The following is a 57,671-nucleotide window of genomic DNA, read 5'->3' on the forward strand; positions in this document are numbered from 1 at the left end:
GAATTCCAGCACCTAGAAAAAAAGCTAAAAACATCGCAATGGATAGTCCAGCAAACAAACTGATCCAGATTTTTTTTCTTTTTATAGGCTGACTCAATAAAAGCTCTATAAACTCTGAGCTGTTGTAAATATAAATAGTCGAAAAAAGAACAGACACTAACGGAACTGTAAATAGAATGACATTTAAAATAGTCAGCAAACCTTTGGCTGTATTGTCTTCTAGCATAAATGATCCCCATGAAAGCAATGCCAAAACTAAGGCATAACTCACAACAATCTTATTTTTAAGAATATCTAATAAAACAATTTTAATTACTCTGTTCATGCTGTTTTTCTTTTAAAATTGTGGCAATAGATTTTGAAATTTTAGCTTCACCCGTTGATTCCAATAAATCTTTAATCGTTTTATGAAAATGCACTTTTCCATCCTGCATAAAAATAATCTGAGTAATCATATCATCCAGTTCGCTTAATAGATGCGAAGTAATCAAGATTAATTTTCCTTTGTTTCTCTCCTTGATTATTTTCTCCTTAAGAATTTCTGCCGCTAGCGGATCCAGTCCTGCTGTAGGTTCATCTAGAATTAAAACATCAGGATTAAAAAGGAAAGCCAAAGTTGCACTTACCTTTTGTGTTGTTCCTCCAGAAAGCGTTCTCATTTGTTTATCGCTCATTTTATCCAATTTGAAAGCTTTTATCAAATCTTCGTCCAATTCATTTTTCGAATTTCGAATCTGCTTGATCATATCAATAATCTGAGCAATTGTCATATTATCAGGATAACGGCCAATTTGAGGCATGTAACCAATCTTATTTCTATAGTCAAACTTCTTTAAGACAGACTCATTATTAAGCAGAATATCTCCATTATCTGGCAATACCATTCCTAATATCGATTTTATCAGCGTCGTTTTTCCGCAGCCATTTGGACCAATAAGCGCAATGCATTCTCCCGCTTTAAACTCGAGGTTTACATCTTGCAATACCTTTAGTTTTCCAAATTTTTTATTTATATTTTTTAACGTAATCATAATAAAAGACATTTTATTTCGGGAGATTCATCAACAAAATTATCAGGGGTAATACTTGGCAGGATTTTCTCTGATTTGTCTAAAAGCGTAATCATAAAACTTCGAAACAAAAGCATCGCCGACGGATTATTCTCTGTAATTACAGCAAAAAGGCTTAGCGGATGAAAAGGCACATCGCCAATACCATCCCGGTTCAAATCATAGCCTTCATATTTATCCCAGTAATTATTATTGAAATGATTTAAAACTAAACTACCGTTTGTGCTGATATCGAAAGTATTCGAAAGAAAATTATTAAACGAGATCACATTTTCCATACAACTTGCTTGAACTTTCATTCCCCAGCCATTATCCTTAAAAATATTCCGTTCCAATTTTACACGGCTCGTCCCTTCCATATAAATTCCTGAAGTGTTGCGGATAAATTTATTTCCATTTATATAACTATCCGAAATTTCTTTAAGCAGCAAGCCGTAAGCCGCATCTCCCCAATTCTCCTCGAAATAATTGTTGAACATTTTTACATTTTTGGTAAACATTACTGCTACTCCTGCTCCATTATTTTTAAAGACATTTGAAATATAGGCATCATCATTAGAAAACATAAAATGAAGACCGTAACGTATATTGGCTTTAGAAACATTTCGCCAGATTACAGAATTAGAAACAAATTCAAAATAAATTCCGTCGCGATGACCAGAAATTCTATTTCCTATAATCTGCATACTCTCGCTTTTCCAGCAATGAATTCCGTTTCCAATACGCTGTTCTTCCTTTTGATAGGCTTTTATAGTATTGTTTTTCACAATGCAGTTAATACCTTTTTGAACATAAATTCCAAAAAAATTATTCTCTAGAAAATTGTCTTCTACGACAACTCGTGTTTTGTTGTATATTTTAATTCCACAGGGATCATTTAGGGAGGCATACCCTGAATTGATAACTTTAAATCCAGAAAAAATTACGCTATCGGCTTTAATAGAAACTACTTCATATTTTCTTTGTCCGTCTAGAATTGGCCAGTCTTTTCCCTGCAGAATTACTTTTTTATCTACAATTATATTGCCTTCGCGGTAAACTCCTTTATTTACTATAATGGTATCACCAGATTTTGCGAGTTCGATCGCCTTTTTAATGGTTTTAATCGACTTGTCTCGCCCTACTTCAATCTTCTGAGACCAAAGACAGTTTAAAAAAAATAAGAGTGAAAGACAAAAATGTAGCTTCATGATTTTATATTTTAATTTAAGACCGTATTTTACTTATTCAAAATTGCTGTCCATTCTTTTTCCTCCCCTTTTGATTGTGCTTCAAATGCTTTGGCTTCACTTTTATTGGTAAAAGCGGCTGTATTACCATTCATTGGACTTTTTATCGTTCCACCCCAAACAAAAAAAGCGCTTTCAGCAGGAATCAATTCGTTGTTTTTTGTATAATCATGCACGTAGTATGCCTTAATCTTAGTGTTTGCATTGTCTCTGCAGTAATGTGACATACACGCAATATCATCAAACTTGTAAACTCTCCCTTTTTCTGTAATAATTTCTGCGCCATGTCTTCCATCACTAATTCCCATCATACAAAAATCGCAGTTGTCAACATTTAGTTTAATAGGAACAGGTTTGTCGCTAGAGCATGAAAAAAGAAAAACGGGAACCAGCAAAATGCCCAAGAGCCGACCAGATGGTTTAGCATACTTTTCTTTTACAATAGCAGCAAAAAGCAGTATTCCAACTGCAATAAGCATGCACCCTCCTAGATCGGGAATTGAATAGGCGCCAAAGTTTAACAATTGCTTATACCCCAACATTGGAGGCTGATAGGCCATTCCAGGGACTCTAATCGCAGCATTCGGATCAAGATTATGTCCATATTCATAATTCCATCTATAGAAATCGCAGGCAGACAATATTCCAAACAGCACAAAAGAAAAGAAGAATACAAAAAGTCCTTTTCTATTTGCTTTCCATGCACATAGTATCGAAATAGCGCCTAATCCAGCTAAAATAAATGGTAGAACTTTAAACTCAATAAAATCTTCTGTATGCAACGTTTTCATTCCGATGTAATGGTTTAAACCGTTGATAATGTCAACATCACCGGCAATTTTAGAGGCGTGAAGTTTTAAGACCAAACCTTCAGGATATTGTGGTGCCGTAAGCTCTATTCTCCAGATCGGAAAAAATATAGCCCCAATCAATAGAAGTCCAGACAAGAAGAGCGCAATTTTGGAAAAAGCGGTTATTTTTTTATATCTCATAATAATTCAAAATAAAAGGGAACAAAGAATACTTTGTTCCCTTATGGTTACTGGCTATTCTTTTGGTAGATTGGTACCTACACTATAAGTAATTGGAACATTACTTCCTGCTGGTGAAACTCGTACATAACCTTGCATTTCTTGGTGCAGCGCACTACAGAAATCGGTACAATAAAATGGGAAAATTCCTTTTTTCTGAGGAACCCATTTTAATGTTAAGGTTTCTCCTGGCATAATAAGCAACTCGGCAGTATTAGCTCCTTTAATTGCAAATCCATGAGGCACGTCCCAGTCTTGTTCTAAATTCGTAACATGGAAATAAACTTCGTCGCCCACTCGAATTCCTTCGATATTATCTGGTGCAAAGTGAGAACGAATACAAGTCATATAAATGTGAACTTTATTACCTTCTCTCACTACCTTAGTTTCTTTTTCTCCTTTAGTAGCATAAGCATGGTTATTCTCTGCAATTTTGTAATACTTCAACTGTCCGTTATTAATCACTTTTTCTGCGGGAATACCTTGCGCATAGTGTGGCTCGCCAATTGTTGGATAATCTAGAAGCAATTTCATTTTATCTCCACTAATGTCAAATAACTGAGCACTTTGTGCCAATTCTGGACCAGTTGGCAAGAAACGGTCTTTCGTAATTTTATTGTAAACCACCATATATTTTCCAAATGGCTTTTCTGTATTTCCACCAGGAATCATTAAGTGTCCAGGAGAATAATAAGTTGCTTTTCTGTCTAAAACTTTTAAATCTTTGATATTCCATTTAACCACTTCAGACGAAACAAACATTGTAGTGTAAGCATTTCCTTTTCCGTCAAACTCTGTATGTAAAGGCCCTAAACCTGGTTTTTGAACTTCTCCATGAAGAGCAGCTTCGTATTTCACAACTGGAATTCCAGCATAATTGCCATCAAATTGTTTTTTAGCAATAGCATCTTTCAATTTTGTAAAACTGAATACAGGAATTAAAGCGGCTAATTTTCCACTACCTACAATATATTCACCTGTAGGATCAATATCGCAACCATGAGGCGATTTCGGACAAGGAATCATATAACAGATATCTTTAAGCTCAGAAGCATCAAGAGTAAGAACTTCATTTTTAATCTCAGATTTAGCAGTTTGAGTTTTTTCATCCCAAGTATTGTGAGCATATTTTGCAGGAATTCGTTTTCCTTTTCCCGCTTTAATATATTCCTCTGCTTTTTTCCAGTTTACCGCCATGATAAAATCTTTATCATTTTTAGAAGCATTAACCTCCAATAAAGTATTAGCTTGTTCTGTATTATAGCAAGAAAAGAAAAACCATCCATGAGATTCTTTTTTACCAGGGTGGCTAAGGTCAAAATTTACACCTGGAGCTACAATTTGAAAAGCAAGATCCAATTCTCCTTCTTTTCCAACTTTTACAAAACTCAGATATCCTTTAAAATTTTTCTTGTAAGTATTAATTGGAACATCTCCATTATCATTATCAGCAGGAACGCTGAAACGGCTTGCTCCTACCACATATTCTGTGTTTTGGGTAATAAAAGGAGAAGAGTGATTTCCTCCACAGTTTGGAAGTTCAATAATTTCTGCTGTCTTGAACGTTTTCAAGTCAATACGTGCAATACGTGGCGTATTATTGGCATTGGCAAAAATCCATCTTCCATCAACTTCTCCATTGGTTTGTGACAAATCCAAGTGATGCTGATCATCCCAAGGCACATAACCATGCGAAGTATTCAACATAGGTTTTGTTTCTTCGCTGTACCCGTAACCACTTTGCGGATCTTCAGAAAACACCGGCATCACTCGTAACAATCTTCCGCTTGGAAGTCCGTATACACTCACCTGACCGCTAAATCCGCCCGATACAAAGTTGTAGAATTCATCATATTTTCCAGGTGCCACATATACTTTTGAGGCCGCATCGCCTTCAACAGCATCCGTAGAGTCTTTTGGTTTACACGAAACAAAAAGAGCACACCCTAACGTAACAACGAAAATCGATTTTAAAAATTTATTTTTCATAAGGCTATTTATTTTTGATTTTGATTTCTTTATTTATTTTACCCCATCATTCTGGCGCATATATTCCAAGATAGATCTTGCTTCATCTTCCGTTAATCCTTGATTAGGCATACGAATCATGCAAAGCTCTAATTGCGCCTGTAATTCAGGATCTTTATCAATCATTGGGTCTGGATTGGTAATAAAATTCATGATCCATTGAGGTGTTCTTCTTTCTGTAACTCCTTTCCATCCAGGTCCAACTAATTTTTCGTCAGTAGGTTTATGACATGAGGTACATTTTACTTCAGCCGTTTTAAGTCCTTTTTCAGCCAGTGCTTTATCTAAAGAAGCTCCTAACTCAACTGTTTCATATTTCCCGATACCTCTTTTAGGATCGTAAGATTCTGCATCAGCTGTTTTTTCTGTAGGCGCAGGAGCTGAAAAATCCTGATCGGTATTTGACTTTTCTTTTCCGCACGATACCATAAGGAAAAAACCAAACATTGTTAATAGGAATAATTTGTTCATTACTTTGTTTTTTTAATTGTTAAACTTTTGATCAAAATTCTAAAACTTGTTTTTCACAAAGTATGATTACAATCATATCCTCAAAAAAAAGTTCATAATACCTTCGTATTCTCAAAAAACAACCAATGAAGTTTTGCGTTTACATATTTTTATTTGCAGTTGTGTTTAGACCCGCTTTTCCGTTTTTGGATTACGTCGTCAACTACCATTACATCGCAACTGAATTATGCGAAAACAAAAATGCTCCCGAACTTCACTGTAACGGAAAATGCCATTTGAAAAAAGAGCTGGCAAAAAGCTATAAAAATGATACACCAGCTTCTAACGAAAAGAAAAGTGAAACAGAAACTCTAGTGCTATTTATGGTCAAAATTCCAGTATTTTACTTTAATGAAAACAGGGTTTCCCATTTCATAATACATACATTTTACAACAACTTATATTCTCATTTAGAGGTCGTCAATATCTTTCGCCCTCCTATTTTCATCTGATTTTATTTGATTTTTTTTCCTTCCGAATAGTTTCGGCAGACCCTTTATTATCATTATTTAAATCACAATCACATGAAAATTTTAAAACACACAGCACTTTTATTTTTATCAATTGTTTTATTCTCTTGCTCTTCTGATGATGCTTCAGAAATTCCAGCAGATGAAACCACGGGACTTCATAAAATACAGGAAATCGCAAATGACACTCATACAATAGAGTTATTCTCATCAACAGGTTCTTTGGTTCAGGGATATAATCATGTTTCTCTTCGAATAAAAGACAAGAAAACCAACACTTATATTCCAGATGCCGAAATCAGCTGGACACCGTTAATGCATATGTCCATGATGCAGCATTCTTGCCCAAGATCGGAAGTAGAAAAAGTAGACAAAAAAACGATTTTTGAAGGAGATATTATCTTTCAAATGGCGCAAAACGAAACGGAATATTGGGAACTAAGCATTTCATACAAAATTGATGGTGCCAGTTATACCGCAACCGACAAAATAAATGTTCCAGCATCGGCAAAACGTACCGTAAGCTCATTTAAAGGAAGCGATGGAAACAATTATGTAATTGCTTACATCGCACCATCTTCTCCAAAAGTGGCACTAAACGATATGACAGTCGGTATTTATAAAATGAAGGATATGATGACTTTTCCTTTCGTTGATAATTTAAAAGTCAAAATTGATCCAAGAATGCCAAGTATGGGAAATCACGGTTCTCCAAACAATACAGATTTGCTTCAATCTGAAGCCAATGGCTTTTATAAAGGAAAACTTTCTCTAACTATGACAGGATATTGGAAAATAAATCTTCAGGTTTTAAATGCTGATAATGAAATTCTAAAAGGAGAAGCGGTTACAACAGACAATCCGTCAAGCAGTCTTTATTTTGAAATTGAGTTTTAGATCTAAAAAACAACAAGAAAGAGGCAAAACACAATTTGTCTCTTTCTATTAAAGTATGAAATGATGAAAAATCTAACAGCACTCTTTTTGGCTGTGTTTTCAACAATATGCTGGGCGCAGGAAAAAGCAAATGATAGTCTTGAAACCGTAAAACTAAACGAAATAATTGTCATTGGAAATAAACCTTCTTTACAATTAAAACAATCCAAATCGCTTACATCTGTAGAAGAATATCTCTCAAAATCATCAAAAGTAAATATGATTAAAAGAGGTGCTTATGCATGGGAACCTATTATTAATAATATGGCCACAGAGCGTACCGTGATTACAATTGATGGAATGCGCATTTTTGGCGCGTGCACCGATAAAATGGATCCGATTACGTCTTATGTTGAGGTTTCAAATTTAGCCGAAGCCGCCGTTGCATCTGGACAGCAGGCAAGCTGTCACGGCGCAGGAATTGGCGGATCGGTCGATTTAAAACGTAATCTCTTTAATGATAAAAATACAGGTTGGAACGGCAGTTTAAATTCTGGTTTTGAGAGTAATAATCTTCAAAAAATTATTGGAGCATCTTTAGGATACAATAATTCTCGTTTTTACACCCATATCGATTTTATGCATCGTGATGCCGATAATTATAAAGCAGGCGGTAATAAAGAAGTCAACTTTTCTCAATTTACCAAATACAATATTTCTGCTAGCGCAGGTTATTTTATAAACCAACAAAACCTTTTAGAAGCCTCTGCAATTTATGACAAAGCCAATAATGTTGGCTATCCAGCACTTCCTATGGATGTTTCTTTGGCTGAAGCTAAAATTGTATCTCTAAGTTATAAATACTTGCCAAAATCTAATTTCGTAACCAATTGGGAAACAAAAGGATATTTTAATTCTATAACGCACAAAATGGATGACACCAAAAGACCTAGCGTACCCATACATATGGATATGCCAGGCTGGTCTGATACGTACGGCTATTACTCAAGAATTAAAGGAAAATTTGAAAAGCATAGTTTTCTAGCTGACTTAAACGGATTTTACAATAAATCGATTGCCGAGATGACAATGTATCCTTCAGATCCCAAAGAAAATCTGATGTTTATGTATACATGGCCCGATGTCAGAACTTTTTACAACGGATTGTCTTTAGAAGATAATATTAAAATTTCTGAAAATGATCAGCTAAGAATTGGTGCTAATCTCGGATTTCAAAACAATACCGTAGCGAATGATTTCGGATTAGCGAGTCTCCGCATTTTTTATCCGGAAATGGATGCTTCAAAAAACCGTTTCTTAAAAAGTTTTGCAGCAAATTATACCAAAAAAAACAACATGTTTGAGTTCGGATTTGGTTTGGCTTACGCCGAAAGAGCACCTTCTGTATCTGAAGGCTACGGATTTTATCTCTACAACAGCAGTGATTTTTATGATTATATCGGAAATCCAAATCTAAAAAATGAAAATGCTCTTGAAGGAAACTTTTCTATTGGTTATAAAACATCGCAATTAACCGCAAAAATTACAGGTTCTTATTTCTATTTTTCTAATTATATAATAGGTAAAATCGACCCGAATACGCTTCCTATGACTATTGGCGCTTCTGGAGTAAAAAGATATGAAGCTATAGATAATGCCAAAATATTGAATACCGACTTTAATCTGACTTACGACTTTTTAGAAAATTGGCAATTCAAATCACAACTTACTTATAGCACAGGAAAAGATAATGATGGAAACAATTTGCCCTTTATAAGTCCGATCAAATACAGCGTTGGAATCGACTTCAAGAAAGAAAATTTTAATGCTGGAATTAGTGCTTTAGGAAATCTGGCTCAAAATGAATTTGCCCAAACTTACGGACAAACCAAAACGCCAGACTATCTCATTTTTGGACTTAACGCTGGATATGCTTTTCATTGGAATCAAAACATATTGAAACTGCAAAGTGGTATTGAAAATATATTGGATCGATATTACACCACTTATGCCGACTGGAATAAAATTCCGCGAATGGGCCGCAACATTTTCATCAATCTTACTTTCAATTTTCATTAAAAATGAAATTATAAAGGTTAACATATAAAAACAAAAATTAAACAGTATGATTAGAATCATGTTTTGAAAAAAATGATGATAATATATTTACCCTATTAAAATTATGTATTAAAATATATTTTAATACAAGCTTAAAAAATAAATCCCAACAGCTTTATAGGTTAGAGAAGCCGAAAACACAAAGAATAAAAAATGAACAAGAATTTTTTAGTACAGGAGATCATCCGATTGAAAAAAGAAAAAAATGCCGTTATCCTGGCTCATTATTATCAAGATGATAATATTCAGGAAATAGCAGATTTTATTGGAGACAGTCTTGAATTGGCTAAAAAAGCTCAAAACACAAATGCTGATATTATCGTTTTTGCAGGAGTTCATTTTATGGCAGAGACGGCAAAAATTTTAAATCCAAATAAAAAAGTAATCCTACCCGATTGGAATGCTGGCTGCTCTCTTGCAGATGGCTGTCCTCCGGAAGATTTTAAATTGTTTAAAGAACAGCATCCCGATCACATTGTGGTCACTTACATTAACTGTTCTGCCGAAATTAAAGCTATGAGCGATTTAGTTTGCACATCGGCAAATGCCAAAAAGATAATCGAATCTATTCCGGCAGAACAAAAAATAATATTTGCTCCAGATGAAAATTTAGGCAAATATCTTCAAAAAGAAACCAAGCGCGAACTTGTCTTATGGAAAGGCTCATGCGTTGTGCACGAAGCCTTTTCATTAGACAAATTAATAGAGATATATAACAAAAATCCGACTGCAAAAATTGCAGCTCACCCGGAATCTGAAAGTCATATTTTAAAAGCAGCACATTTTATTGGCTCAACTTCGGGAATTATTAATTTCATTAAAACGGATCCTGCTGCCGTTTTCATTGTGGCCACAGAAGCCGGTATCTTGCATGAGCTTACAAAAGCGGTACCTGATAAAACGTTGATTCCGGCTCCTACCACAGAAGACAACAGCTGTGCTTGTAGCGAATGTGCTTTTATGAAAATGAATACACTCGAAAAATTGTATTTGTGCCTTAAAAATGAAAGACCAGAAATGCTGATTAAAGATGAGCTGAGAATAGAAGCATTAAAGCCTATTAAAAGAATGCTTGAATTATCATAAAAAAACGCAATAACCTTAAATCAAAATAACATGCTTAAAACAGATATACTTATCATCGGTTCTGGTATTTCGGGATTATTTTTTGCCATGAAAATAGCAAAAAAACGTCCAGACTTATCTATTGTTATAATGACGAAAGAAACAGCCAAAAATACCAATACACAGCTCGCTCAAGGCGGCATTGCAGTAGTTACAGATCATTTAAAAGACAGTTTCAACAAACACATACATGATACGCTTCGTTCTGGAGGAGGTTTGTGCGATAAAGAAATTGTTAATATGGTGATTACGCAAGCTCCAGAAAGACTTCAGGAATTAATTGAAATTGGAACTTCTTTTGACAAAGATGAAAAAGGCCAATGGAATCTAGGTTTAGAAGGAGGACATTCACAACACAGAATATTACATCATAAAGACAGCTCCGGACAGGAAATTGAGAGTAAACTGCTCAAGATTATTAAAAAGATGCCCAATATTGAACTCTTAGAGAATCATTTGGTCATTGATATCAATACCGAAACAAAAAAAGCTAAAACTACTTGTACCGGAGTCTTCTTTTATGAAAAAAAACACAATCGCATCAAATACATGAGAACTCGTACTATTGTTATGAGTACAGGAGGATGCGGACAGCTTTTTGAAAATACAACAAATCCGAAAATTGCAACGGGAGACGGACTTGCAATGGCAGCACGCGCGGGAGCAGAAATTGCAGATATGGAATACATGCAGTTTCATCCAACCGCCTTATTTACAGGAAAAGAAAATCCGTTGTTTTTGATTTCAGAAGCTGTAAGGGGTTTTGGCGCTCATATTGTAAATGATGAAGGAAAAAGATTTTTATTCAAATATGATATTCGAGGCGAGTTGTCTACGCGAGATATGGTTTCAACTGCCATTAGTAAAGAACTTCAAGCGAGCGGAAAAAAACATGTTTACTTAGACTGTAGGCATTTAGATCACAAAGCTTTTTCAAATCAATTTCCTGTCATCACAGCACATTGCAATGAGTTAGGAATTTATCCTCAAAAAGATTTAATTCCTGTTGTTCCTGCGGCACATTATCAATGTGGCGGTATTCGAGTAGATAAAAATGGAGTGACGACAATTAAAAATCTTTACGCTATTGGAGAATGCGCTAGAACAGGTCTTCATGGTAAAAACCGTCTGGCATCCAACTCTCTTCTTGAAGGTCTAGTCTTTGCACATCAGGCTTCAGAAAATGTAGACAGAACTATTGCTGAATTTATTTTTTCATCCCAAATATTAATTCCGAAGTTTCCAAAGGCACATCAAGTCGACGATTACCTTGCTTTTGAAATACTTAAAAAAGAATTGCAAAAACTGGTTACCGCATTTTACACAAGCGAAGAACGCGATGCCGAATTGGCTTTTGAAAAAATAAAAGAGCTTCATAATTATGCCGTTTCGCTTACAGAAGCACACGAAATTACGATTCCGTTTATCGAATTTTCGAATATGATTGCGGTTTCTTTATTGATAATTAAGCAATGTAAAACTGCAACGGACCAAAAAATATGCTGAAACCAAAATTAATCTATACCCCCAACCATTATGAAACTAACAAGCAAAACAACTATTGGCGAAATCGTAGCAGATGATTTCAAAACAGCAGCCATTTTTACAAAATTCCATATCGACTTTTGTTGCAAAGGATATCGAACAATCGAAGAAGTTTGTAAAAAAAGAGATATTGAAGAAAGTGCTCTTATAGAACACATTGAAAAAGCAAGAAACAGTTCTGCCAATCAGTCTTTTGATTACAAAAGTTGGTCACCCGACATGATTGCAGATTATATAACCAAAACCCATCATAGATATGTAGAAGAAAAATCTCCTGTTATTTTGGAGTATTTAAATAAATTGTGCGGTGTTCACGGTGCGATTCATCCTGAGCTTCATGAGATTCATACTACTTTTTCTAAAACGTATTTGGATCTAACAGCTCATATGAAAAGAGAAGAGTTGGTTGTTTTTCCTTTTATCAAAAAAATGAAAATCGCACACAGTAAAGGTCAAGAACTGGAAACACCGCCTTTTTTATCTATCGAAACTCCAATTATAACATTAAAAGAGGATCATGTAACCGAAGGACAGCGTTTTAAAAGAATTGCGGCATTAACCAATAATTATACACCACCTCTTGACTCATGCAATACTTATAAAGTTGCTTTTCTGATGCTGGAAGAATTTGATAAAGATTTAAAAAAGCATATTCATTTGGAGAATAATATCTTGTTTCCAAAAGCAATTGAACTTGAAAAAACATTTGAAAAAGTGTCTTAAATTAAAAAAATACCATGGAAAAATATGTAATCAAACGCAACGGAGATTATAAGCCTTTTGAAGCTTATAAAATTCAAGATGCCATTCAGAAAGCCTTTCAAAGCGTCAATCAGCCTATAGACAAGAGAATTTTTAAAAACGTTCTTTCTGGTCTTGAGGTAAAGTTTTCGTGGCCTGTAGAAGAAATTCAGGACATGATAGAAAGAGCGCTTTTTGAAAATGGATATTTCCAGGCCATGCGTTCGTTTATAATTTATCGTCATACCAGAAAATTACAACGAGAACATATTAATGGTTTAAATGATGACACTACCTATATAGACAGTACACAAACTGTTGAAGAATACATTAATCAATCTGATTGGAGAATTAATGCCAATGCCAATATTTCGTATTCAAACGCTGGATTGGTCAGCAATACCGCAGGAAAAGTTATTGCCAATTATTGGCTCGATAAAATATATAATAAAGAAGAAGGTTCTGCTCATAGGAATGGCGACATACACATCCATGATTTGGATTGTCTTACCGGATACTGCGCTGGTTGGAGCCTACGTGTGCTATTAAATGAAGGTTTTAATGGCGTGCGTGGCCGTGTCGAGAGCAGACCTCCTTCTCATTTTAGAGAAGCATTGGGACAAATGGCCAATTTCTTAGGAATTCTGCAAAGCGAATGGGCAGGCGCTCAGGCTTTCAGTTCTTTTGATACGTATTTGGCTCCTTATGTCTTTAAAGATCAGCTTTCCTATGAAGAGGTTTTAAAAGGAATTAGAAGTTTTGTTTACAATCTAAATGTACCTGCACGTTGGGGACAATCTCCTTTTACAAACATTACTTTGGATTGGAATGTTCCCGAAGATTTAAAAGAACAGATTCCTACAAGAAACGATCAGCATTTGTTTTTGAATATAAAGGATACAAATCTAATTACTGAAGCCAAAAACAGAGGTGCTCAAAAATTGATAGACTTAAAATATGGAGATTTTCAAAAGGAAATGAATCTTATTAATAAAGCCTATTATACCATTATGACCGAAGGAGATGCAAACGGACAGCCTTTTACATTTCCGATTCCAACCGTAAATATTACAGAAGATTTTGACTGGCAAGGAGAAAATGTCGATTTATTGTTTGAAAATACAGCTAAAATAGGTTCTTCTTATTTCCAGAATTTTATTGGAAGCCAATATATTTTGGATGAAAATGGAAATCGAATTGAAAACCCAGAAGCTTACAAACCAAATGCCGTAAGAAGTATGTGTTGCAGATTACAGCTCGATTTAAGAGAATTATTGAAACGCGGAAATGGTCTTTTTGGTAGTGCAGAAATGACGGGAAGCATTGGTGTTGTAACTATAAATATGGCACGTTTAGGATATCTGCATAAAGGAAATATCATTACTTTATTTGAACATTTAGATGAACTGCTTCAAATAGCCAAATCGACTTTAGAGAAAAAAAGAATCTTTATTCAGCAAATGTACGACCGCGGACTTTATCCGTACACGCAACGCTATCTGAAACATTTTAGAAATCATTTTTCTACCATTGGCGTTAACGGAATGAATGAAATGGTGCTCAACTTTTCTGAAGGAAAACAAAATATAACGGATACCTCAGGAATACATTTCGCTACAGAAATTCTAGATCATATTCGATTGCGAATGAAGGAGTTTCAAGAAGAAACTGGAAATCTTTACAACCTAGAAGCAACACCGGCCGAAGGAACAACGTATCGTTTTGCGAAAGAAGATAAAAAGCGTTTTCCAGAGATTTTACAAGCAGGACAAAACGAGAATATTTACTATACGAATAGTTCACAAATTCCAGTCGATCATACAGACGATCCTTTTGAAGCTTTATTACTCCAAGACGAATTGCAATGCAAATATACTGGAGGTACAGTTTTGCATCTTTATATGAGAGAAAAAATAAGCAGTCCAGAAGCCTGCAAAAACTTCGTAAAGAAAGTTTTAACCGGCTTTAAACTACCATACATAACCGTAACACCAATTTTTAGCATCTGCCCTATTCATGGCTATCTAAACGGAGAACATGAATACTGCCCAAAATGCGACGAAATTTTACTCAATAAAAACAATCAAAAACACTTGGCTTATGAAAACGAAAACGCTTAAAATTCTAGAAGAAAAAAAATCCCAAAGAAGCAAATGTTTGGTTTATACACGTGTAATGGGATATCACAGACCTGTAGAAAGTTTTAATATTGGAAAAAAAGGTGAACACCAACAGCGTACCCATTTCGAAGAAAGCATTATCTATTAAAGGAATATTTAGCCTCACGCCTTTTACTTTATTAGATTATCCGCACAAAACAGCCTGCATAGTGTGGTTTGCGGGCTGTAACATGCGGTGTTTGTACTGCTACAATCCAGATATTGTTTTAGGAAAAGGAAAGATTGATTTTAATGAAGTTCTTTCTTTCTTAAAAACTAGAAAAGGATTATTAGACGGTGTTGTATTAAGCGGTGGCGAATGCACTTTACATAAAAAAATAATTGATTTTATAAAAGAAATCAAAGCAATGGGATTTGAGGTTAAAATAGATACCAACGGTTCCAATCCAAAAATATTAAACAGCCTGATTCGTGATCAAATACTTGATTATGTCGCGTTAGATTATAAAAGTCTTCCTCATACCTTTAAAAAACTAACGCAATCAGGCTTATTTTCAGAATTTGATGAAAGTTTAGAACTTTTGATTCAATCGAATATACCGTTTGAAGTTCGTACCACTTTTCATTCTTCTTTAATTAAAGAAAATGATTTTGTGAAGATGATCGAATATTTAGAAAAAAAGAATTTTGAAGGTAATTATTATATACAGCATTTTATGAATAATGTGCAGACGCTTTCAAAACTAGACAATTCAAGTAAAGAAATACAACTTAAAGACTTCTCCACTCCAAAAATAAAAGTTATTTTTAGAGATTGATAACTCAAAATGAATATGTTATGACTTTACATCATTTTGTACTAATAATTCATTTATTGGCGGCGACAATTTGGGTTGGCGGACATTTACTTTTGGCTATTTGCTATCTTCCAACAGCATTGAAGAAAAAAGATCCGGAGATTATTTTAAATTTTGAAAAGAAATTTGAAGCACTCGGAATGTCTTCTCTTGCTTTACTAATTATTACAGGAATCTGGATGGCCTATGATTTTGGCGTAACAGCCGAAACTTGGTTTCATTTCTCGAGCGGATTTGAAAAAGTAGTTTCCATAAAACTGATTTTACTTTTCTGCACTTTTATCTGTGCCGTTTGCGCTCAATTTTTTGTTATTCCGAATCTTAATAAAAACAATATTTATAGAATTGCCATAATTATTCTTACGGTTACTTCAATAGGAGTTGCAATGCTGGTTTTAGGATCGACACTGCGTTATGGCGGAATTTAATTAACTCAACTAACTGATTTTTAATGCAAACGCAATCTCGATTTTTTAGGGATTGCGTTTTTTACTTTATAACATATAATTACGACATCATACCTACAAGTATGGGCCCGAATGCAGTCAATAGTATATTTGCTAATGCGTAGGGAATAGTGTAGCCTAAAACGGGAAATTTACTCCCTGATGCATCTTGAACTGCTTTTAATCCAATTGTTGAGGTTCCAGCACCTGTTTGAGCGCCAAGTAATATTAACGGGTTTATTTTTAATACATATCTTCCAAAATACAATCCGATAATATGAGGAATTAAGGCAACTGCCACACCAGCTAGTAAAATGCCAAAGCCAGTTTCTTTAAGACCTGAGATAAAACTTGGACCAGCAGCAAGACCAACAAGTCCAATAAATGCCGCAAGACCAACATTGTCAAATATCCACAAGGCGGGTTCTGGAATTCTGCCAAAAACTGGAGTTCTCGAATGTAGCCAGCCAAAAATAAGTCCCATTACCAATGCGCCACCGCTTGTTGTTAAAGTTACTGAAACGCCAAATAAGGTTACCGACAGCAAACCTAAAAGTCCACCAAGGACAATACCCAAACCAACAAAAATAATATCGGTCTCAGGGCTTAAACGATCCAAATAACCTATTTCTTTCGCTGCTTCTTCTAGTTTTGCAGGCCTGCCTGAAAGATTCAAAATATCACCTCTATTTAAAACCGTCTTCGATTCAAGCGGTATCTCATGATTTTCTCTGGTTATTTTGTTTAGCATTAATCCATGATAAAAACTGCTTTTTCGAAGAAGCTTTACTGTCATTCCTTCGACAGCATTATTCGTAATCGTAACATCTAAATGTGCTAGTGGGAAATTTAGCAATTCTTCGTCCAAAACTTCTGGTCCAATAGAAAAGAGGCTGTCCAAAATGATTCCATGTTGCGCCATAATAACCATTACATCATCTTTTTGAATTATAGTATCGGGATTTGGATCTAGCAATTGATCTTTATGGCGTATCCTCTGGATCACAATATTCTTATTAGAAATTAATCTTTCAAACTCACTTATACTTATTCCGGTCCATTTCTCATTGGTTATTCTGTAAGCACGAATAATCCATCTCTGATAGGCACTTTTCATTCCTGGACCATATTCAGTTTCTCCTGAAATGGTTTCAGCCAATTTATCGCTTTCTTTCACTAAATCAATACCAAGCAATTTTGGAGCAATTCCAGTCAGAAAAAAAACAAAAGAGGCTGCTCCTACGAGATAAGTTACAGAATAAGCTACGGGAATATTATTGATTAATCGACTTTTTTCTGCATCAGCAAGATTTAAGTGGCTAATGGCATCTGATGCAGTACCAATTACAGTCGATTCAGAAAACGCTCCTGCTAATAATCCGGCTGCTGTTCCAACATCATAACCTAAAAAAGTAGAGACCGAATACGCCACTAATAAACACGATAAACAAATTACCAAGGTAAGCAGTAATTGAGGAAATGCATTTTTTTTAAAACCTTGAAAAAATTGAGGACCAACTTTATATCCTGTAGAAAACAAGAAAAAGTCAAAGAAAATAGTTTTTACAATATCTGGAATTTCAATATCCAACTGACCAATTAGCACTCCAGCGAATAAAGTTCCTAATACGACACCAATTTTAAATGTACCTATCTTAATACGTCCTATTAAGAATCCAAGAGCCAAGCATAAGAAAAGTGCCAGTTCAGGATGTGCTCTAAGTATAGCTGTAACCATATTGCCTTTTTTTTTCATATAAATTTAATCAAAAAAAGATAGCAACACATTATATTTCAATTATTTACAAGTAATTATAATAAACAAAAAAATAAAAGTGGCAGATATAAAAACTAACTCTTAAATAATTTTTCATCCAAATAAACAAACCTGTCTGACCGGCTTCATCTTCGCTGGAAAAAACAGAAAACTAAAAAATCTAAAACCAACTGGCAAGCAGCTCGAATTAGAAACAATATAAAAAACAGCCCGAAGGCTGTTTTAATTTTTATGAGATATCGCCATAAGCATCTGATTTTCCACAAATATTAGAGGGAGTATTTGCTTTTGGATTTCCTTCCCAAGAACTCTAATTATCTTCATTTAAAGATCATCCTCAATCAATTCATTTATGAAATATTCCAAATTTTGCCTATCATACACCTTAGGATAATGATATCCATTAATAAAAAGTGTAGGTGTTAATTGGAAATGGTTATTTTGACACCAGATGAACTGTTTGGCAAATAATTCATCGATTTTCAAAATATCAAAATCTATTTTATATTTCTGCAGCCATTCGCCAATATTTTTCTCTTCAAACCAATTGGTTAATGCTTCGCTATAAGCTTCTTGTCCCTTTTCCAGATAAATTGCCATCAGGCTCCTTAACAGCAGTTTTTTCTCATCCCTTTCTTTTTCAATATCAATCCCCATCAGCACATTGATTTTTACTTTTTCTGCATGAAGCTTCAAAATTTTAGCCAATAATGCATCGGCATCCTTACAGTAGCCGCAAAAAGGATTTGTTATTATGGTTATTTGGACTTTACTGTTTGCATTTCCAAGCTGGATTGGACTTTGAAGCATATCTAATTTTGATCTGGATAACAAGACAATCTTAAAAATTTTATAGTTGCGTATAAATCTCGTCGCTTTAAAATTCATGTCTTTCAGCTCATTATGCTTTGCCAACATCTGTTTGAGCAGTGACCAAATAAATGATATAGCCAGAAATAGGAATGCAAATATTAAAATAGATCTGGGCGAAATGCCTACACTGTTTTCAAGAAATATTTCGACATACAAGAGCTCTGCCAATAAAGTAAATATTATTGCCAAGCATATCGGGCACCATTTTTTTTCAACTATTTTTTGATAATAAAGCGATAGGAGAATGATCGGTATAGTACAATAGAGCAATGCTTTTTGAATTATAAAAAAATCATTTGAATTTCCGGCAAGTATCAATACAAAGAGGCCTATAAACTGAGACGCAAAAAACACGATGCTTAAACTGCTGAAATTTAAAAATTTGAATAATTTCCATTTATCTGAGTTAAGTATAGCCTCACAGCTAGTGTCGTTTGAAATATTGCAGAATTTTGCAATTAATGCGCTCTTTGTACCAAACAGATCTTTTAGTGCCGCAATTGAAAACAAAAGGCCAATTATCGGGAAAATGGCAAAAATCTTTGTCGTAAGACTTTCATCAGCATTGAAATATAGGATGCCAAGCAGAATTAAAGATAAAGAGGGCAAAATGAATGAATAATTATTTTTAGATCCTGTTTCAATTTCATTAGTCTTTTCCGCCAATAAAACAGTCCCGCCCCATCTTTGCTGCAAAAGCTCTCTATCATATTCAACTATTTTTTTTCCTTTATATGTGAAATAGGAAGTTTCTTTCCTTTCAATAAAATAGGGCGTCTTTTTACCATTGTCATTTTTTAGAACGGCAATAAATCTATCGGGCAAAATTTCAATATCATCGAAATCAATATTTATAGCAAAATTTTCTATAGAGAAAAAATTTAAAGTATCCGATATAGCCAGTAAAGTGGGGTAATCAGGATGCGACTGCACCTGGAATGAAAATTCAGATTTATCAATTGGTAGTTCTTCTTTTTCTAAATACTGAAAAAGATAAGTGAAATTTTCGGTCATATATTAAGCTCTTAATCTAAATGTTTTAGAAATTTTATTCTTTGTCAAAAGTTTTTTCAAGTATTTTTTTTAATTCCATTTTATTTTCATCTCCACTGCCTTTCCATCGTCCAATTATTTCGCCCCGCTTGTTAATTAGAATCTTGACAGGAATTGCTGTCACAAGGTAATTATCTTCAATTTTTGTCTGATTTTCAGCAACGGATATATGCTTCCACAAACCAATTTTTTCATCGGCGATTGCTTTCCTCCATGAATTTAAATTCTTATCTCTGGATATGCTGATAATTTCAAATCCTTTATCTTTATATTTCTCATAGGCATCTTTAAGAAAAGGCAGATCATCCCTGCAAGGCTCGCACCAGCTGGCCCAGAAATCTATCAGAACATATTTTTTTTCCCGAAAGGTTGCCAGAGGAATCACCTCTCCATTGTAATCTTTTAATATAAAATCAGGAGCAATGCTTCCCACCTTACTGTTTCTAAAATCGGAAATCCTTTTAAAAAGCCTCACTCCCGATGGAGATTCTTTTACTTCTTTTGACAGTCCATCAGCAAGAGAAATAATAGTTTCATAATTTAAAAGCCCTTCTTTCTTAGCCAATCTGTAATAAAGTAAAGAGGGAGCTATAAACGAAGACGGATTCTGCCTGATAAAATTAAAATCCATCTCCATCTCTGTGATTTTATTTTGATCTGACAGTTTTTCCAAAATTTCCAATTGATGTTCTAGTTCCACTTTAATCTGCGGGTCTGAGGCGACAGTAATCCTGTCAAAATACGATCTTATAAGCAATGAGATAGAATCTCTTTTACTATATACGCCATTTTTTACTTTTTGAAGTTGGGAATATTCGTCTTGTGTTTTACTGCCCTTCACCTCTGCTGTTGAAAAATCATAAAAATCCAACTTTATTTCCATTACGGCTGGTTCAAGGAACAATTCTGTAGAATTGCTTCTGCTCATACTAAACTCTCGATTATTGCATAAAGTGGCTCTTGTGGGATAATCGATATTTCCTTTCAAAATAAATTTGCTATTATCTATTTTTGCCGAGTCATAAATTCTTTTGTCGCCAACTTCGTAAACCAGATAGATCTTATCAATACTTAATCCTTTACCTGCACCCCTTAGTTCGAATGCAGTTCTATTGTCTAATTTCTGGGCAGATAGAGAAATGGAAACTAAAAAAAGAAGAAGAGCCGTTTTGAACATTTTTTTTGTGTTTTTTAAACAGTTAATTTCAGGACAGTTTAACAAGGAGATTTTTTTTAAATAATGCATTGGCTTATCTATTTAAAGAAGTAGGAATGGCAATTCCTGCATTTCTATTTTTTAATATCAGTAAAGGAATTGCAAGCAATTCCTTTACTTTGTTAACTAGGATTGGATAATCTTAGCAGTCGCACTTTCCGTTTCTGCAGTAATCGCAGTATCCGTCACAGCCTCCTGCATCGCCTCCGCATTCCTCACCGCATTCTTTCGTTGCAGCTCCGCACTCGTCACAGCCTCCAGAAATCATTCTCATTTGATCTCTTTTAAGAGCATTTTCTTTCATGTCTTTAAAACTCATTTTTTTCATGATTTTCATGTTTGTTATAGTTAATAATTAATTGAAAATCTTTCGCAGATCATTACTCTAAAATCTACCACGTGCACTTGGTTTGTTTTTTATAGTTATCTGCTATAGATTTACTCTTTTGTTCTTTGTTTCACATGATCGATATCTCCAATTAAGCCGTACTGTTACCATAATCACGATTAATTTCTAACAGGCAGTCCAAAAAAATCCCACCTCTATTAATTAATCTCACTTCTTTTCGTGATTTTTTGTTCTTTTTTAAAATTATATAATAATTTTTTTACATATTAACTAAATAAAACACAAATACACTTGTTAATATATTTTATAATACATTCTTCTATAATTTTTTTTGCAAATTGATTTAGATGTATTCTAAATCATAATCACATTATCATTAATAAAAAATTTGTCAGATTTTATTTCGGTGTAAATATATTAATTCTATCAAATTAATCAAATTTAAAACACAATTAATTCAATATTCTATCCAGCTGGAAAAACTAACAATATCTTAAAGAAATAAATCAATTTTGAACTTGAGTCCAACGACATTTTAGGATTTAAATTTCCTTAACAAATTAGGGCGTAAAATAGTAGCGAAACCACAAACCTTAGCAATAATTCTACTAATCTTATTTAATCCTTAGAAATAAATTGTCCCTAAATAATCTTCTCATTCCCCCCGTCACCAGTTAAAATCAAAAATAAAATAAGTCTGATAAAAAGATAAAAATTATAACTAACTAAAAGTACAAGAGGGAATTCAATAATTCCCTCTTGTGATAAAAGCCAAGTTTATGCCATGACTAATTATTTACTTTTATTTTCTCTATCATTTTTTCTGCGTTTCCGTTTGTTCCGCCAAGTTTTATTGCTTTTGCATAGCTGTTTAATGCCAAATCGTACTGCTTATTAACATAATAGGCTTCACCTAAACTGTCAAACAGATTGGCATTTGCAGAAAACTCTTTTGTTGCCAATTTAAATATCTCTATTGCCCCATTAGTTTTTCCGGCTCTTAGTAGTTCATATCCTAATGCATTGAGTTCGCTCGGATTTCCAAAGCTGTATTCCTTCTCAGAATTTTTTTTGAGCAGATAGTATGCCTCGATGCCTTTCTCCGTATCATTAAGCGCTTGCTTTCTGATAGCCAAATGAATAGATTTTTTAGGGATTTCATATTCCTTTCCTGACATTAGGCTATGGATGCTGTAGCCTAGATCCCAAACCCTATTCAGATTATTGGACAATAGGATTATCGTTATCTTATTTTTAAAATCGTTTAAGAAAATAGATTCAAATTTATACGATACCCCATTGTGCCTCTGCAGCTCGTCTTTTTCAAAGTATCTGCCTAGCGATCCGCCTTCGTCGACTGCATATGGGTTTTCTAGCAGTGTATGAAAGGATTTCTCGGATATCAGACGGTTGCTATTCATTCCTTCAATCCATTTATAAAGATCATTTGTATCCGTCCAGAGCCATCCGCTAATAAATTCCAATTCTGGACATCTCGCATTATCCAAATCGTAACAAGACGTTCTATTTTTATAGCCAGATTTCGGGTCAAATACCGAGTTTGTCATTTTCAGTGGTTCAAGTATATTTTTAATGACAAATTCCTGGTATGACATTCCGGATATCTTTTCAATAATTCGTCTCTGTAAAAACACATTGCTATTGTCATACCTGTAGGCAGTTCCGGGCTCAAACAGTAAACTGTCGCTGTTTCTCAATATTTTCCAAGCCTCTTCGTCACTTTTAGGCACTATGGGGTCAATTCTGGCAATGCCGCTGGCATAATTGATAAGATGTCTTATCGTAACTTTTTCTGACCATTTTGGCAATCCCAAATCAAATTTGGATATCTTGTCATCAAGATTAAGAAGTCCGCGTTCAGCTAGAATCATTATTGAAACGGCATTAAATTCCTTTGCGATAGAGCCAATATTGAATATTGAATTGTCGCTTAGGGGAGTCTTCTTGGTTTCATCGGTAAAACCGAATGATTTCTGATAGATAATTTTATTGTTTTTAACGATAAGCACGTTCCCATTAAATAGTCCTCTTTCATAGGACGTTGCCATTAGGGAATCAATTTGGCTGAAAACGGCTGACTGTCGTGGGATGGAATTTCGAGGTGTTTTCTTCGCTTCTTTAACGTCACTTGATTTTTGGGCAGAAAGCACATTTGCAGATAGAATGGCTGCCAATAATAAAAACTTGATCTTCATTTTTAATAAATTTTTCGGAGATAGAATTTTGATTGATTGTCTAAAACTTTCTGCAAATATGCTTTAAAACGCTTCAATACGCGACCGATTAAAAAAAGTCGAACCAATTTCTTGGAAAAAAATGGATTAATTCGGGTCTTTTCTAAAATCAGTTGGAGTTTTTCCGGTATATTTTTTAAAAGAAGAACTAAATGACGATTTGGAATTGAAGCCTACCTTATAGAGAATTTCAAGAATGGTAAGCTCTTTCTGCAGGGGATCTTTTAGAATTTCTTTAGCTTTTTCAATTCTATACTCATTTACGAAATCGAAAAAGTGCTTATCCATATACAGGTTAATTAGCGCAGACAAATCTTTAACGGGCATTTTCAATTGTTCAGCCAAATCTTGGATTGTCAATGAAGAATCTAGGTAAGGTTCTTTTTCAATCATAAAATCTTTCAAGGATTCTATTTGTCTATTTTTTTCTTCATCCATTGCAGGAGGCGATTTCTGTTTCGAGACAGCATCTGCAATCGGTTTAAACTGAGAATTGATGCCCCTGAAAAACTCTGGATTATTTAACGCAGCAAACAGATACCAGCAAGTGCAGAATAAAAACGCAAACCCATCAAGGGTCACAACCCAAGCTCTCATTTCTCCCAAACCAAAGATAAAAGTAACCAGCCACCTTAAAAGCACTATAAAATGCAAAGCATAATATAGAATTGTTACTCTATAAAGCGCATTAAGCAAAGAGATATCCGGATTCGTATAATTCTCGAGATAGACAGTTTTAGCTTTTCTAACCGCCAAAAATGAAGCGATAAAATAAACTTGAAATAAAAATTCGAAAAGAAAATAAAAAAACTGCATGACAGGCGCCTGATTCATGGCGTTTATGAAACTCACTTTCGCGGCTCTATCCTCAAAATATATCCCCGTCATCAAATACAGATTGAAAGCGGCAAACGGAATAACGTGCAGTAAATGCTTCGGTTTCAATCGAAAGCCAGAAAAACAGATCGACAATGCATAGAGATAAAAAGAGGCCGGAGCCAAATAGTTGATGGTCCATCGAAATGCTTCGAGATTGATGTAATTAACAGGGAAATCACGCATCAAAAATTTCAATGCATCTACAGCACATGCAAAAAGAAAAAAGGCAAGAAGACAATTTGCCAATTTATATTTTGTTTTAACGGTAAACAGAAATAAGGCAAGAAACAGCACCAAAAATATTCCTATAAATGCCGATATTTCCAAAAAGCTGTATCTGTCCATCGTTTTTTAACTTAGGCGCAATTTAGAATTTAAATGGGAAAATCTAAAAAAGTATGGATGATTTTGTCCAAATTTTAAAAATAAAATGAAACTACAATCTCTCGATCTTAAAATAAGCAAGTTCCTCCTCGTTTCTTATCAGATTGTTTAATCGTTTAAAACCAACTTTTTGCAGCACATTTTGCGATCCGGTGTTCTCGAGATCTGTTATGGCTACAACTTCATTTGTCTTTGTATTTTCAAAACTATACTGGGTCATAGCCCTGCATACTTCTGTGGCAATACCTTTTCCCCAATATGCTCTGCTAAGCACATACCCGATCTCTATCTGATCTGTATTGTGTACAAAAATACGGGCAACACACATTCCGATAAAACTATTATCCAAAGTATCAAATATCGCCCAACGGCTGAGATTTTTGTTTTTATAATTTTCTTGAAGTTCGTTAAACATTTCGGCACATCTTTCTGGTGAAGTATCAGTAAGATATTGCGTCACCTGCTTGTCTATAAAAAGATCAAAGAATGTCTGTTTTTCTTCAGGCAAAAATTCGCGGATAATTATTCTAGGGCTTTGATAAATAATATGCATTGGTAGTATTAAAAATAAATAAGTTAGAAGCTATTTTCTAAAATTAGTAACAGAATTTTTCTTTTGTAAATATATCGAAATTTTTTAACCATGAAAAAGCATTAGCTTATACGAAATTTTGAGTTTAATGAAAAATTTACTCACAATTTTTTAAGAACAATTGTTTTCCTTCTACTTGACCAAGTATAGAAATTTCTAGCCATACTTTACAAGCATTTTCTTTATCTCCAGATTCAAAATATATGGCTGCTTTATTATACAAAGCATCTATATTCTTGGAATTAAATTTATATGATTCTGAAAAATATGCGATAGATTCTAAATATTTTTTCTCTTCATACGCAATTAATCCTTTATTAAAATAATCCGATGATTTTCTAATATCTTTCATTTCCACCCCATAGATTCTTTCAAATTCTGTTAAATCTGTTGTGAAAAATATTACCGAAATTCCCCAAAATGTTTTTGTGATTTCACTTTTTAGAACAAACGGAATTTCTATTGATTCATAATCTTTAAAATCTTTTAAATTCCATTTTTCAAAAGTACCATCAATAACCTTTTTTACCAATCTTATCCTTGACGAATCCTTCTGTGTAGAAAATGTAATTTCTGTCTTTATCCTTTTCTTATCAGGATAAATCTTCAAGTTTCCAACTAGCTCAAAATTTGAATAATTATTTTTAAAAGCTTTGTTTAAATCTATTTCAATTGTACCATTTGTTTTTGGTGCAAATAATTTTGAAGCAACTATATTTTTCTCATTCTTATTCTCTTCTTTGAATTTTGAAATTATTACTTCTTGTCTAACAAAATAGGCTCTTTTAAGTTTATCATCTGCTAGTCCATCAATTTTCTCACATAATACTAAAGAATCTTTGGTTGCTTTTTCAACTACAAATCCAGAATATTGAGATGTTTTCATAAAATTATTAATCAATGTAAAATCCAAACAGCTCTCATTTACTTTATGAACTGGATTTGAATTAATACATAATTTCCTTTGATTAATCCTATATTCCATGTAACCTGAATCTTCTGTAAATCCGTCAGATAGATCACTTCCATCTTTCATTTCTCCTTTATACTTTATCCAATACCCTTCTATTGCTGAAAGATTAATTTGTCCGTAATTTATATTAAAAAAAAGAAAGCTTAATACAAGGAAAAGTTTTTTCATTTAAATTTTATAGATAGTTTTTCTAAAGGATAAACATACTAAAATAATTGTTTAATTAAATTGATGTAATACGAATATATTTACACCAACCACTCACTAACCAATTTTCTATACGTCTCTCCTATTGGCAAAGCATTACCGCTTTTCATTAGAATCTGATTTCCATCAATAACCTTAATTTTATCCTTTGGAATAATATACGAACGATGAATTCGAATAAACTGATTCGGAAGTTTCTCCAAAATATCTTTCATATTCTCCAATGCCATAATTTTTTCGTCATTGGTATGGATGCGGATATAATCTCGTAATCCTTCAATATATAAAATATCATTTAAAGCAATTTTATAATGCTTTCGGTCCGCTTTTACAAATAGAAAATCATCTCCCGCTTTTTCAGTAGTTTGAAAAGTTTCCTGCCAGCGAATAAACTTTTCTACACTTTGATAAAAACGATTGAATGTAATGGGTTTCAGCAAATAATCTATCACATGAAATTGAAAAGCTTCAAGCGCATATTGTGGATAAGCCGATGTAATGATAAAATTATATTTCTGATTGAACATCTGCATCAATTCAATTCCAGTCAATTGCGGCATCTGAATATCAATAAAAATCAAATCGACCGATTCTGTATTTAAAACTTCAATCGCTTTAAAGACATCACTGTCGGAATATAGAACATTTAACCTTGAAATTTTAGAAGCGTAATCGGCAATTAATTTGACAGCAAACGGCTCGTCATCCAGAATAATGCAGTTTATTTTTTTAGTCATTTTAAATCTATTTCTAGTTCAGCCGTAAAATGGTTTTCGTCGTTTGTGATTTTAATTTGATGTTTTTCGGGATAATGAATCTGTAAACGCTTTTGCAAATTATCTAATCCGATTCCGCCCAAACTATCTTTTTTCTGTGTTCCGATTTTATTTTTCACTCTAAAAATCAATTTTTCAGAAGAAACCTTTAGCTGAATTTCTATGGGTTCTGAGTCTGAAACTTCTCCGTGCTTTAACGCATTTTCTACCAAAGGTGATAAAATATATGGCGGAATTTCTTCAAATTCGTTTTTGATTTCGACATTCAAAGCAACTCGAACATTTTCCTGATGTCTCAATTGTTCGAGTTCAATATACGCTTTTATATAATCAACTTCATCTGAAAGTTTGATCTTTTCTTTCTGAGATTCGTACGTTGTAAAACGCATAATCTTGCTCAATTTATCAATTGCGACCAATGACTTATCTGATTGAAAATAAACCATGGAGTAAATGTTATTTAAAGTATTAAATACAAAGTGAGGATTAATCTGTGCTTTCAAAAATTTAATCTCGGTATTCTTATTTTCTTCTAGAATAAGCTTATTATATTCCAAAAGACGAATCGAATAAATAACAAACCAAAGAAATGAACTCAAAATAATCGCCATACTGCTGTAATGCAAATTGTCGAGCATATAGTTCAGAAAATTAACATCGGTATAATTTACTTTATCAAATAAAAGTTTGGTTACAATTTGCTCAAAAAAGAATCTCAGAAAAGTAAAAACGAGATACGAAACAAAAACTCCACCAAAAAGCCTTTTCCATTTAAAAGTCTTAAAAACCGTTTTCATTACAATCAAATAATTAAAATAGAATGTAATAATAAAAACGATAAAGTAAGTACAAAGAAAAAGGTCAGGTACAGAAAATTGTCTTCCAATCGGGTTTTTCACGAAAGTGAAATAGAAAATTAAAATCCAATAAATAAGATGAATTATACATTCTAGTTTTTTGGTAACGGTTCCTTTATACATTCGGTATATTTTTAAAACAAAGATATACATTCAACAAAAAGCATTTTTACGGGTTTGCAGATTAATCGAAGGGGTTTGTCGATAAAAGTGGTTTTTGGGTTTTAATTCTAACAGTTTTGTCCTGTAATTAATTTTTAAACCATGAACAGAATCATTTTAGTATCAGTCTTATTTCTATTTCAAATTAACGTATTTGCCCAACAATATTTAGTAAAAGGAAAAATCATCAATCAGAACAAAACACCGCTTGAATTTGCAACGGCAACTTTATTAAAAGCAGATAAAATCTTGCACAAACAAACTTCAACTGATAGTTTAGGTAACTTTATTTTAAGTACTGAAAATGGAAATTATAGATTAATCATCGAACAATTTGGAACTGAATTTAGCAACAAAGAAATAATCGTAAATCAAGATCTTGATTTAGGAATAATTGAAGTGAAAGAATTGGTGCAATTAGATGGCGTAACTGTAAAATCAAGAAAAAAATTGGTAGAGCAAAAAGTAGATCGTTTGGTTTTTAATGTCGAAAACTCTGTTGTTGCGACTGGCGGAACTGCTTTAGACGCTCTGAAATCTACACCAACAGTGAGAGTCCAGAACGAAACAATTTCTATTGTTGGAAAAGGAGAAGTTTTGGTTATGATTGATGATCGTTTAAATAAAATAACTCAGGAAGATCTTGTTGCTTTTCTAAGATCGATTCCTGCAGATAACATTAAAAGTATTGAGGTAATTACAACGCCTCCAGCAAAATATGAAGCGGAAGGAAATAGCGGCTTGATCAATATTAAACTGAAGACTGCTAAAGCGCAATTCTTGGACCGCAAATCTTGGAACTACTTATACACAAAGAAGTTATGCAAGCGGAAACATCAACGGATTATTTATATACAATTACAATAAATTGTCGCTTCAAGCTTCAATCAATAAAGGAACAGATCAATTTCACACGACTTCGGATAACCGAATTTATTATCCTAATGAAGTTTGGAAACAAGATATTGCAACCAAATCAAAAACAGATTTATTGAGCATTGGTTTTGGTGCCGATTATAAACTGACTGAAAATTGGACTTCTGGAGTAAAATATTTAGGAAGTTTTAACGACAGAAATTCAGCAAATAATCCGCTCACAACTCGTTACAATACTGCTGGAGAAATCAATTCTTATATATTATCTGATGTAAATGCACAGAACAAACCGCAAATGAATTCGGTAAACTGGAATAACGTCTTTAATTTAAATAATGAAGGGGAAAACATTACAGTAGATTTGGATTATTTTGACTACCAAAAAGACGATTCACGTGCGTTTTCGGGAAATGAAATGGATAATCAGAAAGAAAATATTCCTGGAACTTATTTTGCAGCAATTAATTCTAATTTAAACCGATTGAAAAATTATTCAGCAAAAATGGATGTTTCTCTTCCTTATTCTTGGGCGAATATTAGCTTTGGCGGAAAAGGATTTTATACGAATACTAAAAATAATTTAACGGTTTTTGACAATGAAACGGGAACTCCTATTCTGGACACTAATTATTCTAATATATTCACGTACAAAGAGTACAACGAGGCAATCTATTTTTCTGCAAATAAAAAATTAAGCGAAAAATGGGAAACGCAAATTGGTTTAAGAACCGAAGCGACACAAACCGAAGGCTATTCTGAAAATCTAAACCAAACTAACAAAAACAATTATATCAAATTGTTTCCAACCGCTTATGTGACTTACAATGCAAATGATAACAATTCCTACTCTTTAAATTACAGCCGAAGAATCCGCAGACCTGATTTTGATTATTTGAATCCGTTTGTGATTAGAACCAGTCCATTTTACTATTCTGAAGGAAATCCGTTTTTGAAGCCTTCTATTATAGACAATTTACAATTCTCTTATATTCGCAATCAAAAATGGGTAAATAATATCTATTTTTCTCAAGTTTCAGATTTCGGGCAAGAATTAGCAATTATCGATCCTGAAACCAACATTACGAAAAGCACGCCAGTTAATTACGCCGACACTTACCAAATCGGTCTTTCAACGTATTACAATTTCAATAAATACACATGGTGGAACAGCTTTATGGGATTGAATTTAAACTATCAAAATGTAAAATCGAGAACAAATCTAATTGCTTCTGTAGATGGTTACAACGGCTATATTTACACCAATAATGATTTTACGGTAAATCAATCTAAAACTCTTTTTATGGGTTTAAATTATGGTTTGCAATTGCCAGGACGCTATCAGGTTTTTAATATTTCGACTTTAAATATTTTAGATGTTTCCGTGAAATTTCTAGCTTTAAAAAAGAATCTTTCGATTACTTTAACCGGAGAAGATTTATTGAACGCACAAAAACCTTTAATTTCTTATTATTCAAACGGAATTAAAAATACAATGAAAAATTATGGCGATTCAAGAGCTTTTAGAATTGCTTTGAGTTATAAATTCGGGAACCAAAGTGTGAAATCTAAAGAACGAAACTTTGGAAATGAAGAGGAAAGAAATCGTGCAAATTAGTTTTTTATAATAAATTAAATTGAGGCAAAATGGCTTTAAACATTACCGTTTGCAAATGTTTGAAGCTGTTTTATCTCTTTAAAAAACAATCAAATACATAAAAAAATCATTATTTATTTGTTTTTATGACCAATCGGTCATATATTTGCATCGTTAAATACAATCCATCATGACAAAAGGTGAAGAAACCAGACAATTTATTATAGAAAAAGCGGCTCCTATTTTTAATACAAAAGGAATTGCAGCTACTTCTATGAGCGATATTATGGAGGCTACGAAATTGTCTAAAGGAAGTATGTATGTACATTTTGAAAACAAAGATGTTTTGGCCTGCGCAGCTGTAGATCATAATGTGAAAATATTAAGTTCTAAACTTGAAAATGCACTTAGAGAAGGTAAAAGTGCTAAAGAGCAGCTTTTTGCATATATCGATTTTTTCAGCAATCCAATAAATCCACCAGTAATTGGCGGATGTCCTTTGCTAAACTTTGGAACCGAAGCAGACGACACCAACCCGATTGTGAAAGAAAAAGTAAACGCTGCCATCAAACGCGGACAAGTGCTTTTAACTTCGATTATAGAAAAAGGAATTGCCGATAAAGAATTTGATTCTAATTGGAATGCATCAGAATTTGCCATTACACTTTTTGCCATGCTGGAAGGAGGACACTTAATGTCTCGAGTGTCTGGCAATAATGATAACATGAAAACAATAGAGAAAACGCTTAAAAAAATTATATCTGAAAAATTGATATAATTTTTTTTATCCTAAAAATGACCGATTGGTCATTTTTAAAATTAATTAATTATAAAAACAAATACCATGTCAAAAACAATTTTAATTACAGGAGCTTCAAAAGGATTTGGAAGAGCTTGGGCAGAAGCTTTTTTAGCTAAAGGATACAATGTAGCAGGAACTGCTAGAAACCTTGAAACCTTAAACGATTTAAAAGAAAAATACGGAAATGCGATTTTACCTTTAAAATTGGATGTAAATAACCGTCAAGAATCATTAGAAGTGGTTCAAAAAGTAAAACAGCATTTCGGAACTATCGATGTTTTGATCAATAATGCAGGTTACGCACTTACAGGCGCAGTGGAAGAAGCAAGCGAAAGCGAAGCTAGAGAACAATTTGAAACGAATTTCTTTGGTACATTATGGTTAACCCAAGCCGTGCTTCCTATTATGAGAGAGCAAAAAAGCGGTCATATTATTCAAGTTTCATCAATTTTAGGATTGGCAACATTACCAACTGCAATGGGACTTTACAGCGCTTCTAAATTTGCTGTAGAAGGTTTAAGCGAAACGTTAGCATCTGAAGTAAAACAATTCGGAATCAACGTAACTTTATTAGAACCAAACGGATACGAATCTAATATCTGGCATACTGGAATTACCAGCGAAAGTTTACCTTATTATGACGAAATCAAAAAAGCTCTAGCTGAAAGAGAAAACATTTTTGGAAAAGTGCAGGCAACAGCTCCAGCAGTTGTGAATTTGGTCGAATCAGAAAATCCGCCATTACGATTGTTGTTAGGAAAAGTAGCGTTACCATTCGTAAAACAAAGCTATGAGCAAAGATTAGAAAACTGGGAAAAATGGAATGACGTTTCAATTGAAGCTCATGGTTAATTAGTTTCTAAAAAACATTTCAAAATTGAGTTATCATTCCGTAGGAATGTTTGGTCGGTAGAAAAAATCAACAATTGCATTGACGTTCCGTAGGAACGTTTGATACGCGCCACCATAAAAAAATGATAAAAATCAGACGTTCCTACGGAACGTAAAACAATAACAACATAATTCTACCGACCAGATGTTCCTACGGAACAACATAATTTAGATAAAAATAAAATGGGACTGTCTCAATCTTTAGCAACAGTCCCGTTTTATTTCTTAGAAAGCTCTCCTGTATGTATTCATAATTGTTTTGAACAAATCTTTATTGGATGGCGGCGAAAGCACAATTGCTTTTGAGCCCGAATTTATAGATTCTTCGATATTATGTAAACTTTTCCCGCCAGTTGCCATTACAGGAAAATCGGGAAATTTAGTCGTAATTTCTTTTACAATTTTAGCAGTATGTGATCCTCCAGAAACATGGAAAACATTTACTCCTGCATCGATTTTTCCTTTTAAAAAATCATAATCAGATGAAGCAACAGTTGCTACAATCGGTATTGCAATTTTTTCTCTTATTTTTTTGATGTCCTTATTTTCAAACGGAATATTTACAATAATTCCCGATGCACCTGCTTCTTCCGCATAAATTGCCATTTCTACCGACTTCTTCCCTTTAGTTGTTCCGCCTTCAACACCACAGACAACAGGTTTTCCAGAGAAATCTATCAGCGTTTTGATTATTTTAGGTGATGGTGGAAAAGGATAAACCGCAAGAATTGCATCGGCATCATTATTTTCAATAAGTGCCATATCTGTCGAAAAAAGGAAAGATTTTAAATTTTCGTTTTTTAGCAACAAACCTTGACAATTTTGGCCAATAATCTCTGGCGTAGTCAACGCTTTATTTACGGTTTTATTCCTTCTGAATAATCGATCCCAGAGAGAGATTTTCTTCTTATTTCCCCAAAATGAATCTGAAATTAAATTGATTTCCATGGTCTTGATTTTTGCATTATGACCAAATTTAGGATATTGAAATTTATTTTTTTTATAAAATAAATGCGAAAAATTACATTTTGTAATGAGTTGGAAAAAATTTGTAGTGAAATAAAATCTGCCTATTATTTTAATGGGATTTCTAATCTAGGAAACCCCATATTCTTTTCATCTTCTATTAAATTATAATTTTACAAAAATAGGAACACATCGTAAACAAATAGAAATCAAAACCTTATGATTTGCAAAGTGAACAGATTGTTATGATTTTTAAATTTGGGTTGCAGAAACCGTTATTCTTTTTTATTTTTATGAAATCGCGTGAAACTCTAATCACTCGATTTAATATTTACAAATAAGAGAAAATTAAAATGAGCAACGACAAAAAACTAAAAGCTGTCGCTTTCGGAGAAGTACTTTGGGATATTTTTGGCAATGAAAAAAAAATTGGTGGAGCGCCATTAAATGTAGCGCTTCGCATGAAAGCCCTAGGCGTTGATTCTAATATGATTAGCTGTGTAGGAAATGATGCAGATGGAGAGGAAATCATAAACGAAGTCAGCAAACTAGGTCTGGAAACAAATACTATTTTAAGATCTGATGATTTCCCGACAGGATTGGTAAATGTAACTTTAGACGAAAGCAAATCGGCTACTTATGAGATTCTTTATCCTTCGGCTTGGGACAAAATTATCCTAAACGAAGAAACTAGAGAATTGGTCGTAAAATCAGATGTTTTAATTTATGGAAGTTTGGTCTGCAGAGATGAAGTTTCTAGAAAAGCATTAGAAGAATTGCTCCACACACATACTTATAAAGTTTTTGATGTCAATCTTCGAAAACCACATTATGATTACGAAATTCTACAGCACTTAATGCAAGCAGCCAATTTCATCAAATTTAATGATGAAGAGCTAATGGAAATAAGCGCTGCATTAGATTCTCCTTACAATACTTTAGAAGAAAACATGAACTTCATCTGCTCTTTAACCAATGCTACAGCTATCTGTGTAACAAGAGGAAAAGATGGAGCTTTACTTTTATGGGATAAACATCTGTACGAAAACGAAGGTTATACCGTAAAAGTTGAAGATACCGTTGGTGCGGGAGATTCCTTTTTAGGAGCTTTGGTCACTTCACTTTTAAATGGAAAAGAACCGCAAGCGGCCTTAAATTTTGCTTGTGCCACAGGCGCTTTAGTCGCCGGATCTGCAGGTGGAAATCCCGAAATTTCAATCTTTGACATTGAAAATCTGATCAATAAAAATTAATATTCCTTAGATATGATAGTCAAACCCGACAGGTTTTAAAAACCTGTCGGGTTTCGTTATAAAATATAGAAAGCTAGTATTTATGAATTGCCTTCAGCTTTAGCTAAAGGTTAAAATTTCTGTTATTAAAAAGGCTTTAGCCAAATATTACTTTTAGGCTAAAGCCATCACCTTTTTATACTTAAAACATTTCTTTTCGCTTTCAAACATGGGAACTATGTAAATTTAAAATGTAATTATTTCTTCCTAATCGATACAAGCGCTGTAACTTGCATTTTTAAAATAATTAATGAAGAATGATGAAAAAATTACGAATTTCTCTTATCAATATACACGGACTTTTGAAGGGTTCTGGTCTCGAAATCGGTCGAGATGCTGACAACGGAGGTCAGACCAAATACATATACGAACTAGCAGAATTTTTATCGCAACATGAAGATGTAGAACACGTTCATCTTTTTACCAGATTAATAGATGATCCCGCTCTTTCGCCAGAATACGCCGTACCTATAGAAATTATTAATGATAAACTAGACATAAGGCGAATTCCGTTTCTGGGGAAAAAATATAAAGCAAAAGAACAGCTTTGGGAAGGTCTTGATACTTTTGTGAACGGCGCGATGCAACATATCAAACAACACAATATTTTCCCAGATTGGATTCACTCTCACTACGCAGACGCTGGATATGCCGCAGCCGAATTATCAGCCGTTTTAAACATTCCTTTTGCCCATACAGGACATTCTTTAGGATTCTACAAAAAGAAAAAACTAATTGAAAGCGGAGAAACGGAAGAAGAACTGGAAAAAAAATACAAGTTTAAAGCCAGAATCGCCGCGGAAGAAAGAACATTAGAACTCGCAGAGTTTATTGTTACTTCTACCGAACAGGAAATTGAAACCTACAAAGCATACAAAAACTTTGAATTAGGAAAATACCACGCCATTTCTCCTGGAATTGACACCCGAAAATTTGTTCCTTATTATTATCAAGAAAACGATTCGGACAAACATATGGAAGAAGCGCAACGAAAATACTGGGTTGCAGAAAGCATTTCTAAATTTTTAACCAATCCGCACAAGCCTATAATTCTGGCACTTTCAAGACCTGACCGTCATAAAAACTTGAACACTTTAATTGAAGTTTACGGAAAAGACAAAGAACTCCAAAGCATAGCCAATCTGGTCATTTTTGCGGGTATAAGAAAAGACATTGCCAAAATGCCAGAATCTGAAAAGAACGTTTTAACAGATCTGCTTCTTTTGATGGATAAATACGATTTGTACGGAAAAATGGCCATTCCGAAGAAACATGATGTTGAAAATGAAGTTTCGATTATCTACCGCTATGCCGCAGAAAAAAGAGGTGTTTTTGTGAATTTAGCTTTGCATGAAAACTTCGGCTTGACCGTAATAGAATCGGCTAGTTCTGGACTTCCCGTTGTGGTAACCAAAAATGGTGGGCCTTCAGAAATTATTCCGGTTTGCCAAAACGGAGAATTGGTAAATCCACAAGAAGAAAGCCAAATTAAAAAAGCGCTCCGCAATATTCTAACCGATGAAAATAAATGGAAATATTATTCGAATAATGGAGCGATCAATATTCAGAAACATTACAGTTGGGTTAGCCACGTCAATCACTATGTAGATATAATTAATGAAAACTTATCTGTTTCCTCGACTGGAATCAAAAAACAGCATTATCCCAATATCAATGTCGACCGTTTAAAAAGAAAAATTGATCACCTATTGGTTTCAGATATTGACGGCACTTTAATAGAGCCCAAACTTGCAAATCCAGGTTTAAAAGAATTAAAAGCCCATTTAACAAATCGTACCGATAAAATGGCTTTTGCAATGGCCTCTGGACGTAATTTGGCACTCGTAAAAAAAGTAATTGACGAAGAAGAATTCCCTCTACCCGATTTCATTATCTGTTCGGTTGGAACTGAAATCTATTATACAAACGGAAAGGATTATATTCTAGATAAAGGCTGGGCCAAATTTCTCTCTGGAAGATGGAAAAGAGACGAAATTGTCAATAAACTGAAAGGCATAAAATGGATTAAACTTCAGGAAGAAGAAGCGCAAAACCCTTTTAAAATCTCTTATTATTATGATAAAGAACATTACGATCATGATGAGTTAATTCAAATTTTAGGAACGGGATGGTACAAAGTCAATATTATTCCGAGTCACGGTCAGTTTTTAGATTTTATTCCGAAAAGGGCTTCTAAAGGAAATGCTATTAAATTTTTATGCCGAAAATGGTCGATTCCTTTAGGAAACGTAATTGCTGCAGGAGATTCAGGAAATGATGTTGATATGTTTAGAGGTCCAGTGAAAGGAATTATTGTCGGAAATCGAAGTTCTGAACTTGCCGATTACGAAACAACCAAAAATATTTATGTCGCTAAAAATTCAGCTTCAGAGGGAATTTTGGAAGGTTTAAAACATTATAAAGTGATAAAATAATTCATTCGTTGAAAATGATTTATTTAAACACATAGAAACATAGATTTTATTCTGAATTAAAAGAGCCGAAAAAAAAACTAGTTTCTAACACATAGTAAACGAGAAGTCAACTTTGTCAAAGTTCAAAACTTTGACAAAGTTTAACGGTTAAAAGATCTATGTCCATTTTAACTAAATAAAATGCCTTTTTTAACCCAAACTAAAGCTATGATTCTATGTGTTTAAAAAATTAAAAATATACTAACAGTTTAAAATAAATAATAAAATGTATTCAGGTTCAGGATTTAGCAACTGGGAAATTGGAGATGTTGATGTATTTATAGATGAAAAAGGAATCCATCATTTATTTCATTTAATCATTCCCAATCACGATTATATCGCTCATGCCATTTCAAAAGATGGCCTTTCGTGGAAACGAGTAAAAAATGCCTTATTTGTTGGCGATCCCGGAGAATGGGACGATGATATGTTATGGACGATGCATATCAGCAAAAAATCGGATGGAGAAGGTTATGAAATGTATTATACAGGCCTTAAACGCCAAGATAAAGGAATCGAACAAAAAGTAGGAAGAGCAATTTCTACCGATTTACTCAATTGGAAAAAAGAAAATCTATACGGACTTCCTTTTAAAAGTGAAGCGCCACATTATGAGGGCAAGAATAATAATCCGCGTCAATGGATAAGCTTTCGTGACCCATTTAAATACCAATACAAAGGAGAAGATTATTTGCTAATCTGTGCCCGAAGCGCCTCTGGACCAACATACCGCAGGGGCTGTATTGGTGTAGCCAAAAGAGAAAAAGAAGGTTATGTGCTGCAAAAACCGCTTCATATTCCGTACGTGTATGATGATGTAGAATGCCCGTGTGTGTTTGAAATTAAAGGAACGCATTATCTTTTGGGATCCATCAGAGAAGATATTAAAATCCGTTATTGGTCTTCGCCAGAATTTAGGGCAGAGTATTCTGCATTTCACAATAATGTACTGATGCCACAAGGAAACTATGCCGCAAGAGTGGTTAAAGATGGAAAACACTTCTTGGTTTACAATTTCTATTTCGCAGACGGAAACGTCAATACACATCGTGTGATTCCGCCACCAAAAGAATTGGATGTCGATAAAAGCGGAAGACTTCTTTTGAAAAGCTATTATTATTGGCAAAAACTGTATCAGAAAACCATACTTCAAAAAGATCTGCCTCTTCCCTTACCTATTTTAGGAAATCCGACAGCAGAATTTGTTTTGGAAAATGAAAACAAATGGCGATTTGGATGCCGAAGCGGTTATGAAATTTATGGTTTCGAAAAGCCATCAAATGATTTTGTTTGGGAAGGCACATTGTCTGTTGAAGGAATGGGAAAAACGGGCTTTGTCATTGAATGTGATAAAGAAGGAACTGGATATTATATTTCGATTGATTTTATGAATGGTTTCGTGCAGTTTAGAGCTTGGGGATTCAATGAAAAGGATGTGAAGAATAATTTTATCTTTGAAAACATCCAAACCAATCAGTTTGAAATTAGTGACGAAAAACAAATTTCCTTCAAAATTATCCGCTACGGAAATTACTATGAACTTTCGATAAATGACATTGTAAAACTAACTTTATTGGATTTTAAATACAATGAAGGAAAGGTCGGAATCTATGTCTGTTCGGCTGTAATTTCGATAAGCGATTCTAAAATTCATGTCATTCCAGAACCAGAAAACGAGTACGCGGCTTCTGATCCTGAAAAATATGATAATGAATTACAACCCAATTCTCTAATATAAATACTTATGAATTTGCAATCCCTTAAAATTGGTATGGCATTGGTGCTTTTAATGTCTCTTAATTTTGCTAATGCCCAACAGAAAGATGCTGAAAAATGCCGTTACACCAAAACACCTCAAGGTTATCTGATGGTTCTTCGCGAAGGCGATAATGTTTTGGAACTAATTGAAAAATTAGCCAAAGAGCAAAATATTCCGTCAGCAAATTTTACCGGAATTGGTTTTGCGCAAGACGTCACTTTTGGATTTTATGATTTCAACCAAAAGAAATTCCACCCCAAAACTTTCAATAAAGTAGAAATGGGAAGCCTTACGGGATCTATTGCCTGGAGCGGCGACAAACCTTCGATACACATGCACGGCGTTGCAACCGATGATAAATTTGATGCTTACGGCGGTCATATTCTTGGACTGAAAGTTGGAACGGGTTCAATGGAAATTTATATCACTGTAAATCCTGAAAAACTAGAAAGAAAAATAGAACAGCCATTGAATGCAAATGTTTTACAATTGCCTTGTTTAAAGTAGATTTTTGCCGTTTTAAACTTTGTCAAAGTTTAGAACTTTGACAAAGTTGTCCTAACAGTCTTCTCAAAAAATATAAGTAAACAGGATAATAAAGCTGTTTTTATTTTGAAAGATAAAACTTATATTGGCATTCCAAACTGATAATTCTAAAAAATGCCACATAATCCTTCTCCAGAAGATGTAAAGAGAATTTTCGAAAATTATTTTACTGCCGATATGAATATCTGGACGGGATTTTCGGAAAAAATTAGAGTCCGTGAATTTGACAAATCTGAAATTATAAAAGATTATCACGGTGTCGAAAAATACCTTAATATCATCATTAAAGGATCGGCTGGACTATTTGTTTGGGATGGCAAAAGAGATATTTGCATTAATCTTCTTTACGAAAATAGTTTTATTAGCGATTATATGTCTTTCTTAAATCAGCAACCTTCTGTTATTAAAACCGAAGCTTTAGAAGATGTAACGCTCTGGTCGATTTCTCATCAAGATTTAAATGAATTGTACCAAAGATCGGAAACGGGTTTGCGAATCGGAAAAGCTATTTCTGAAATGCTTTATGTTCGTAAACAGCAAGAACAAATAAACCTGTTGACACTTTCACCACAAGAACGTTATTTAAAACTTATAGAAGGACGTCCAGAAATTTTTCAAAGAACGCCACTTAAAATCATTGCTTCCTATTTGGGATTGACGGCCGAAAGTTTAAGCCGAATTCGAAAAAGAGTTATGGAAAAATAATTTCTTACCCAAAGTCAATTTTATTCTCATTTTCACGCCCTAAGTTTGCTTCACTAAACCAAACAAATTTAAAACGATGAAAAATAAAATTAACTTTGGCGCTATTATAGTTTATTATGTAATTGCTGTAATCTGCAGATATGCAGCTGTTAAAACCAATTTATTATCTGGAATAGAAAATCCGTATTTAGCCATTTTGCTGCGCGGTGTTGGTCCTGCTTTAGGAGCTTGGACTGCAATAAAAATATTCTCGCTTCATAATCCAATGTCATTAAAAGGAATTTATAAAAATGCTCTAGTTCCGTTTGCCGTTTATTGGATTCTTCCAGCCATTTTAATTGCAAGTGTTTATTACTTTACAATTGGTAAATTCCCAATTTTATTAATGTTTACGGTTTTGGCTTACGGACTTTTAGAAGAAATCGGTTGGCGTGGATTTTTACAAGAACAATTAAAATCGCTTCCTAAATTTACTTCCATATTGATTATAGCTGTTCTTTGGTTTGCATGGCATTTAAACTTCGAAATAACGCCAAGCAATATGATTTTCTTCGGAATCATTTTCTTCGGAAGTTGGGGAATCGGAAAAGTATATACTTCTACAGGATCGTTATTGGCAGTTGCAGGAGTACATTCGCTAAACAATTTCTTCCGTAATGGCTTGCACGAAACAGAACTTACTTTAATCGCAATTTTATTAGTAATATGGGTTGGTTTTATTATTCTTTATAACAGAAAATATAAAACTGTAGTAAATCCAGCATAGGCTTTAAACTCTAAACTTTGTCAAAGTTTTAAACTTTGACAAAGTTGACTCCCAATTTAATATGTGTTAAAAATTATTCTCCCTTAATTTAACCGTTCTGTAGTTTCCATTCTCAAACAATGTTCACTTCCTAAATACAAAGGATCTCCATGTTTCTCAGACCAAAATCCGTCTAAAACATCTTTTGTAATGCATCTATAAACCGCAACTCCTTTATAGGTTTTATGGTCATCGCCTTTATAACTGAAATTAATTACCAGAATATTGTCTTTAAAGAAACCCGTTCCTTTTTGTTTATGCGAGTTGATAATCCAATCTGCTTTTATGCGGTTGTTTTGATCTAACGTCAGCGTTAAAACACCTTTGTATGTTATCTCATTATTCTCGTCCTGATTGCTTCCAGAAATGGAATAAGTGCCTACTAAATCTTGTACTGTCATTTATTTAATGCGGTATTTATTGGCAAAAGTAAAAATTATCTTTTAAATCATTTTTTTCTACTAAAAACGCATTCTAAGCTTTTAAAATAAAAGTTGAAATTTTGTTAATTTCTTATGGAATTAAGTAAGATCATTTGAGTTTTTATGATTAAATTGGTTGTATGAGAACAAATCCTGATGTACTTATTATTGGAGGCGGTCTTGCTGGTCTAGCAAGCGCTTTACACTTATCCAAAAAAGGATTGAAGGTAATTCTTATCGAAAAAAACACCTATCCAAAACATAAAGTCTGCGGAGAATATATCTCAAATGAAATCCTGCCTTATTTATTTTGGTTGGAATTAGACGTTAGGGAACTTCACCCAACCAGTATTTCTAACTTTGAATTTACAGCCCAAAACGGAACAACGGCAAAAACGAAACTTCCACTGGGCGGTTTCGGAATCAGTCGTTATGCATTGGATAATTTCTTGTTTGAAAAAGCAACCCAAAATGGCTGTACTATTATAACCGATCACGTCTCTCATATTTCTTTTGAAAATGACATTTTTACTGTAACTACTTCTGAAGAAATTCTTTCATCAAAAATAGTTTTAGGCGCTTACGGCAAAAGATCGAATATAGATCAGGTTTTGTCAAGAGATTTTATTGCTAAAAAATCACCTTGGCTTGCCGTAAAAGCACATTACAAAGGAAATTTTGACGAAAGTCTTGTGGCTTTGTACAATTTTCAAGGCGGTTATTGCGGCGTTTCAAAAGTAGAGAACGACGTTATCAATATTTGCTATTTAGCCGATTTTGATACTTTTAAAAAATACAAAAACATCGAAGAGTACCAAAAATCGGTGCTTTATAAAAATAAAAAATTGAAAGGGATTTTTGAAAACAGCACTTCCCTATTCGAAAAGCCTTTAACAATCAGTCAGATTTCATTCGATAAAAAAGAACCTGTAGAAAATCACATTTTAATGATTGGAGATACTGCAGGATTGATTCATCCCATGTGCGGCAACGGAATGGCAATGGCAATTCATAGCGCTAAAATAGCTTCTGAGCTTGTGCTTGATTTTTATTATGGAAAAATAGAATCGAGAAGCGAATTTGAAAAAAAATACATTAAAGAATGGAAAAAGCATTTTAGCAAAAGATTATTCTTTGGCAGAGTTTTAGCCAAAGCGCTGACACATAAAAATCTGACTCATATCATGACAACCGTAGCAGCATCAATTCCTGCTTTACTTTCTTTCATTATAAAACAAACGCACGGCCGACCAATAACAATTGAATAAATGGGTGTAAACACTAAATATAGAACAGAAGAAATAGAAATAATGGATGATTTTTCGCTTCAAAGCGAAGAGCTTATTGGCGCGTTAGATCAAATTGCTTCTATTAATCAATTGCTTGGCGGAAATAAACTGACGCTTCACGGCATAAAAGAACTTTTAAAAAAAACAGATACTTCTCAAACCATTACCATTGCCGATATTGGATGCGGAAATGGAGACATGCTGAGAATGCTTGCCAAATATGGGAAAAAGCAAAATCTCAAGTTCAAATTAATTGGAATCGACGCCAATGCTTTTACAATTGATTATGCCAAGAAACTTTCAAAAGATTTCCCGAACATAGCATATAGCTGTATGGATATTTTTAGCGAAGAATTCAATCAGCTAAAATACGATATTGTTTTATGCACGTTGACATTGCATCATTTTACAACCAGTCAAATTACAGAACTAATCCATATTTTAAACCAAAATGCTTCAATTGGAATTGTGGTAAATGATCTTCATAGAAGTAAAATTGCGTATCGATTGTTTGAGCTCATAAGCGTTGTTTTTAATCTCAATACAATGTCGCGTAACGATGGTTTGATTTCTATTTTAAAAGGATTCAAAAAAAACGAATTGGAGCATTTCTCCAAAAAACTAAATCTAAAAAACTATTCCATAAACTGGAAATGGGCCTTTCGCTACCAGTGGATAATTACTAAAATATGAGTGTAAAGATAATCACGGCTGTTAAACAGCTTCCGCAATATTCTCGAACGACCGAAGAAATACTTCCGCTTGTAGACGTATGGCTTGAAGGTCAGGAAGAGCGTTTTATCAAAAAAGTAAAAAAGATATTTGAAGGCGCTTCTGTAGACAAGCGCTACTCTATCATGGAGCCTTCGGAAGTTTTTACCGCTACTTCATTTGAAGAAAAAAATGATATTTATAGCCGCGAAATGATTGTTCTAGGACATCAAGTTCTCGAAAAAGCATTAGAAAAAACAGGCTGGGATCCGCAGAGTTTAGACTATATTATTACGGTAAGCTGTACCGGAATTATGATTCCTTCGCTTGACGCTTATCTGATTAATAAAATGAAATTAAGACAAGATATTGTTCGTCTTCCTGTAACCGAAATGGGCTGTGCAGCAGGAATTTCTGGAATTATTTATGCGAAGAATTTTCTAAAATCGAATCCTGGAAAACGTGCAGCGGTAATAGCGGTTGAATCGCCAACTGCAACTTTTCAGCTTGATGATTTTTCGATGCCGAATATTGTAAGTGCTGCTATTTTTGGAGATGGTGCTGCCTGTTGTTTATTGTCTTCAAGAGAAGAAGATGCTGGCCCTGAAATTCTCGACGAACAGATGTATCATTTTTATGATGCAGAACATATGATGGGCTTTAAATTAACCAACGGCGGACTGCAAATGGTTCTCGATATTGAAGTTCCAGATACCATTGCTTCTCATTTTGGTGACATTATTCATCCTTTTTTAAAGCAGAACAATCTTGAAATTAAAGATATTGACCACATGATTTTTCATCCTGGCGGAAAAAAAATCGTGACAACGGTTGAATCGCTTTTTGCTGGATTGGAAAAAAATATAGACGATACTAAAGAAATACTCAAAGAATACGGCAATATGTCTAGCGCAACGGTTTTGTATGTTTTAGAAAACATTATGAATCGAAATCCGAAAAAAGGAGAAAAAGGTTTAATGCTGAGTTTTGGCCCAGGATTTTCGGCACAAAGAGTTTTATTGCAATGGTAATTTAAAAACTTATGGAATTAAATGATATTATAAAACAGCTACCGTACAGCGAACCATTTTTGTTTGTAGATGAATTACTTCACGCAGATGAAAATGGCGTAACTGGAACTTATACTTTCAAAGAAAATCTTGATTTTTACAAAGGCCATTTCAAAGACAATCCTGTTACTCCTGGCGTTATTTTAACCGAAACAATGGCTCAGATTGGAATGGTTTGCTTGGGAATATTTTTGTTGGGAAATGAATTGGGAGAAAATACCGTGATTGCCTTCACATCTGCCGATATGGAGTTTTTGAAACCTGTTTATCCAAATGAAAAAGTAACGGTAACTTCGGAGAAATTGTTCTTTCGTTTTGGAAAATTGAAATGTAATGCGGTAATGAAAAACGAAGCTGGACAAGAAGTTTGCAAAGGCGTTCTGGCAGGAATGATAACAAAGAGATTATGAAAAAACGAGTCGTTATAACAGGTCTTGGAATTGCAGCGCCAAATGGTGTTGGAATTCCTGCGTTTACTCATGCGCTGCAAAATGGCATTTCGGGTATTCGTCATGATTCTCAGCTAGAAGAATTGCAATTTTCCTGTCAGATTGTAGGTCAGCCTCAAATATCTGAAGAGTTGAAAGCACAGTATTTTACAGAACTCGAACTTCGCGGATTTAATAGCAAAGGGATTTTATACGGCGTCATTGCGGGTATGGAAGCTTGGAAGAACGCAGGATTACCTATTAACGAAAATCCAGATTGGGATAGCGGTGCCATCTTTGGAGCTGGTACTTCAGGAATTGATAAATTTCGTGAAAGCATTTATAAAATTGACGAATTGCAAGTCCGAAGATTAGGAAGTACAGTTGTTGCACAAACGATGAACAGCGGTATTAGTGCCTATCTTGGAGGTAAAATCGGGCTGGGAAATCAGGTAACGACCAATTCATCGGCTTGCACAACAGGAACTGAATCCATATTAATGGCTTACGACCGCATACAATCTGGACAAGCCAAACGAATATTAGCGGGAAGCACTTCTGACAGCGGTCCGTATATTTGGGGTGGATTTGACGCGCTTCGTGTCTGTTCTTCTAAGTATAATGACAATCCCGAAGAAGGTTCAAGACCAATGAGTGCTTCTGCTGCCGGATTTGTTCCTGGAAGCGGTGCAGGAGCTTTTGTTATTGAAGATTTGGAAAGCGCTCTAGAACGCAACGCCATTATTTATGCAGAGATTTTAGGTGGCAATGTCAATTCTGGCGGACAGCGCGATGGTGGAAGCATGACTGCTCCAAACAGTATAGCCGTGCAAAGATGCATTAAAACTGCTATTGCAAATGCCGGAATCCATCCCAATGAAATTGATGGTATAAACGGGCATTTGACAGCAACAACAAAAGACAGTCTAGAAATTGAAAACTGGACAAAAGCCTTGGAACGAAACGCTTTTGATTTTCCGTACATTAATTCGCTGAAAAGCTTAACTGGACATTGTTTAAGTGCTTCTGGAAGTATCGAAAGTGTCGCCGCAGTATTACAGCTTTATGAAGGTTTTTTATTTGGAAATAAAAACTGCTCTGATCTTCATCCTGAAATTGCGGCATTAATTGATCCTTCAAAAGCACTTATAGAAACGATTAAAACTAACCCCAAAATAATTGCAAAAGCCAGTTTTGGTTTTGGCGATGTAAACGCATGCGTAATATTTAAAAAATTCGAAAATTAAAATGGACAGAAAAGAACTAACCGAAAGATTAAAAGTAATTATAAAGCCTTTTGCAACCAATACAGAAGCGTACGACAATTTAACCGAAGAAACAGACTTCATTAAAGACCTCAATATAAACTCGGCTAATTTGGTGGATATCGTGCTTGATATTGAAGAAGAATTCGACATCGTAATTGACAATGCCGATATGGAACGAATGCTGGATGTAAAAACTGCTTTGGAAATCATCGAAACCAAACTCGCTGCAAAATGATTGGCAATGACATTATAGATCTCGCGCAATCACGTAAAGAAAGCAATTGGCAACGGAAAGGTTTTATAGAAAAACTTTTCACGGCCGATGAGCAACAGCTTATAAAAAAGTATGATGAACCAGAAATCTTGGTTTGGCTTTTATGGAGCATGAAAGAAGCTGCGTATAAAATCTATAATCGTCAGACCAAAATTCGTGAGTTTAGTCCCAAAAAGCTTGTTTGTTTTATAGAATCATTAGACATAAATAATTCATGCGGGAAAGTAGTTTGCGATAAAAATATTTATTACACCAAAACTATTTTATCTCTAGAAAGTATTCATACGGTTGCTGTTACCAATTTTAAAGATCTAAATAATGTGATTGAAGTTGAAAATAAAGAAATTGTAAAAGACGAAAACGGTATTCCGTATTTGAAAATTTCTTCCAATGCGCTTCAAGATATTTCAATTAGTCATCATGGGCGTTTTGAAAAGAGGATTATAATACAAAATTAATTTATCAAACACCTAGTGGTTTCATTCCAAAAAAATCAGGTTTTAGTTGCTCAGAATATTCTTTATATTTGATTCTTTATATGTTCAATTCATATTCACCAGAAAGCAAAAATCTATGAAAATACTTTTTACAAAAACGGTATTGCTTTTACTTTTCTTAACCTTATTTTCTTGTGAAAATAAAAAACCTAAACCAGTCGCAAAACCGGCCTATAAAGCGGGTGTGATTTTATCTTTTGATGATGCTTATGTCGACGAATGGTCGGAAGCAGATCAAGTTTTGCGAAAATATTCTTGGAAAGCGACTTTTAACGTCTGCAGAATAGATTCGATTGGAGCTCCTGAAATTAAAAAACTGCTTGAAATGCAAAAATACGGCCATGAGATTGCCGGACATGGCTATCATCATTACAATGCTGTTAAGTTCACGCAAAAATATAGCGTGAAAGAATATCTAAAACAGGAAATCGATCCGATGATTATTTCTATGAAAAAAAAATCTTTCAACGTTACTTCCTTTGCTTATCCTTACGGCGAAAGATCAGATTCACTAGACCAAGCGCTATCTCCTCTTTTTAAAATTATTAGAGGAAGAGCATTTGGAGGCGAAATTCCAGAAAAGCAAGACAGTTATTTTAATAATTCAAAAATTGTTTTTGCTTTTGATATTGATAACAGCCATATTCATTTTAGCATTCCGTATGTATTGGAGTTATTAGATTATGCCAAAAAGAACAATAAAATTCTACTTTTATGCGGTCATAAACCGGTAAAAGAGGTCACCGAAAATTATCAGGTAAAAATCGAAACTTTGGAATTTATCTGCAAATACATGAAATTGAATGATCTTAAATTTTATAAACTTTCAGATTTAGACAATTTGCTTCCTCCAAAACTTTAGTCCAAAAATAGAAATTATAACCAATGAAGATTTATCTTATTTTAATGATGGCTGCCGTAACGGTTTGTCAAGCCCAAGTAAAAAATCCTGTAATCAAAGCTTCTTCTAAAATCTGTTATATAAAAGAAGATAATGAAGAAAAAACAAAATGGTATTTAGATTCAAAAGCAAAACCAGATTTATACGTAACCAATAAAACTCCGAAAGAGAAAACGGTTACTTTTTACACCAATGAAGATTCAATTATCATAAAACTAAAACCTGGAAAAAAGTTTGATTTTGCCGTCATTTTAAATAAAACCGACAGCTGTTATACACGCATTGAATGTCCGTCTTTACAAAACTTTTCAAAATTCAAACCTGAAATACACGATACCATACCTTTTGTGCTTTCAGAGTTTAACAACATTATTTTCAAGGTTAAATTAAACGACAAAGAAACACTCGATTTAAAATTTGATTCGGGAACTAGTGATTTTCTTTTAACGAATGATATGATCAGTCAGCTAAAATTAAGGGGCTTAAAAGGGCATAGTTTCCAACTTGGAAATCAAATCTGGAAAGATCAGCAGATTTATCCTGTAGAGTTATCTGGGCAAGGAACTGTGGGGCGCTTTGGCTGGAATCTATTTGATGGCAAAATTGTAGAAATCGATTATGATAAAAAGCTTTTTATAATTCATTCTAAGCTGTCCAAACGAAACAAAGAGTACACAAAATTGGATATGGAATTTACACATACTTTGTTTTGCGTTCAAGGACAACTTCAAATAAAAAATACAGTTTATAAAGGTCGTTTTCTTTTTGACAATGGCTATCAGCGCACCGTAATGCTCGATCAGGAAATGGTACAAGAACAGCAATATCCAACAGAAAGTTTACCTGTCCTTAAAAAAGTAATTTTAAAAAATGGTCAAGGCGAAGAAGTTCCAGTTCTGACAGTGAAAAACGAAAAACTTTATTTAGGCAATTTATGTCTAAATGATGTTCCCGTACAATTACTAACAGCAAACAATCCGGCACGATTTAAAACCCATATTCTTGGTAGCGAAGTTTTAAAAAGATTTAATACCATTTTGGATTTTCAGGAAAACAAAGTTTACTTGAAGCCAAATTCGCTATGGAATGAATCTTATACTGAAGGTTAATAAAGAATCTTAATTATTGTAAAACTCAAAGAATCTAATTTAAACAAATCCATTAAATTAGATTCTTTTTTTATTTCATAATTAAATACTTATAAGTTTTAAATAATTAAAAACTATCTTTCAATTCTTCTACTCGTTTTGGATCAAACTTAGGCAATTGCAGTTCGTTATTTTCTTTCCACTTTTTAACGGTTTCGGAGATTTCTTCTGCTTCCCCTCCCTCGCGTAAGAAAATAGAATATTTAGAAAAATTTTTAAAAGGAAAATAATTTACTGAATATGCAAAATGAATAAAGACCTGAATAATCAGGGCTTTTTTTCTGTCTGAAAAATTGTATTTTTGTTAAGTCAGACAAAAAGGTGATTTGGTATTTTACAGCACCAAAATGTAGGATACATTTTCTATTTTTTTATTCTTAATTATTATCTTTGAGCTATGAGTACATTACTAAAACCAAATCATATAGGGCGAAAAATAAGCCGTATTCGTGAATTAAAAGACATGAAACAAGAAGCCCTTGCACAAGCTTTAGGAACAAATCAACAAGCAATCTCAGCTATGGAGAATAGTGAAAATGTTGATGAAGAGAAATTAATCCAAGTTGCAAAGGCACTCGGTGTAAGTGTGGAAGCTATTAAGAATTTTTCGGAAGAAGCAGTTCTAAATATTATTGGAAATACAATCAATAATCATGATAATGCGTCTTCATTTAATTACGGATGTACTTTTAATCCTCTTGATAAAGTTGTTGAGTTATATGAAAGGTTAGTACAAGCTGAAAAAGATAAAGTAGAATATTTGGAAAAATTATTGAAAGGAAAATAATTTATTGATATGTAAAAATAACAAAGCCCTGATTATACAGGGCTTTTTTTATGAATAAAATTATAATTTTTAAAGTAATTATAATTTGTTTTTAGCTATGATTAAGTTCATTATTTCTCAAAAAAATCTATTAAATTTATTTTGATAGGTAAGGTTAATTCCCTCTTGTTTTGATTATCTATTTTTAATTCAAGTGTAATATATCCATTTAGTCTTGTGTAATTATTATCTAATGGAATGCTTATGTTGAAATTACTATATAATTTTTTATTTTCCTCAAAATATGGTGAATTCCCGACTTCAATTTGATTTACATCTTTTATTTTTAGTGTTTTACCATCCTCTCTTTTAAAATTATATTTTAAAACTATTACTTTAACAAAATCTTCTAGATCCTCATCTCTGTTTTTTACCAAACCTTGCTTTTTATAAATATCGACAGTTTTTTTATCTAATAAAAATCCTGAATTTATAAACAGGATATTGGTAGGCTGTTTTTTAAATAATGTATAATCATCTATGTCAATTTTTATTCTTGATTTTAGTGTATCTAAGATTTCTGCTTTTTCTTTAGATGAAAACTTATTTAATTCTTCATCTTTACAACAAAAAAAGATAGGTGCTAATAATAATAAAATTAGTTTGATTTTCTTCATGTCATTCTTAATCTATTTCTAAAATTAAATAATCTCAAGCTCTGTTTTGCCCTTTGGCATGTATAACATTTGGTCAATCATGAGTTCTTCTTTCGTTTCTTTGTTGTATAGATAAAAGGCTGGTTCTCCATTTAATTTTTTCAACGTTACCAATTTGCCATAACCGTAAAATTTAAATATCGATTTTGGTAGTGGCATTACATCAAAACCATTTTTGGCGTCGTCAATTAAACTGTTAATTCGGGCTTTAGATTCTGAATTGGTTAAATACATTGAGGTTGCCATGTTTTTTTCTCGGACACTTATTTTTTCTGCAAACTCTGCATATTTTTCTTCTTTCAAAAGATTAGCAAGATTATTATAAGCTTGAATTACTTTTTCTTTTATATCGTCTACATCTTTTAAGTTTTCGCCATTATTCCAATTGATCAGAGAATATGGGATTTCGGCTATAAATTCTGTTTCTTGAGTAAGAAAAAGCACTTTTTGATTTTCTTCAACTTGAGGAAGTTTTACTTCTTCAAAATCATTTATACGTTTAAAATCATTGTTTGCAACGTCATATAATCTCACATTAAATTTTAAAGAAGCATCAGGATGAAGATTCTCCGTGCCAGCTAATGGTTTTATATTTGCTGTTACAAACTGTTTTCCAGATTTATAAATCGCATAGTTAATAGGAATGTTAGCTGAAATTTGACCTTTAGTTTCCATTGTTACTACTGGAATGTCGTTAACTAAAATTTCAAAATTGCAAGCGGAAACAGAAAAACTTATTGTGTAATATGGTTGGTATATCATTATTTATTTTAAATTATAATTAATAATTTAGTAACCTTTATGGTTTATGGCTTTTTATAATTTTTTAAATACCTATCGTAGCCATCTTTGTTTTTATCATCAGCAAAATTCTTATAACTATATGACTCTTTTTTAAACCCTTTTTTTTCTAGATAATCTAAATAATCTCCATAATACATAAATGATGCTGAAATCCATTGTTTTCTAATTGCAGTGTTGTTTTTATTAAATACAATAAAATCAGATTGATTTTGAGTTGCACCAGTTATTAAATAAAAACTTGTTTTATCTTCCCACAATAAAGCATCGGGCGATTTCTTATTTGATTCAAGCACATTTATGTAGTTTGGTTTTCCTAATTTCCCATTTAAAGCTTCAATTAACAGGCTTATTTTATCATTAGTATATAATTGCACGTGATAAAAGTTCAATAAATTATCTTGTTTAGAAAACTCAAAACGTATATTATTAGTGCCATATTCTCCTTTTTTATCAAGATATCCACTTAAATCAACCCCATTAAAGTACAGGATTTTTTCCGATTCAGATTTGTATGAATTATATAATTGGGGATCTACTATTGAATAATCTTTATCTAATTTATTCGGAATTTCTCCGAAAAAGGTATCAAGTTTCTCTGTAAAAGTAATTTGCGCTAAATCTTTTTTTTGTGAATTACAGCTTTGCATTAAAATGCAAATAATTGTTGATGTGATTATTTTTTTAAACATTATCAAGGCTTTATATAACTGTTTATCTTATAATCATCCCCTTCACTTTCCATGATTTTTGCATATTGATAATACGAAATTTGTTTACTTGTTTTGTTTTGTTTGTCGAGATAATCTAGATAATCACCATAATATTGAAAAGGTCCTGCTGAGAATTTATGTCTTCGAATTATTAGATTATTTTTTTTAAATGCATCAAAATATGACGTGTTTTGTGTTACTCCTCGTAATAAGTAGTAATTCTCCTTATCTTCCCATAATAAAGCATCTGGCTCAATTTCTTTTGGTTCAGATAAAAGTTTATCCACATAAACAGGTTTGCCTTTGCTGTTATTTAAAGTGTTGATTAATTGTTTTATATTTTTATTATAGAACAATATTATATGATAATAATTTAATGTATTATCTTTTTTCGAAAATTCAAAACTTATAGTATTAGTTCCAAATCCTCCCTTTTTATTTCTATATCCACTCAAATCGACTCCGTTAAAATTAAGCACATCTTCCGATTGTGAGCCATAGACATCAAAAAAATTATAATCTATCATAGAACTATTTTCTTTATATTCATTAGAAATATCTCCAAAAAAAGTATCGTGTTTTTCAGTAAATGTGATTTTTGCTAAATCTTTTTTTTGCGAATTACAACTTTGCATTACGATGCAAATAATTGTTAATGTGATTAATTTTTTCATTTTAAATTAAATTTATTTTAGTACTATATCCTGTTGTTTTTTCTAAATTTTCAATAATATCGAAGCCTTTCCAAAATTTGAAGGTATCGTCAACCACAGTTTGGTCATCCTTAAAATCAAAATTTAGTTTTTTGGAAGAAAGACCTGCTTCAACTTTTATCAATACTTTAGCTTCTACAGCATCAAACTTCATTTCTGGTTGATAATATAAACTTTTTGCATTTTGGTTGTAATTCAATGAATGCCCAAAAGTAATAGAAGCTTTTCCCGAAGCTTTTGCTGTACCAGCAGCATACGCAGTAACCTCAAGAAAGACTGCTTTGGCTTTTATTTCAACCTCTAGTTTTATTTCAGCGGAAAGTTTTGTTTTAAGTTCTGCTTTTCCCTTATTATCATCAGATGCGGTGTTAATAGTTATATCTGCACTGCCATCTATTTGTCCAGTTAATATTAAGTCAAATAAAAGTTTAAAAGTAATTCCTTGCTCTTTTTCTTCTGCCGCCCACAGTCTAATTATTTCTAATATTAGTTTGGCAGATTCATTTCCAGCTGGACCGCCAACGAGAGTACCGCCAACTTGGGCGGCTAAATCAAGTAAGTCAATTGTTAAGACTAGAGCAATAAGCGGTTCTGCCTTGAAATAAAATTTATACTCGATACCTAATTCATTAGTAGGAATTTTATTTTTACTTCCTTTTGCTAATTGCCATATTGTACCCAAACAGAAATTAGGCGGTTTCATCTGAATATCATAGCGTTGATTAGTATTTTTAACAACACCCGCTGTACTACCAGTTACACCTTTTGAAAACTCTTTTAACGATGAAAAAACAGAATATAGTTGTTTGATTTTTTCTTCATATTTTAAAGTTGCATCAAAATGACTACCGTATTTGTCTTCTCCAATTTTGTCCCAATTTGCCTCTAGAACAACTCCAAAGTCAATATCTGTTTGTTTCCATCTTTTTTCAGCACCAATTTTTCCTGCTTTCTTCCTCATTTCTTTATCTTTCCCTGGAGGTAAATTTCCCCATTTCACACTTAGTTCATTACTAAGATTTAAAAAGAAATGAAAATCCCACTTTATATCGGGATAAGCCATGACTTTGACTGTAGTATTTTTATCATTAGAAAAATAACGGCAAGAATGGACATCAATTAAGTATTCATTGGCTATAAGTTTCAGCCACATGTATTGTAATGGGGCAATATTAAAAGCAGATATATTAGACTTAACAGGAAAATCTAATTTGCTTGCAACTCTGTCAATGGTTTTATATTCAGGAGAACTGATTTTAATATTCGCTTTATGCGTTCCTGTTAAACATGCCTTGTTTTGGTATTCTGTAATATCAATTATAATGTTTTTATCATGACTTGGAGCAATCGTTTCATACACGATTGTATTTGCATCATGTCCAAAATAATCAAAAGAAATATCTACACAGCGGTTTTCTTTATATTCTTTTTCATCTTTGTATTTTATATTGTCGCGCCCTTTTTTGTCATCTGTAGGATTTATTTCGCCTCTTCCGATAGAAATTATTCTGCTTGATTCCAGACCACCATCTACAAATAGCTTTTTAACAACATCGCTTCTCTGTTGCGAAAGTTTTTGGTTATATTGTTCTTTTCCTATTACGCAAGCATGTCCATCGATTTTGATACTCGAAAATTGATGTTCCAGTAAAAATTGCAACGTATTGTTTAGTATTGTTTTGGCATCTGATGTGATAGCATGACTGTCAAACTCAAAAAGAATTGTTTTTTTTAGTGGCTCTTTTTTTAAAGTTAATCCTTTTAGGTTTACACCATTATTAAAAATCAGAGTTTCAGTTTTTTTCCCGCCTTCTTCGTTATCCTCAATAATAGTAATTTTTTCAAATTTGCATAGGTCAAACCTTTCGGCATTTTTGGCTGGTTCCCCAGTTTTTAAAGGCGATAAGTTTGTTGGCGGTTTTATCTGTTGTGAAACAACGTCCCTCTTCATGCGTAAAAAACGGGCATGTGCTGTGTCATTTTTGTCATCAACAATATATGTTTTTGAAACAGGATCATATACTTTTACATAAAATAGCTCTTTTGCTATTGGATTTTTTACATCAAAATACCATGAGTAAGTATTGCTAATTTGCAAATTGATTTCACCATCAATAACCTCTACACCAGCAATACTTCGCAACAACTTATCTGTTTTTAAATCAAGATGCCTGAAAATATCTATCCTAAGATTTTTGTGTCCGTTAAGTCCTTCAGTAACAAGATTCAAGTAAGTAATTTCTCCATAAGAAAAAATATGACTCTGCCTTACGTCGTCTCCGTCATTAGTTGTACACCATTTGCTACTTTCTATTCTTGGAGGACAATAACCACTTATTTTTAGCCCAGTCTGATTTATTAAGTCACGTTTTCCGGAAAGGCTTGCTTCAAGATAATATTCATATTGTCCGCATAAGTTTTTAGGGAGCTTTATTCCATATGCCCTATTAATAGGCAATGTCTTTTGTAAAATGATGGTTCTAGCCTTATAATCCTGAAAAATCCAAGTTACGTTTTTCTTTTTATCTGTTTCAGGAGTTCCATCGTACCATTGATCTACTTCAAAAAACACATACTCACTTGGACTGATAGCTGCTTTTTTGTTAGGAACAGACAAATTACTGATCACTTTTCCCTGACCTGTCCATTTTATTCTTTTTATACCCTTTGCCATTTATAAAAATATTTTTTAATCAATTATGCATCGCTTATTCCCTCATGCTTCGCTTCCTTTGTATACATATCTCTCACATCTACCATCGGGTTTATAAGATTGTGTACCATAGGATCTGTATTTTTAAAATTCTGTTCGCTGGGTTCTGCGGTTTGTCCGTGATCTGTAATTTCGATACAATCCGGCGCTCCCATCGGGCATGTTGCTTTACTGTCTTCCAATAATATTTTGCCTTCATTGCTAAGGGTCACTTTTTCATAAAAACCACTCCATTTGGTGATTGTGGCTTGGCAGACCATAAAACTGTTTCCTACAGGTTGTTTTTTGCATTTGCCAAAGGTATTTTTTTCTAAAGTCTGACCAATTTCTTTCGAGGTAGCCAAAAGCTTTTCTGAACCTTCTTTATCATTTCCAAAATGTTTATTTTGCGATTTGACTTTAATTTTATCTGTTTTAGAAGGATCTTCGCTAAACTTGCATTTGCAAGTGGCGCCTTGTACTACAAAATGTTTTTCGCTCATAGTTTGATTTTTAAAATTGCCACCACTTCTTTTTAGGTTCGACTTCTTCAACAAATAATTGTGGTTCGGGTTCTGCGCTCATTTCTTTTTGATCGTCTTTGTTGGATATGGTGACCGAAAATTTTTGAGATGTTTCTAATGCTAGATCACAGCTTATAAAAATCACTTCAGGCATATGTTTTTGTGGATTTAGAAAATATTTTGCTCTGTATTTTCCTGTAGCTTTTTCTTCGGAATATTCTTTTACGGGCAGGCCTAATTCTTTTTCAAGATCAGTATTAGTACGCTGGTCATTTAATTGTCCATTAATGTCAATCACTAAAAAATTATCTATGTCTAAGTATTCATCTACTTTTTGCTCAACCTTAAAATTAAGATTGTCGCTTTTAGCCATGAATGGAAATTCTTGCTCTTTTTGAATGCTCAAAGAGGCAGGATATTCAACATGAATTTCGTTGAAAAAGGCATTAAGAAACCAGTCTTTTGAAAGTGAAATATACAAGGAATCGCTGTCTTCTAAATTTCGGTCATAAATAGAGATATATTTTTCGACCAGCTCGCCTTTGTAATATTTTCTGATCTGTTTTTTGGCTTCGATCCAGCGTTCTTCAATTTGATTAAAGTTATTAATGTAAACCCATTTTCCAGATTGATCAACGACCACCAATAGTGGATATAAGGCCGCAGAAGCTTTTTCTGCAATTTCATCGGCCATTGTTGATGTTTGTGTGTCATTTATATAAAGATGTCCAATTCGGTCTACTTCAAAAAAAGAATAGCCATCTTCATTTCTAGCTCTCCATCTTACATTGAATTCTTGTTTTATATGATATACATTTTGTCCCTTTTCAATAGAGTAAAGAACGGAGTATGAATTGTTGATATGCGAATTGTCAAGAGAAAGTTTAAAGGAACCTGAAGTATTGATTTTTGTTCGGTTTTGTTCTTTTTCTTCATTACTAAATACAACCTTTTGAGGTTCCAGAATAAGATATTCTAGATGATGAGGAAAATCTGCTTCGATTAGGTCTTTTGTAGATGGAACATATCGGTTATGATAACTTCTGAGAAGATAAGGTTCAACGCCCAAATCTTGAGCGACACTAAGTAGAGTATCTCCTTTTTTAATCTTGTAGGTTAAATAATCTTCATACGAAGATTCTGGAATATAAAGCATTAGGCTGGTAAAATAGTTGGATTCAAATATATGTTTTTTCCTGCAAAATAAATATACTAATAAGAAAAAGTATGAAAATTCCCAATGCCTTGGCATAGAATGTATTATAGGAAAAAACCGATTTATTTTTTAATTTAAATATATTTTGAAGACAGAAAAGAGGCAGAAGAATAGTCTTTTCAATATCAATATTAGAAAAAAAAAGCTGTCAATTTTGACAGCCCTTTTTATTTTAAAACATAGTATTATCCCGATTAGGATCAAAACTTCCTTTATCTGGATATTTAATGCTATCCTTTAATTCTTCGACCCGTTTTGGATCAAACTTTGGCAATTGCAGTTCGTTATTTTCT

At 33.4% G+C, this 57,671-nt stretch carries 56 protein-coding genes (2 of these 56 cut by a window edge); 30 read left to right on the top strand and 26 right to left on the bottom strand.

What is annotated here, in order from left to right; all coding sequences use genetic code 11:
• The 6 genes in view from ACFO3N_RS20260 to ACFO3N_RS20285 are tightly spaced (at most 54 nt apart) and all read right to left on the bottom strand, a layout consistent with a single transcriptional unit that may run on beyond the window.
• Positions 1-325, bottom strand: the start of a protein-coding gene (locus tag ACFO3N_RS20260; protein WP_379800726.1) for an ABC transporter permease subunit. Its footprint begins 443 nt before the window's first position; the window shows 325 of its 768 coding nt (coding positions 1-325); its start codon is at positions 323-325; the stop codon falls past the left edge of the window.
• Positions 309-1,031, bottom strand: coding sequence for an ABC transporter ATP-binding protein (locus ACFO3N_RS20265; RefSeq protein WP_379800727.1), 723 nt, complete (start codon positions 1,029-1,031; stop codon positions 309-311). The genes ACFO3N_RS20260 and ACFO3N_RS20265 overlap by 17 nt, the downstream gene beginning before the upstream one ends.
• Entirely contained in the window at positions 1,028-2,260 is a 1,233-nt protein-coding gene (locus tag ACFO3N_RS20270) for a nitrous oxide reductase family maturation protein NosD (RefSeq protein WP_379800729.1), read from the bottom strand. Before ACFO3N_RS20270 ends, ACFO3N_RS20265 begins: the two co-directional genes overlap by 4 nt.
• A 29-nt stretch (positions 2,261-2,289) precedes the next feature.
• On the bottom strand, positions 2,290-3,291 hold the full coding sequence (locus ACFO3N_RS20275; RefSeq protein ID WP_379800730.1) for a nitrous oxide reductase accessory protein NosL: 1,002 nt from the start codon (positions 3,289-3,291) through the stop codon (positions 2,290-2,292).
• Between the two features lie 54 nt (positions 3,292-3,345).
• Positions 3,346-5,319, bottom strand: a complete 1,974-nt coding sequence (gene nosZ / locus ACFO3N_RS20280) for a Sec-dependent nitrous-oxide reductase (RefSeq protein ID WP_379800731.1) — start codon at positions 5,317-5,319, stop codon at positions 3,346-3,348.
• Between the two features lie 33 nt (positions 5,320-5,352).
• Entirely contained in the window at positions 5,353-5,829 is a 477-nt protein-coding gene (locus ACFO3N_RS20285) for a c-type cytochrome (RefSeq protein ID WP_379800732.1), read from the bottom strand.
• A gap of 125 nt (positions 5,830-5,954) precedes the next feature.
• Between ACFO3N_RS20285 and ACFO3N_RS20290 the strand changes: the two genes are divergently transcribed.
• From ACFO3N_RS20290 to ACFO3N_RS20335, 10 genes are all read left to right on the top strand, one after another.
• The gene (locus tag ACFO3N_RS20290) at positions 5,955-6,320 is read left to right on the top strand and encodes a hypothetical protein (protein ID WP_379800733.1); all 366 of its coding nucleotides are present in this window, start codon (positions 5,955-5,957) and stop codon (positions 6,318-6,320) included.
• A 72-nt stretch (positions 6,321-6,392) separates the two neighbouring features.
• Complete coding sequence (locus ACFO3N_RS20295; protein WP_379800734.1) at positions 6,393-7,235, top strand: hypothetical protein; 843 nt, start codon at positions 6,393-6,395, stop codon at positions 7,233-7,235.
• A 60-nt stretch (positions 7,236-7,295) separates the two neighbouring features.
• Entirely contained in the window at positions 7,296-9,293 is a 1,998-nt protein-coding gene (locus ACFO3N_RS20300; protein WP_379800735.1) for a TonB-dependent receptor, read from the top strand.
• 192 nt (positions 9,294-9,485) lie between these two features.
• Positions 9,486-10,418, top strand: a complete 933-nt coding sequence (gene nadA, locus ACFO3N_RS20305) for a quinolinate synthase NadA (protein ID WP_379800736.1) — start codon at positions 9,486-9,488, stop codon at positions 10,416-10,418.
• A gap of 30 nt (positions 10,419-10,448) precedes the next feature.
• On the top strand, positions 10,449-11,963 hold the full coding sequence (gene nadB, locus ACFO3N_RS20310; RefSeq protein WP_379800737.1) for an L-aspartate oxidase: 1,515 nt from the start codon (positions 10,449-10,451) through the stop codon (positions 11,961-11,963).
• Between the two features lie 30 nt (positions 11,964-11,993).
• Positions 11,994-12,725, top strand: a complete 732-nt coding sequence (ric, locus tag ACFO3N_RS20315) for an iron-sulfur cluster repair di-iron protein (protein ID WP_379800738.1) — start codon at positions 11,994-11,996, stop codon at positions 12,723-12,725.
• 14 nt (positions 12,726-12,739) lie between these two features.
• Positions 12,740-14,863 (top strand): ribonucleoside triphosphate reductase, encoded by a 2,124-nt coding sequence (locus ACFO3N_RS20320; protein ID WP_379800739.1) that lies wholly within the window; start codon positions 12,740-12,742, stop codon positions 14,861-14,863.
• Positions 14,844-15,011, top strand: coding sequence for an anaerobic ribonucleoside-triphosphate reductase (gene nrdD / locus ACFO3N_RS20325; protein WP_172426906.1), 168 nt, complete (start codon positions 14,844-14,846; stop codon positions 15,009-15,011). Before ACFO3N_RS20320 ends, nrdD begins: the two co-directional genes overlap by 20 nt.
• Positions 14,965-15,681, top strand: coding sequence for an anaerobic ribonucleoside-triphosphate reductase activating protein (locus ACFO3N_RS20330; protein ID WP_379800740.1), 717 nt, complete (start codon positions 14,965-14,967; stop codon positions 15,679-15,681). Before nrdD ends, ACFO3N_RS20330 begins: the two co-directional genes overlap by 47 nt.
• A gap of 20 nt (positions 15,682-15,701) precedes the next feature.
• The gene (locus ACFO3N_RS20335; protein ID WP_379800741.1) at positions 15,702-16,148 is read left to right on the top strand and encodes a copper resistance protein CopD; all 447 of its coding nucleotides are present in this window, start codon (positions 15,702-15,704) and stop codon (positions 16,146-16,148) included.
• 79 nt (positions 16,149-16,227) lie between these two features.
• Here the strand turns inward: ACFO3N_RS20335 and aspT are convergent, their stop codons facing one another.
• From aspT to ACFO3N_RS20385, 10 genes are all read right to left on the bottom strand, one after another.
• Complete coding sequence (gene aspT / locus ACFO3N_RS20340) at positions 16,228-17,922, bottom strand: aspartate-alanine antiporter (protein WP_379800742.1); 1,695 nt, start codon at positions 17,920-17,922, stop codon at positions 16,228-16,230.
• A gap of 345 nt (positions 17,923-18,267) precedes the next feature.
• The gene (locus tag ACFO3N_RS20345; protein WP_379800743.1) at positions 18,268-19,830 is read right to left on the bottom strand and encodes a vitamin K epoxide reductase family protein; all 1,563 of its coding nucleotides are present in this window, start codon (positions 19,828-19,830) and stop codon (positions 18,268-18,270) included.
• 34 nt (positions 19,831-19,864) lie between these two features.
• Positions 19,865-21,046, bottom strand: a complete 1,182-nt coding sequence (locus ACFO3N_RS20350; protein ID WP_379800744.1) for a thioredoxin-like domain-containing protein — start codon at positions 21,044-21,046, stop codon at positions 19,865-19,867.
• 181 nt (positions 21,047-21,227) lie between these two features.
• Positions 21,228-21,422, bottom strand: coding sequence for a hypothetical protein (locus ACFO3N_RS20355; RefSeq protein WP_095930061.1), 195 nt, complete (start codon positions 21,420-21,422; stop codon positions 21,228-21,230).
• Positions 21,423-22,222: 800 nt separating this feature from the next.
• Positions 22,223-23,503, bottom strand: a complete 1,281-nt coding sequence (locus ACFO3N_RS20360; RefSeq protein ID WP_379800745.1) for a serine hydrolase — start codon at positions 23,501-23,503, stop codon at positions 22,223-22,225.
• A 273-nt stretch (positions 23,504-23,776) separates the two neighbouring features.
• On the bottom strand, positions 23,777-24,913 hold the full coding sequence (locus ACFO3N_RS20365; protein ID WP_379800747.1) for a helix-turn-helix domain-containing protein: 1,137 nt from the start codon (positions 24,911-24,913) through the stop codon (positions 23,777-23,779).
• 91 nt (positions 24,914-25,004) lie between these two features.
• A complete protein-coding gene (locus ACFO3N_RS20370; RefSeq protein ID WP_379800748.1) occupies positions 25,005-25,505 on the bottom strand; it encodes a GNAT family N-acetyltransferase in 501 nt (166 codons plus the stop codon).
• 136 nt (positions 25,506-25,641) lie between these two features.
• Entirely contained in the window at positions 25,642-26,685 is a 1,044-nt protein-coding gene (locus ACFO3N_RS20375) for a tetratricopeptide repeat protein (RefSeq protein ID WP_379800749.1), read from the bottom strand.
• 80 nt (positions 26,686-26,765) lie between these two features.
• Positions 26,766-27,461: a LytR/AlgR family response regulator transcription factor gene (locus ACFO3N_RS20380; RefSeq protein WP_379800750.1), complete on the bottom strand. Its 696-nt coding sequence runs from the start codon at positions 27,459-27,461 to the stop codon at positions 26,766-26,768.
• Positions 27,458-28,480, bottom strand: a complete 1,023-nt coding sequence (locus ACFO3N_RS20385) for a sensor histidine kinase (RefSeq protein WP_379800751.1) — start codon at positions 28,478-28,480, stop codon at positions 27,458-27,460. Before ACFO3N_RS20385 ends, ACFO3N_RS20380 begins: the two co-directional genes overlap by 4 nt.
• 141 nt (positions 28,481-28,621) lie before the next feature.
• On the opposite strand from ACFO3N_RS20385, the gene ACFO3N_RS20390 reads away from it, so the two are divergent.
• The 4 genes from ACFO3N_RS20390 to ACFO3N_RS20405 all read left to right on the top strand — a co-directional run bounded on the left by ACFO3N_RS20390 (position 28,622) and on the right by ACFO3N_RS20405 (position 32,643).
• Complete coding sequence (locus tag ACFO3N_RS20390; protein WP_379800752.1) at positions 28,622-29,386, top strand: TonB-dependent receptor; 765 nt, start codon at positions 28,622-28,624, stop codon at positions 29,384-29,386.
• Between the two features lies 1 nt (position 29,387).
• The gene (locus tag ACFO3N_RS20395) at positions 29,388-31,010 is read left to right on the top strand and encodes an outer membrane beta-barrel family protein (protein WP_379800753.1); all 1,623 of its coding nucleotides are present in this window, start codon (positions 29,388-29,390) and stop codon (positions 31,008-31,010) included.
• A gap of 169 nt (positions 31,011-31,179) precedes the next feature.
• Entirely contained in the window at positions 31,180-31,767 is a 588-nt protein-coding gene (locus ACFO3N_RS20400; RefSeq protein WP_379800755.1) for a TetR/AcrR family transcriptional regulator, read from the top strand.
• A 66-nt stretch (positions 31,768-31,833) separates the two neighbouring features.
• Positions 31,834-32,643, top strand: a complete 810-nt coding sequence (locus ACFO3N_RS20405; protein WP_379800756.1) for an SDR family NAD(P)-dependent oxidoreductase — start codon at positions 31,834-31,836, stop codon at positions 32,641-32,643.
• A 264-nt stretch (positions 32,644-32,907) separates the two neighbouring features.
• On the opposite strand, the gene ACFO3N_RS20410 is transcribed toward ACFO3N_RS20405, so the two are convergent.
• Entirely contained in the window at positions 32,908-33,630 is a 723-nt protein-coding gene (locus ACFO3N_RS20410) for a beta/alpha barrel domain-containing protein (RefSeq protein WP_379800757.1), read from the bottom strand.
• A gap of 371 nt (positions 33,631-34,001) precedes the next feature.
• On the opposite strand from ACFO3N_RS20410, the gene ACFO3N_RS20415 reads away from it, so the two are divergent.
• The 6 genes from ACFO3N_RS20415 (at position 34,002) to ACFO3N_RS20440 (ending at position 41,190) form a co-directional block, all read left to right on the top strand.
• Positions 34,002-34,901, top strand: a complete 900-nt coding sequence (locus ACFO3N_RS20415) for a carbohydrate kinase family protein (RefSeq protein ID WP_379800758.1) — start codon at positions 34,002-34,004, stop codon at positions 34,899-34,901.
• Between the two features lie 296 nt (positions 34,902-35,197).
• On the top strand, positions 35,198-37,375 hold the full coding sequence (locus ACFO3N_RS20420; protein ID WP_379800759.1) for an HAD-IIB family hydrolase: 2,178 nt from the start codon (positions 35,198-35,200) through the stop codon (positions 37,373-37,375).
• Positions 37,376-37,640: 265 nt separating this feature from the next.
• Positions 37,641-39,152 carry a glycoside hydrolase family protein gene (locus tag ACFO3N_RS20425; protein WP_379800760.1) on the top strand — a complete coding sequence of 504 codons (1,512 nt, stop codon included), beginning with the start codon at positions 37,641-37,643 and terminating at the stop codon, positions 39,150-39,152.
• A gap of 6 nt (positions 39,153-39,158) precedes the next feature.
• On the top strand, positions 39,159-39,680 hold the full coding sequence (locus tag ACFO3N_RS20430; RefSeq protein ID WP_379800761.1) for a PPC domain-containing DNA-binding protein: 522 nt from the start codon (positions 39,159-39,161) through the stop codon (positions 39,678-39,680).
• 153 nt (positions 39,681-39,833) lie between these two features.
• Complete coding sequence (locus ACFO3N_RS20435) at positions 39,834-40,424, top strand: Crp/Fnr family transcriptional regulator (RefSeq protein WP_379800762.1); 591 nt, start codon at positions 39,834-39,836, stop codon at positions 40,422-40,424.
• A gap of 76 nt (positions 40,425-40,500) precedes the next feature.
• Entirely contained in the window at positions 40,501-41,190 is a 690-nt protein-coding gene (locus ACFO3N_RS20440; protein WP_379800764.1) for a CPBP family intramembrane glutamic endopeptidase, read from the top strand.
• An 83-nt stretch (positions 41,191-41,273) separates the two neighbouring features.
• Here the strand turns inward: ACFO3N_RS20440 and ACFO3N_RS20445 are convergent, their stop codons facing one another.
• Entirely contained in the window at positions 41,274-41,630 is a 357-nt protein-coding gene (locus ACFO3N_RS20445) for a hypothetical protein (protein ID WP_379800765.1), read from the bottom strand.
• A 161-nt stretch (positions 41,631-41,791) separates the two neighbouring features.
• Between ACFO3N_RS20445 and ACFO3N_RS20450 the strand changes: the two genes are divergently transcribed.
• The 10 genes from ACFO3N_RS20450 (at position 41,792) to ACFO3N_RS20495 (ending at position 50,024) form a co-directional block, all read left to right on the top strand.
• The gene (locus ACFO3N_RS20450) at positions 41,792-42,919 is read left to right on the top strand and encodes an NAD(P)/FAD-dependent oxidoreductase (RefSeq protein ID WP_379800766.1); all 1,128 of its coding nucleotides are present in this window, start codon (positions 41,792-41,794) and stop codon (positions 42,917-42,919) included.
• Positions 42,920-43,633, top strand: a complete 714-nt coding sequence (locus tag ACFO3N_RS20455) for a methyltransferase domain-containing protein (RefSeq protein WP_379800767.1) — start codon at positions 42,920-42,922, stop codon at positions 43,631-43,633. It abuts the gene before it with no gap.
• Entirely contained in the window at positions 43,630-44,682 is a 1,053-nt protein-coding gene (locus ACFO3N_RS20460; RefSeq protein ID WP_379800768.1) for a type III polyketide synthase, read from the top strand. Before ACFO3N_RS20455 ends, ACFO3N_RS20460 begins: the two co-directional genes overlap by 4 nt.
• A gap of 11 nt (positions 44,683-44,693) precedes the next feature.
• The gene (locus tag ACFO3N_RS20465) at positions 44,694-45,131 is read left to right on the top strand and encodes a 3-hydroxyacyl-ACP dehydratase FabZ family protein (protein ID WP_379800769.1); all 438 of its coding nucleotides are present in this window, start codon (positions 44,694-44,696) and stop codon (positions 45,129-45,131) included.
• A complete protein-coding gene (locus ACFO3N_RS20470; protein ID WP_379800770.1) occupies positions 45,128-46,396 on the top strand; it encodes a beta-ketoacyl-[acyl-carrier-protein] synthase family protein in 1,269 nt (422 codons plus the stop codon). Before ACFO3N_RS20465 ends, ACFO3N_RS20470 begins: the two co-directional genes overlap by 4 nt.
• 1 nt (position 46,397) lies before the next feature.
• Positions 46,398-46,652, top strand: a complete 255-nt coding sequence (locus ACFO3N_RS20475) for a phosphopantetheine-binding protein (RefSeq protein ID WP_095930083.1) — start codon at positions 46,398-46,400, stop codon at positions 46,650-46,652.
• A complete protein-coding gene (locus ACFO3N_RS20480) occupies positions 46,649-47,149 on the top strand; it encodes a 4'-phosphopantetheinyl transferase superfamily protein (RefSeq protein ID WP_379800771.1) in 501 nt (166 codons plus the stop codon). Before ACFO3N_RS20475 ends, ACFO3N_RS20480 begins: the two co-directional genes overlap by 4 nt.
• 115 nt (positions 47,150-47,264) lie before the next feature.
• A complete protein-coding gene (locus tag ACFO3N_RS20485; RefSeq protein WP_379800772.1) occupies positions 47,265-48,050 on the top strand; it encodes a polysaccharide deacetylase family protein in 786 nt (261 codons plus the stop codon).
• A gap of 23 nt (positions 48,051-48,073) precedes the next feature.
• The gene (locus tag ACFO3N_RS20490) at positions 48,074-49,198 is read left to right on the top strand and encodes a hypothetical protein (protein WP_379800773.1); all 1,125 of its coding nucleotides are present in this window, start codon (positions 48,074-48,076) and stop codon (positions 49,196-49,198) included.
• A gap of 436 nt (positions 49,199-49,634) precedes the next feature.
• Positions 49,635-50,024, top strand: a complete 390-nt coding sequence (locus tag ACFO3N_RS20495) for a helix-turn-helix domain-containing protein (RefSeq protein ID WP_379800774.1) — start codon at positions 49,635-49,637, stop codon at positions 50,022-50,024.
• A gap of 110 nt (positions 50,025-50,134) precedes the next feature.
• Here ACFO3N_RS20495 and ACFO3N_RS20500 read toward each other — a convergent pair whose 3' ends face one another.
• The 8 genes from ACFO3N_RS20500 to ACFO3N_RS20535 all read right to left on the bottom strand — a co-directional run.
• On the bottom strand, positions 50,135-50,680 hold the full coding sequence (locus ACFO3N_RS20500; RefSeq protein ID WP_379800775.1) for a hypothetical protein: 546 nt from the start codon (positions 50,678-50,680) through the stop codon (positions 50,135-50,137).
• 24 nt (positions 50,681-50,704) lie between these two features.
• Entirely contained in the window at positions 50,705-51,481 is a 777-nt protein-coding gene (locus ACFO3N_RS20505; protein ID WP_379800776.1) for a hypothetical protein, read from the bottom strand.
• A 44-nt stretch (positions 51,482-51,525) separates the two neighbouring features.
• Positions 51,526-52,212: a hypothetical protein gene (locus ACFO3N_RS20510; RefSeq protein WP_379800777.1), complete on the bottom strand. Its 687-nt coding sequence runs from the start codon at positions 52,210-52,212 to the stop codon at positions 51,526-51,528.
• Between the two features lie 2 nt (positions 52,213-52,214).
• On the bottom strand, positions 52,215-52,907 hold the full coding sequence (locus ACFO3N_RS20515; protein WP_379800778.1) for a hypothetical protein: 693 nt from the start codon (positions 52,905-52,907) through the stop codon (positions 52,215-52,217).
• 1 nt (position 52,908) lies between these two features.
• Positions 52,909-55,620 carry an OmpA family protein gene (locus tag ACFO3N_RS20520; RefSeq protein ID WP_379800779.1) on the bottom strand — a complete coding sequence of 904 codons (2,712 nt, stop codon included), beginning with the start codon at positions 55,618-55,620 and terminating at the stop codon, positions 52,909-52,911.
• A 23-nt stretch (positions 55,621-55,643) separates the two neighbouring features.
• Positions 55,644-56,141, bottom strand: coding sequence for a DUF4280 domain-containing protein (locus ACFO3N_RS20525; protein WP_379800780.1), 498 nt, complete (start codon positions 56,139-56,141; stop codon positions 55,644-55,646).
• Positions 56,142-56,151: 10 nt separating this feature from the next.
• Positions 56,152-57,318 (bottom strand): hypothetical protein, encoded by a 1,167-nt coding sequence (locus ACFO3N_RS20530; protein ID WP_379800781.1) that lies wholly within the window; start codon positions 57,316-57,318, stop codon positions 56,152-56,154.
• A 232-nt stretch (positions 57,319-57,550) separates the two neighbouring features.
• Positions 57,551-57,671, bottom strand: the 3' portion of a protein-coding gene (locus ACFO3N_RS20535) for a mechanosensitive ion channel family protein (protein WP_379800782.1). The gene runs 1,664 nt beyond the window's last position; 121 of the gene's 1,785 nt are visible here — the last part of the coding sequence; its start codon lies beyond the right edge, outside the window; the stop codon is at positions 57,551-57,553.

Source organism: Flavobacterium chungangensis (assembly GCF_042654045.1).
GTDB classification, from domain to species: domain Bacteria; phylum Bacteroidota; class Bacteroidia; order Flavobacteriales; family Flavobacteriaceae; genus Flavobacterium; species Flavobacterium chungangensis.

Coding starts and splice junctions, on each gene's coding strand:
- ACFO3N_RS20265 (WP_379800727.1), bottom strand. CDS start 1,031: ATGATTACGTTAAAAAATATAAATAAAAAATTTGGAAAACTAAAGGTA.
- ACFO3N_RS20270 (WP_379800729.1), bottom strand. CDS start 2,260: ATGAAGCTACATTTTTGTCTTTCACTCTTATTTTTTTTAAACTGTCTT.
- ACFO3N_RS20275 (WP_379800730.1), bottom strand. CDS start 3,291: ATGAGATATAAAAAAATAACCGCTTTTTCCAAAATTGCGCTCTTCTTG.
- nosZ (WP_379800731.1), bottom strand. CDS start 5,319: ATGAAAAATAAATTTTTAAAATCGATTTTCGTTGTTACGTTAGGGTGT.
- ACFO3N_RS20285 (WP_379800732.1), bottom strand. CDS start 5,829: ATGAACAAATTATTCCTATTAACAATGTTTGGTTTTTTCCTTATGGTA.
- ACFO3N_RS20290 (WP_379800733.1), top strand. CDS start 5,955: ATGAAGTTTTGCGTTTACATATTTTTATTTGCAGTTGTGTTTAGACCC.
- ACFO3N_RS20295 (WP_379800734.1), top strand. CDS start 6,393: ATGAAAATTTTAAAACACACAGCACTTTTATTTTTATCAATTGTTTTA.
- ACFO3N_RS20300 (WP_379800735.1), top strand. CDS start 7,296: ATGATGAAAAATCTAACAGCACTCTTTTTGGCTGTGTTTTCAACAATA.
- nadA (WP_379800736.1), top strand. CDS start 9,486: ATGAACAAGAATTTTTTAGTACAGGAGATCATCCGATTGAAAAAAGAA.
- nadB (WP_379800737.1), top strand. CDS start 10,449: ATGCTTAAAACAGATATACTTATCATCGGTTCTGGTATTTCGGGATTA.
- ric (WP_379800738.1), top strand. CDS start 11,994: ATGAAACTAACAAGCAAAACAACTATTGGCGAAATCGTAGCAGATGAT.
- ACFO3N_RS20320 (WP_379800739.1), top strand. CDS start 12,740: ATGGAAAAATATGTAATCAAACGCAACGGAGATTATAAGCCTTTTGAA.
- nrdD (WP_172426906.1), top strand. CDS start 14,844: ATGAAAACGAAAACGCTTAAAATTCTAGAAGAAAAAAAATCCCAAAGA.
- ACFO3N_RS20335 (WP_379800741.1), top strand. CDS start 15,702: ATGACTTTACATCATTTTGTACTAATAATTCATTTATTGGCGGCGACA.
- aspT (WP_379800742.1), bottom strand. CDS start 17,922: ATGAAAAAAAAAGGCAATATGGTTACAGCTATACTTAGAGCACATCCT.
- ACFO3N_RS20345 (WP_379800743.1), bottom strand. CDS start 19,830: ATGACCGAAAATTTCACTTATCTTTTTCAGTATTTAGAAAAAGAAGAA.
- ACFO3N_RS20350 (WP_379800744.1), bottom strand. CDS start 21,046: ATGTTCAAAACGGCTCTTCTTCTTTTTTTAGTTTCCATTTCTCTATCT.
- ACFO3N_RS20355 (WP_095930061.1), bottom strand. CDS start 21,422: ATGAAAATCATGAAAAAAATGAGTTTTAAAGACATGAAAGAAAATGCT.
- ACFO3N_RS20360 (WP_379800745.1), bottom strand. CDS start 23,503: ATGGCAACGTCCTATGAAAGAGGACTATTTAATGGGAACGTGCTTATC.
- ACFO3N_RS20365 (WP_379800747.1), bottom strand. CDS start 24,913: ATGGACAGATACAGCTTTTTGGAAATATCGGCATTTATAGGAATATTT.
- ACFO3N_RS20370 (WP_379800748.1), bottom strand. CDS start 25,505: ATGCATATTATTTATCAAAGCCCTAGAATAATTATCCGCGAATTTTTG.
- ACFO3N_RS20375 (WP_379800749.1), bottom strand. CDS start 26,685: ATGAAAAAACTTTTCCTTGTATTAAGCTTTCTTTTTTTTAATATAAAT.
- ACFO3N_RS20380 (WP_379800750.1), bottom strand. CDS start 27,461: ATGACTAAAAAAATAAACTGCATTATTCTGGATGACGAGCCGTTTGCT.
- ACFO3N_RS20385 (WP_379800751.1), bottom strand. CDS start 28,480: ATGTATAAAGGAACCGTTACCAAAAAACTAGAATGTATAATTCATCTT.
- ACFO3N_RS20390 (WP_379800752.1), top strand. CDS start 28,622: ATGAACAGAATCATTTTAGTATCAGTCTTATTTCTATTTCAAATTAAC.
- ACFO3N_RS20400 (WP_379800755.1), top strand. CDS start 31,180: ATGACAAAAGGTGAAGAAACCAGACAATTTATTATAGAAAAAGCGGCT.
- ACFO3N_RS20405 (WP_379800756.1), top strand. CDS start 31,834: ATGTCAAAAACAATTTTAATTACAGGAGCTTCAAAAGGATTTGGAAGA.
- ACFO3N_RS20410 (WP_379800757.1), bottom strand. CDS start 33,630: ATGGAAATCAATTTAATTTCAGATTCATTTTGGGGAAATAAGAAGAAA.
- ACFO3N_RS20415 (WP_379800758.1), top strand. CDS start 34,002: ATGAGCAACGACAAAAAACTAAAAGCTGTCGCTTTCGGAGAAGTACTT.
- ACFO3N_RS20420 (WP_379800759.1), top strand. CDS start 35,198: ATGATGAAAAAATTACGAATTTCTCTTATCAATATACACGGACTTTTG.
- ACFO3N_RS20425 (WP_379800760.1), top strand. CDS start 37,641: ATGTATTCAGGTTCAGGATTTAGCAACTGGGAAATTGGAGATGTTGAT.
- ACFO3N_RS20430 (WP_379800761.1), top strand. CDS start 39,159: ATGAATTTGCAATCCCTTAAAATTGGTATGGCATTGGTGCTTTTAATG.
- ACFO3N_RS20435 (WP_379800762.1), top strand. CDS start 39,834: ATGCCACATAATCCTTCTCCAGAAGATGTAAAGAGAATTTTCGAAAAT.
- ACFO3N_RS20440 (WP_379800764.1), top strand. CDS start 40,501: ATGAAAAATAAAATTAACTTTGGCGCTATTATAGTTTATTATGTAATT.
- ACFO3N_RS20445 (WP_379800765.1), bottom strand. CDS start 41,630: ATGACAGTACAAGATTTAGTAGGCACTTATTCCATTTCTGGAAGCAAT.
- ACFO3N_RS20450 (WP_379800766.1), top strand. CDS start 41,792: ATGAGAACAAATCCTGATGTACTTATTATTGGAGGCGGTCTTGCTGGT.
- ACFO3N_RS20455 (WP_379800767.1), top strand. CDS start 42,920: ATGGGTGTAAACACTAAATATAGAACAGAAGAAATAGAAATAATGGAT.
- ACFO3N_RS20460 (WP_379800768.1), top strand. CDS start 43,630: ATGAGTGTAAAGATAATCACGGCTGTTAAACAGCTTCCGCAATATTCT.
- ACFO3N_RS20465 (WP_379800769.1), top strand. CDS start 44,694: ATGGAATTAAATGATATTATAAAACAGCTACCGTACAGCGAACCATTT.
- ACFO3N_RS20470 (WP_379800770.1), top strand. CDS start 45,128: ATGAAAAAACGAGTCGTTATAACAGGTCTTGGAATTGCAGCGCCAAAT.
- ACFO3N_RS20475 (WP_095930083.1), top strand. CDS start 46,398: ATGGACAGAAAAGAACTAACCGAAAGATTAAAAGTAATTATAAAGCCT.
- ACFO3N_RS20480 (WP_379800771.1), top strand. CDS start 46,649: ATGATTGGCAATGACATTATAGATCTCGCGCAATCACGTAAAGAAAGC.
- ACFO3N_RS20485 (WP_379800772.1), top strand. CDS start 47,265: ATGAAAATACTTTTTACAAAAACGGTATTGCTTTTACTTTTCTTAACC.
- ACFO3N_RS20490 (WP_379800773.1), top strand. CDS start 48,074: ATGAAGATTTATCTTATTTTAATGATGGCTGCCGTAACGGTTTGTCAA.
- ACFO3N_RS20495 (WP_379800774.1), top strand. CDS start 49,635: ATGAGTACATTACTAAAACCAAATCATATAGGGCGAAAAATAAGCCGT.
- ACFO3N_RS20500 (WP_379800775.1), bottom strand. CDS start 50,680: ATGAAGAAAATCAAACTAATTTTATTATTATTAGCACCTATCTTTTTT.
- ACFO3N_RS20505 (WP_379800776.1), bottom strand. CDS start 51,481: ATGATATACCAACCATATTACACAATAAGTTTTTCTGTTTCCGCTTGC.
- ACFO3N_RS20510 (WP_379800777.1), bottom strand. CDS start 52,212: ATGTTTAAAAAAATAATCACATCAACAATTATTTGCATTTTAATGCAA.
- ACFO3N_RS20515 (WP_379800778.1), bottom strand. CDS start 52,907: ATGAAAAAATTAATCACATTAACAATTATTTGCATCGTAATGCAAAGT.
- ACFO3N_RS20520 (WP_379800779.1), bottom strand. CDS start 55,620: ATGGCAAAGGGTATAAAAAGAATAAAATGGACAGGTCAGGGAAAAGTG.
- ACFO3N_RS20525 (WP_379800780.1), bottom strand. CDS start 56,141: ATGAGCGAAAAACATTTTGTAGTACAAGGCGCCACTTGCAAATGCAAG.
- ACFO3N_RS20530 (WP_379800781.1), bottom strand. CDS start 57,318: ATGCTTTATATTCCAGAATCTTCGTATGAAGATTATTTAACCTACAAG.